Below are 57,671 nucleotides of genomic sequence, written 5' to 3'. Positions count from 1 at the left end.
ATAGATCGTCAACATCTTTCGCTTTATGGATATTTATACCGTTTTCACTATCAGCAATGGTTTTTGCAGTCAGTGCGTTAGGGATACGCATATCGAACGGTAACGCCTTCTCTTTGGCTACTTTGGTCAAAGTCATTCTGATTAAGTCAGATACCGTTAAACCCATGCTAGCCAGTACTTCAGCAGCTTCATTTTTTAGTGTTTCATCTATACGAGCACGAACAAATGCATTTGCAGCCATGTTGAATCCCCTATGTTGATCAATAAACATACCGTAGCTCAATTGAGATACATAATCAAATATAAAGACATTAATCGAAATATGCAGCCATTCGGGATAAAAGAGAAAATATGAGAGTGATGACTTAAAACTGCCCGATTAGTGATTCGGGCAGTTCATATTTTGGGTCATCATAGAAAAGTTATTGCGCGGAAACGGATTCCATCCCCACTAATCCCACTTTGAGATAACCCGCTTTACGTAGAGAATCCATGACGCTCATCAGGGTTTCATAATCCACGGTTTTATCAGCCTGGAAGAAAATTGTCGTGTCTTTGTTGGACTGCGTGGTTTGATCCAATACCAAAGACAAGTTATCACGATCAATGGCCTGCTCTCCCACATACAACTGCTTATCTGCTTTCACCGTCAAAAATACCGGTTTTTCTGGTCGTGGTTGCGGTTTAGCGGTTGATGCCGGCAAATCAACTTTGATATCTACCGTTGCCAATGGTGCTGCCACCATGAAAATAATCAGCAGTACTAACATCACGTCAATAAACGGCGTGACGTTAATTTCATGCAGTTCGCCGTTATCGTCCAAATCTTCATTAAGACGCATTGCCATAATTTATTACCTTGCTTCTGTTTTTTCTGCTTTGCTTTCAACCAGATCAAGATCACGCCCCAGCAACAGGATTGCTTTAGCGGCCATGTCACCCACCTGACCACGGTATGACGAAATAACGCGGGCAAAGACGTTATAAATCACTACCGCAGGGATCGCTGCCACCAGCCCCAATGCTGTCGCTAACAGGGCTTCCGCAATCCCTGGTGCAACCACAGCCAGGTTAGTCGTTTGTGAATGCGCGATGCCGATAAAACTGTTCATGATCCCCCAAACAGTACCAAACAGCCCCACAAATGGAGAAATTGCACCAATGGTCGCCAGATAACCGTTACCACGCCCCATATGGCGGTTAATTGCTGCGACGGCACGTTCCATACGGAACGAAGTTCGCTCTTTAATTCCAACCTTGTCAATGCTGTCAGCAGACAGGGTGCGCTCTGACTGTGCTTCACTCAACAACAGACGACTGACGCTGCGATTGCCAAAATCTGTTGCAATCTTCACTGCCGCATCCAGATTGGCAACGTCAACCAAAGCCAATTGCTCCTTGCACAAACGGCGGCGGGCCATTAAAAGTTCAGCCCCTTTGGAGAACAGCAGCGCCCATGTGATGACAGAAGCAATCACCAACCCCACCATGACGGTTTTTACTACTACATCTGCGTTTTGGTACATGCTCCAAACAGATAAATCCGTTGCAAAGCCGCCGGACGGGTTGCCAGAAACGTCTTCACCAGGTGCCGCAACGGTTTCAGTCGTCACGGTTACATTTTCCGTTGTATCCGCTGCCACAATTGGCGCATCTGCGGTTGTTGGTGCATCAGTTGTTGGTTCAGCCGCTTGTGGTGCTGCGGAAGATGCTGGTGCTGCCGGAGAAGCGGCTACCTGAGCAGCGGACTGATTTTCTGGTGTGGCTGGCGTGGTGTCAGCCCATGCTGAACTTGTTAATCCGAGTGCCAATAGAATAGAAGCTGTCAAATTACGCATCAGTTAGCCTTACTCTCTTTCTTATAGATTCTGTTACTTAGCAGTGAATCGCGTTTACTCATCTTGCTAATCCTAATATGTCCTGCGTCATGGCCCACCTTTTAACCCTGTATCTTCGCCCTCTTGCAGCCTGATAACGGCACTGCAAGGTAAATTCAGGAAGATGCGGGTTTCGTTTGAACCCTGAACCATACCTCTTACCTCGAAAGAGGAAAAAGTCCGCGACAAATGATATCAGACATTTGGCGATTTGATAGTAATTATCATTACTATTTAATAAAAAAGTACCACTTAATGATGTTCTTTCATTAATCGATCCTGATTTACCCTCACCCGCTCACCGTGAATTTTCGTCAAGTTACTCGAATCTCTTTGGTAAAACGCCCCAAATCTTTTAACTTGCTAATCATTATTTGCACGATTCTATTTAGAGACAGGCAGGAAATAACTTGGGGAATGATGCCATGACAGAAAAAAAACTCGAAACCTTATTGGTTAGTGCAGGGCGACAAAAAAGATATACGCAAAGTGCCGTTAATCCCCTGATTCAACGCACTTCATCTGTCATTTTCGATACTGTTGAAGATTTAGAACACGCCTTGAAAAACCGGGCCAGGGGTGAATTATTTTATGGGCGCCGTGGCACACTGACCCATTTCTCTTTCCAGGCCGCGATGGCTGAACTGGAAGGGGGGGCTGGTTGTGCACTCTATCCTTCCGGTACGGCCGCTATTACTCATTCAATTCTGGCATTTGTGGCAACCGGTGATCATGTTTTAATGACAGGGACTGCCTATGAACCTACACAGGAATTTTGTCATCATGTTCTGAAAAAAATGGGGGTTTCCACCGATTATTTTGACCCCATGATCGGAGAAAACATTGCGGCGCGGATTCAACCTAATACCAAAGTTATCTTTCTTGAATCACCCGGCTCTCTGACGATGGAAGTGCAAGATATTCCTGCCATTGTACGTGCTATTCGACAAGTCAATTCTGAGATTGTCATTATCATTGATAATACATGGGCGGCTGGCGTACTGTTTAAGGCGCTGGAGTTTGGCATCGATATTTCCATCCAATCCGCCACCAAATATATTATTGGTCATTCAGACGGGATGCTGGGCACGGCCGTCGCCAATGCACGATGTTGGGAAACGCTTAGAGAAGGATCTTACTTGCTAGGGCAAATCGCCGATCCCGATACCGTGTATATGGCAAACCGAGGGCTGCGAACGTTAGCGATTCGTTTAAAACAACACGAAGAAAACAGTATCAGAATTGCCAAATGGCTTGCGCAGCGGCCGGAAGTTGCCGAAGTTTATCACCCTGCCCTACCTTCTTGCCCGGGGCATCAGTTCTTTCAGCGCGATTTCACCGGCTCCTGTGGGCTATTTTCTTTTCTCCTGGATACCCAGCTGACACACCAACAATTTGCTGATTATCTCAATAACCTGAATCATTTTAAGATGGCCTTTTCGTGGGGAGGTTTTGAGTCATTAATTTTGGGCATTCAACCAGAAATGCTGCAACGACTGCGTCAATACCCTTCGCCGCAAAAAACGGGCACCTTATTCCGTCTCCATATCGGGCTGGAAAATCCACAAGACTTGATTGATGATCTGGAAGCCGGTTTTGCTCGTTTGGCGATTCGTTAACGTTCACCTTTTAATTGTGGCTATCTCTTTTACTGCGTATTTACAGATAGCCACGGTTTCCCTGATGCTGATTCAAATCCCCCCCTATCTCATCATTTTGCGGTACACTGAGGCAGATCTGTTTGTTAATTATTTTTACTCGCAAAAGTCACAGGATAAACAATGGAAACGTTAAGCGAGATCGTGCATGCACTCTGGCATCATGATTTTAACCAACTGGCCAATCCAGATGTCATCTGGGTTATTTATGGCGTCCTCTTTGTCACGCTAGTGTTGGAAAACGGGCTACTGCCAGCCGCCTTTTTGCCCGGCGATACTCTTCTGGTGCTTTCCGGTGCTCTGATTGCCAAAGGTGTCTTGAACTTCATCCCTACGGTAGTTCTGCTCACCATCGCGGCAAGCCTGGGTTGTTGGCTGGGTTATTTACAGGGGCGCTGGCTCGGCCATACCCGTATTGTCAAAAACTGGCTGGCTCAACTTCCCTTGCAATATCGCCAACGTGCCAATGTATTATTCTCTAAACACGGCCTGTCTGCCCTGCTTATCGGACGCTTTTTAGCATTTGTGCGCACTCTCCTGCCAACATTTGCCGGTATTTCTGGTCTAAATAATAAACGCTTTCAATTTTTTAACTGGTTAAGTGGCTTCTTATGGGTCATTATTATCGTGGGTTTTGGCTATATTTTGAACCAGATCCCTTTCGTTAAAGCACATCAAGATATGGTCATGAATATTTTGGTGATTTTGCCTGTCATTCTGTTGTTCAGTGGGTTATCCGCTTCTCTGCTGATGTATTGGCGTCATAAGAAAGGAATAGCAAAGAAAAACAAATAACAGGCTGAATGGCATCCCAGGATGCCAATACACTGCAGAATTGGGCGGGTTTACGGAGGGTTTAAAAGAAAAACGAATCAATAAAGTTATCCACGCCACTCGTCGGTTTTTTGGAAAGTCCGGGCGTAGAAATTTATCTTTCAGATTACCAGCTTGATGGCAGATCTATTCCAGCCATAAAAAGTTCCAAACCTAAAGGAGGTAATAATGGGTCAGCAGACAATTATTAAACTCGCTGATGAGAATCACATGCCACAATTAGGGCTTGGCGTTTGGAAAGCGAGTAATGAGCAGGTTGTTAAGTCTATCCATACCGCATTAGAAGTCGGTTATCGCTCCATTGATACAGCCACCATTTTTCATAATGAAGAAGGTGTGGGAAAAGCCTTAAAAGAAACTGATATCCCACGCGAAGAAATTTTCATCACCACCAAGCTCTGGAATGATCGCCACCTGGATGCTCGTGCAGCATTACAAGAAAGCCTGGGCAAACTACAGTTAGATTATGTTGATCTCTATCTCATTCAGTGGCCAGTGTCCGAACAGGATCATTATGTTGATGCATGGAAGCAACTGATTGAACTGAAAGAAGCCGGCCTGACTCGCAGTATTGGCGTCTGTAATTTTCATATCGAGCACTTACAAAAAATAATACAGGAAACGGGGGTGGTTCCCGTCATCAACCAAATTGAACTGCACCCCTTACTACAACAGCGACAACTTCACTCATGGAATGCCACCCATTATATTACAACCGAGTCTTGGAGTCCGTTATCACGGGGCGGAAAAGGCGTTTTTAATTCTTCATTGGTTGAACGTCTGGCATTTAAATACGGCAAGACGCCAGCGCAGATTGTGATTCGTTGGCATCTTGACTGCGGCATGATTGCCATTCCTAAATCGGTTACACCTTCCCGTATTAAAGAAAATTTTGATGTATTTGATTTCAGACTGGAAAAAGAAGACTTAACCGCCATGGCTGAACTGGACATCGGGAAGCGCATAGGCCCAAATCCCGATACTTACAATCAATTCTAGTGAGTAAAATCACCCGCCATAGATTCATCTCTCCATCCCAATGAGCCTGAACGCTGTTCTTTAACAGGGTTCAGGCCATGTACCTGAATAAAATCCTCTCCATAAAACACAATAATTCATCAATAAAATCAAAAAAATTAATAATAACTATGTTTACTATTTATGTATAAACCATGTTATAGACTTACTTCACATTGCTAAATAACAGGTATATTAAATAGATAATTGAAGCACGCAGCGTGTTTATGACAGCGTTCAATCTATCTGCTTACATCAACGTTCCAAACAAAATCTTAAGGAAATGATAATGGTTTATATGGTTATTTCTTTATTAATGCTTATTCCTTTTTTCTTCGCCTTAAAATGGCTCCTGCTGTCACATCGGATCCACCACAACGCAGCGGGGATCTTACTTGCAATCGCAGCGATGGCCTTTCATATGTATATCTTTCGTTTTGACAATATTCCGATTGTGCATATTAATGTTGCTCATCAGCCGATTGTGTTTTATGGCGCAGTCATGATTGCACTTCTACACGGCGTACTCTATTCCATTTGTTTCAGGCGGTATTATGGAAAGAACATTGATAATGAGGAAAGTTATCCGCACAATAACCAACGGTAATGTCACATTACCGTTGGTTATCATCATCTTGTGCTTTACTTTCTGCTTCATCAGAAGATTTAGTATTGGCCGTCAGCAGATAAGGGGATTGTTGCCAGCGACTAGGAGACAGTTTCAGCAAGTTATGAGCCAGAATAAACCCAATCGCCAAAGAGAGCAGGAGCATTATCCTAAGTAAGTTCGTTGTGTTATCGACCTGTTTAGCCTCAGTCGCCAATCGATGTGTATCCAGTGTCAGGCGAAGAAAACCTTTTGGGTGATTTTCTCCTGGTATCGGCACAACAATTTGTTGGTTGAAATAACTACTGGATTTTTTGCCTTCCAATGATAATCGTTCACGAACAGAAACCGGTTCACCACTTCGTGCTATCTGTGTGCCATTTTCCAGATAGACACTGGCATCCAAAATGCGGCTATTACTCGTTAAGTAATCTAAGTTAGCGACAATCTTTTTATTATTAAGATCTTTGCTACCATTCTCCATATAATCAGACAAGCTGAATGCGACCTGTTTTGCCAATGTTTTCGCCAGATCTTCAAATTGATCCATATGCGCCTGTTGTTGAGAACGGCTGAAATAGGAAACTCCCTGCATCAGCAGTACTAGCAGAGCTATACATATTAATATAATCGCCGTCTTGTGCAGTCTAATTTTTAGCTTGGTTTTTATCATCGTTATCTCGTCCCATGTTCAGAAAGCACATGTTGCCAGATGCGGTAATGATAGGATAGTTTGAAAAGCGTTTTTTGCCTGCACCAAATTATATGGAATTACAGGAGTCAATGTTCATGTCTAATAATCTGGCCTATCGCTATTTACCGGATGAGATCCATAAATGGCCCGGATTACCCCTATCCCTCAGTGGTGATGAAGTCATGCCTCTGGATTACCGGGCAGGAGATAGCGGCTGGTTGCTGTATGGACGTGGTTTGGATAAACAGCGTATCAGCGAGTTCCAGCACCGATTGGGCGCCGCCATTGTGGTGGTTTCTTCATGGCGGATCGATGATTATCAGGTTGTCCGTATTGCCGGTAGCCTTTCGCCGCGCATTAAACGGCAGGCAGATGAGTGCCGTTTAGATGTCGTTCCCTTGGGGCAGATCCCTCGCCTCCGCTCGCCTGGCTTATTGGTGATGGATATGGATTCTACCGCTATTCAGATTGAATGCATTGATGAAATTGCCCGCCTGGCCGGAGTGGGTGATAAAGTGGCGGAAATCACAGAGCGGGCGATGCAAGGCGAACTGGATTTTTCAGAAAGTCTGCGCGAGCGAGTGGCACAATTGGCAGGTGCCGATGCCTCAATCTTGCAGCAAGTGATGGAAACACTTCCGCTTATGCCAGGGCTAACCAGTCTGGTTCGCAAGTTACAATCATTGGATTGGCATGTCGCTATTGCCTCCGGTGGTTTCACTTTCTTTGCCGACAATCTTCGCCAGCAGCTACGCCTTTTTGCCGCAGTCGCCAATCAACTGGAGATAAAAAATGGCAAGCTGACCGGTAAAGTCAAAGGGCCGATTGTCGATGCCAAATACAAGGCAACCACGCTGATAAGATTGGCAAAAGCCCTGAATATTCCTCTGAGTCAAACCGTCGCTATTGGGGATGGTGCCAATGATCTGAAAATGATCCGCAAGGCAGGGTTGGGGATCGCCTATCATGCTAAACCAAAAGTTTACACTCAGGCCAAAGTTGCTATCCGCCATGCAGATTTAATGGGCGTCCTGTGTGTATTGAGCGGTGGTTTGAAACACGAAGAACGCTGACAAAAGTATTATATTGAGGAAGTACAAAGTGGCAAAAGCAGCAAAACGGGCATTTGTCTGTAACGAATGTGGTGCGGATTATCCCCGTTGGCAGGGGCAATGTACCGCATGTCACGCATGGAATACCATTACGGAAGTGCGTTTAGCCGCCGCTTCATCATCCCGCAATGAGCGTTTTAGTGGCTATGCTGGGGACGCTGGGATCAGTAAGGTACAGAAACTCTCTGATATCAGCCTGGAAGAACTGCCCCGTTTTTCAACCGGGTTTATAGAGTTTGACCGGGTGCTCGGTGGTGGTGTGGTTCCCGGCAGCGCCATTTTGATTGGCGGTAACCCAGGCGCGGGGAAAAGTACTCTGCTTTTACAAACCATGTGCCAGCTATCCACCCAGATGAAAACCCTGTATGTGACAGGGGAAGAGTCATTGCAACAAGTGGCGATGCGAGCATATCGGCTGGGTTTGCCGACAGATCAACTGAATATGTTATCGGAAACCAGCATTGAGCAGATTTGTCTGATTGCAGAGCAAGAACAACCTAAACTGATGGTGATTGATTCAATTCAGGTCATGCACATGGCTGATATTCAATCGTCACCAGGCAGTGTTGCACAAGTCAGGGAAACCGCAGCCTACCTGACACGGTTTGCCAAAACCCGTGGTGTTGCCATTATTATGGTTGGGCATGTAACCAAAGATGGCACTTTGGCTGGTCCCAAGGTGCTCGAACACTGTATAGACTGTTCTGTCATGTTGGATGGTGAAGCTGATTCCCGTTTCCGCACCCTGCGCAGCCATAAAAACCGCTTCGGTGCTATTAATGAGCTAGGTGTATTTGCAATGACCGAACAGGGGCTACGGGAAATCAGTAATCCTTCCGCCATTTTCCTGAGTCGTGGCGATGAAATTACCTCGGGTAGTTCGGTTATGATTGTCTGGGAAGGCACGCGGCCGTTGCTTGTTGAAATTCAGGCATTGGTAGATCACTCCATGATGGCAAACCCACGCCGTGTAGCCGTCGGGCTTGAACAAAACAGGCTGGCTATTTTGCTTGCCGTTCTGCACCGACATGGCGGTTTGCAAATGTCTGATCAAGATGTATTTGTGAATGTTGTCGGTGGGGTAAAAGTTACGGAAACGAGTGCTGATCTGGCGTTATTGCTCTCTTTGGTTTCCAGTTTCCGCGACAGGCCTCTGCCCCGTGATCTGGTGGTATTTGGAGAAGTGGGGTTGGCGGGAGAAATTCGCCCTGTTCCTAGTGGGCAAGAACGCATTTCAGAAGCCGCTAAACACGGTTTTAAACGCGCTATTGTTCCTCATGCTAACATGCCGAAAAAATCACTGCCTGACATGAAAGTATTTGGTGTCAAAAAGCTGGCCGATGCGTTATCTGTTCTGGATGATTTGGATTAATACACAATCTGTTATTCTTTTTAGAACTATACCAATCCAATTTCAAGGTGCGTGTTATATTTCCCCCCACAGCGGGGAAATATAAGGCCTTGCGTCGTCTTGCGGATTGCAACTTAACGTTTATCGAGTATATATAGCCAATAGATTTCAAGTTACTGCTTGAAATCTATTAAACAGCAATCTAAGTATTTTTCCTAATTTTCCAGAATATTCTCTCGCCTGCCATCACATATCAAACGAGACGGATAATAAAATCATGAATAAATATTTTTATTCATCTTACTTAAATAAAAAAATCAAATAGTTAAGCACTATATCATTTAATATTTTCCTATTCTCACCATACGCTGTTATTTATTGATCACAAAATACTGGTTAAATTTAAACCACAAATAGTTATGTAAATATTTATATAACGAATAAAGCAGACAATTTATTCAAGAATAATTGAACAAACGCTATTATCATTCCTCTTTATTGTTTATACCAATCCAACTTCAAGATGCGTGTTATATTTCCCCGCGCAGCGGGGAAATATAAGGCCTCACGTCGTCTTGCGGATTGCAACTTGAAGTTTATCGAGTATAGCTATCAATTTAGCATTTGGTTATTTTATTTTTACCTTTCACGACAAATATGCTACTTTGTTTAGTATACTAAACAAAGAGGGGGTTTTATGGCGCAATTTGACTATTTGAAAGAGGCAATCAAACAGGCAGGTTATACATTACAGCAGGTTGCTGATGCCAGCGGAATGACCAAAGGCTATCTAAGCCAACTGATTAATGCCAAAATAAAAAGTCCCAGTGCTCAGAAACTGGCTTCTCTTCATCAATATCTAGGATTAGCATATCCCATGGAAAAGAAAACGGTCGGCGTTGTGTTTGGTAAATTTTACCCATTACATACTGGACACATTTATTTGATCCAACGAGCATCCAGTCAAGTTGATGAGTTACATGTTGTTCTTTGCTATGACGAAGTGCGTGATCGTGAGTTATTCATCAACAGTTCGATGTCTCAACAACCGACTGTCAGTGACCGTCTGAGATGGTTACTGCAAACATTCAAGTATCAGAAAAGTATTCATATTCATGCAATTGATGAACAAGGAATGGAACCTTACCCAAATGGCTGGGAAACGTGGAGTCAAAGTGTTAACTCATTTCTGGCAACAAAAAACATCAACCCTAATTATATCTATTCCAGCGAAGCACAGGATGTTCCTCGTTATAAAGAATATTTCGGCGTTGAAACTGTACTTATCGACCCACAACGCTCATTCATGAATATTAGCGGTAGCCAAATCCGTCAGGCTCCTTTCCGTTACTGGGAATATATCCCTACAGAAGTAAAGCCATTTTTTGTACGTACCGTGGCTATTCTTGGTGGAGAATCGAGCGGAAAATCGACATTAGTGAATAAGCTGGCCAACATGTTTAACACAACCAGCGCATGGGAATATGGGCGCGAATATGTATTTTCCCACCTGGGAGGCGATGAAATGGCTTTACAATACTCAGATTACGATAAAATTGCATTAGGCCATGCTCAATACATTGATTTTTCTGTTAAATATGCCAATAAGGTCGCATTTATCGATACTGATTTTGTAACAACACAGGCATTTTGCAAACGCTACGAAGGAAAAGAACATCCTTTCGTTCAGGCGATGATTGATGAGTATCGTTTTGATTTGGTTATTCTTTTAGAAAACAACACCCCGTGGGTTGCAGATGGTTTAAGAAATTTGGGGAGCGAGCGAGATCGCAAAGAATTTCACCATTTGCTTGAAAGTTTGTTGAAAACAAATAATATCGATTATATCTGTGTCAATTCACCGGATTATGACCAACGTTTTCTACATTGCGTTGAATTAGTTCAACAGATGTTAATGGAATAACTAATCTTTATATATAAAATAGATTACACTCATATTATTACCAAGGTTAATTGATAGTAATTTATTATTCAGTGTAATCTTTATCTTATTATAATTACCTTACCTTAACAATGAGTTAAATGTTTACTTTAGTTATCTTAACAAATGTAATAAAATAAATTGTGATAATAATATTTTTTGATACTTTAATTTTACTGTTTTGACTTGAATTACAGGGAAATAAGTCATTTAATGAACAGGTCTATTGATTTATTTATATAAAATTTATTAGTTACTAATAAACCCACAAATATTCTAAGTGTTTTTATCAATAACGGAGGTAATAACAAGTAACATTAAAATATTAACGAAATATAAAATGACTTTTTCCCTTATTATAAAAGTGGAATAAAAATAGAAGAATTTATGCTATTTTTATTTTTTCATTGTTACCTTAAGCATAATTCATTAATATTATTGATTTTTATTCCAAGACTAAGAAACATCTCATTTATTAGATAGTCATAGTAAATAATAATTGACATAAGATGAGTATATCCTTGATGAAGATGTTTCACATATAGACTATTTTTATTCGTACAATACCGTAGGGATATCAGTATCATTACGAATGAATTTAGACAGCATATGTTTAAGGATAAAGTTTTAATCTTTTAACCTAATTGTGTTGAGAATATGAACTTGAATCAATTTAAATCGATTGAGGTTATCAATATTTCATATGGTTTAACTGATGCTACAGTTAATCATGAAATGATTTCAAATATCACATTTTCTATTATACCAGGTGAAATTACTTTGATAACAGGGCCGAAGGCATCGACTAACCGTACAGTGTTGTCGATTGCATCGGGTATGTTACAACCAGATCAAGGAGATGTATTAATTAATAATAACAAGTTGAAACTAATGAATGATGTGGAATTAGGAAAGTTTCATCATGAAAATAGTGGGTTTATCTTCCAAGATTTCAACTTATTTAGTGAACTCACTCTCTTAGATAACTTATTATTATCAACGTCTTATGGATTACCACTTGCTCGCGAGCAAGCCGAAAAAATCGCGCAAAAATCGCTGGATATTGTGAAATTAGGCGATAAAAGCCGTTATTATCCAGGGGAACTGTCTGAAAACGAGAAACAATTGGCAGCCATGGCGAAAGCCATAGTCAGAAGACCTGAATATTTATTTGCAGATGACCCAACTCGCAATTTAGATCATCAGGCATTTCAGACGTTCATTAATATCTTTAAATTTATTGCCCATGAACGGAAAGGTACGGTTGTCATTGCCTCCCAGGATAAACGCCTGATACAACATGCAGGTAGCGTTATCACTTTAGCAAGTGGAAAGGCAACTAAGACTTATGAATCCATACTGGAACGACGCGTTTTAGTGTCGTAATAGCTCAATAATAACACGTTAGTTACCATCAACAAAAAAACGGCCTGATATCAGGCCGTTTTTTCTGGCAGACTTACTTGCTGATCTTTTTATATTTGATGCGGTGAGGTTGCAGTGCTTCCGCCCCCATAGTCCGCTTCTTGTAGTCTTCGTATTCGCTGAAGTTTCCTTCAAAGAAGGTGACTTTACCTTCATCCTGATAATCAATGATATGTGTTGCGATACGGTCAAGGAACCAACGGTCATGGGAAATAACCATCGCACAGCCTGGGAATTCCAGCAGGGCGTTTTCCAATGCGCGCAACGTTTCGACGTCTAAATCGTTGGTTGGTTCGTCAAGCAGCAACATGTTGCCGCCAACTTGCAACAATTTAGCTAAATGCAGACGACCACGCTCACCACCAGATAATTCACCAACACGCTTGCCTTGATCGACGCCTTTGAAGTTAAAGCGACCAACATAGGCACGGCTCGGAATTTCAAAGTTGCCGATACGCATAATGTCTTGACCACCAGAAACCTCTTCCCAAACGGTTTTGCTGTCATCCATGCTATCGCGGAACTGCTCAACAGAAGCCAATTTAACCGTCTCACCCAGCGTCATTGAGCCAGAATCGGGCTGCTCTTGTCCTGACAACATACGGAACAGCGTTGATTTACCCGCACCGTTCGGGCCGATGATCCCGACAATCGCCCCTTTCGGCAAAGAGAAATTCAAATTGTCGATCAGAACGCGATCACCGTAAGATTTGGTCAGATTGGTGACTTCCAGCACCTTGTCCCCCAAACGTGGGCCAGGCGGAATGAACAATTCGCTGGTTTCATTACGCTTTTGGTAGTCAACACTACTCAGTTCTTCAAAGCGAGCTAAACGTGCCTTGCCTTTTGCCTGACGTCCTTTCGGATTTTGGCGGATCCACTCAAGCTCTTTCTCAATGGATTTACGGCGAGCCGCTTCTGACGCAGCTTCCTGTGCCAGACGTGCATCTTTTTGTTCCAGCCATGAAGAGTAGTTGCCTTCCCACGGAATACCTTCACCACGGTCAAGCTCCAGGATCCAACCAGCAACGTTATCAAGGAAGTAACGGTCGTGGGTGATCGCAACCACTGTGCCTTCGTAACCGTGCAGGAAGCGTTCCAGCCATGCAACAGACTCAGCATCAAGGTGGTTTGTGGGTTCGTCAAGCAGCAGCATGTCTGGTTTTTCCAATAACAGACGGCAAATTGCCACACGACGGCGTTCACCACCGGACAAGTGTTCAATCTTCGCCTCCCATGCAGGCAGACGCAAAGCATCAGCCGCTCGTTCAAGCTGATTGTCCAGATTGTGTCCATCATGAGATTGGATAATCGCTTCCAGCTCACCTTGCTCTTTTGCCAGCTTATCGAAATCCGCATCTGGATCAGCATAAGCCGCATAAACTTCATCAAGGCGAGTCAGCGCATTTTTCACTTCGCTAACAGCCTCTTCCACAGCTTCACGAACAGTATGTTCAGGATTAAGCTTAGGTTCTTGCGGCAGATAGCCGATTTTAATACCCGGTTGTGGGCGCGCTTCTCCCTCAATATCTTTATCAATACCCGCCATGATGCGCAGTAAAGTAGATTTACCGGCACCATTGAGACCGAGAACACCAATTTTCGCTCCAGGGAAAAAACTCAGAGAAATATTTTTCAGAATATGCCTTTTAGGAGGAACAACTTTTCCCACCCGATGCATACTATAAACATATTGAGCCAATGTAGTTTACCTTTTGATTAATCAAGAAATTTTAAAAATCATTTGCGTTTATCGCGTTTAGATAGCGTATTTTACCTATCCTCTTATCAAATAACACTTTTCCAGCGTTTTCCATTTGGTATGACAATTGTAATAACTCACATCAATAATATGATTATAATTACATAACATCTTAATAATTCACTTGGACAACGCACCTGAGCAAAGTATTTAGACACAGGGCATTTGGACACCGATAGTAGTCTTCCGAAGGGGTATATGGCAATGAGTAAGTGGCGGCATTTCATCATGGCTGTGAGTATGGTTTCTGTTGTTGCTGGAGCGGCACATGCTGATTCTCTGGATGCCCAACGTCAACGATATCAAGCAATAAAGCAGGCATGGGATGCCCAAAATAGGGAGGAAGTGGCGCGTCTGATGCCAACGCTGAAAAATTATCCCCTGTATCCCTATCTCGAATATCGTCAATTATCTCAGGATCTGGCAACGACCACGCCTCAGCAAGTTCAGCACTTTATTAACACTCACCCTACCTTGCCACCCGCACGTTCGCTGGCATCTCGATTTATCAGTGTACTGGCAAATAATGGTGACTGGAGCGGCATCCTGACATTCAGTCTCAATCCGCCAAATACAGTTGCAGAACGCTGTGATTATTACTTTGCGCAATGGGCCACAGGACACCAGCAAGTCGCCTGGCAAGGTGCCCAAGAAATTTGGCTCCATGGCAACTCATTACCTGATAGTTGCGATAAACTACTCACTGCATGGGAGCGGGCCGGATACCTGTCTGCAAATTTAATTTTACAGCGTATCGAATTGGCGGTGAAAACCAATAACACCACACTTGTTACCTATCTTGTCAAACGCTTACCATTGTGTTATCAAAGCGTGAGTACAAATTTGCTGAAACTACAACATGATCCAGCATTCATTGAACAATTTGCCACAACTGCCACACCAACCGATTTCACCCGCTCGGTTATCATAACGAACTTTTCCCGATTTGCCCGCACAAATGCTGAATTTGCCAGAGTAAGCATCCCTACCCTTGTCCGCTCACAAAAGATGAATGACGCCGAACGACAGCAATTAAAAGATATCGTCGCATGGCAATTGATGGGAGACATTACACCAGAGCAGGCAAAATGGCGGGATGAGACCATTCGCGATTCACACTCTATCAAATTGATTGAACGGCGTGCCCGCCTGGCATTGAGGAATGGCGATCTCTCCGGGCTTGAAAGATGGATTTCGTTGCTGCCGCAAAAAACGTTGCAACAAGATGAGTGGCAATATTGGCGTGCGATTATTCTGCTCAATCAAAGAAAAAGCGCAGAAGGCAATGCGATATTACGTAAACTGACCGAACATCGTGGTTTTTATCCCATGGTGGCAGCCCAGAAATTACATATTTCTTATCCCCTGACCATCAATAAATCAGAAAGACCCAATCGTGCCATTGCCACGATGCCAGCCATTCAACGTATCCGGGAGTTGCTGTATTGGAATATGGATAATTTGGCCCGCTCAGAATGGCTTCTCCTGGTTTCTTCGCAAGATCGCGTGAAACAAGAACAGTTGGCTCGTTATGCATTTGAGCAGCACTGGCCCGCATTCAGTGTACAAGCTACCATTGCGGGAAAAATGTGGGACCACCTTGAAGAGCGTTTCCCGATGGCGTGGCAAAATGAATTTGCAAACTTCACGTCAGATAAAAATATTTCACAAAGTTATGCCATGGCAATTGCCCGTCAGGAAAGTGCCTGGAACCCACAGGCCCGTTCTTCCAAAGGAGCCAGTGGATTAATGCAGATCATGCCCAAAACCGCCGAACATACCGTGAAGAGTGAGAGAATTCAGGGTTATGTCAGCAGCAATCAATTAATGAACCCGATTACGAATATTAAAATTGGCACCGCTTATCTGGAATCGGTCTATCAGCGTTTTGGTCATAACCGTATTCTTGCCAGTGCCGCTTATAATGCCGGCCCTGCAAATGTTGAACGTTGGTTAGCTAACACCGCTGGAAATATCGATCCCGTCGCCTTTATTGAGAGCATTCCTTTTGCGGAAACGCGCTCTTATGTCAAAAATGTTCTTGCCTACGACATGTTCTACCACAATTTTATGGGAAAAATACCAAATGTGCTGACAAATGCGGAATGGCAAAGGCGTTATTAATTTAAGATTAATATGGTATGCTACTGTACTAGTTGAATAGTATGGTAGTTAATTATGGCACAAAATCATTTGATTGATCCGGCGCTTTCCCCGGAAGAGGGTGATGACTGGCTCACTTTTGTTGAGTTGTTAAAAATCGCATTTGAACAAAATTTGCAACATTCTATTTTGCAGCTATTATTGACTCCCGATGAACGTACCGCTTTATCAACTCGGGTTCGGATTATTCAGGAATTGATGCGGGGGCAAATGAACCAGCGCGAACTGAAAAATGAGCTGGCCGTTGGTATTGCGACAATTACACGTGGTTCCAATAGCTTAAAGAATGCACCGGTTCATGTTAAGAAATGGCTGGAAAATCAGTTACTAACTGATTGACAATAACCACGATAAAATAACAAACTAAATAATGCAGCGGGGGCCGTCTAATCGTGCCCCCAAACAGCGACTGCCGTTAAGATTAAGTATTCGACTCTTTGTAAATTTCATGATGAATAGGCACCAGAGCCAATATCAGAGCTTGATGATAAACGCTGGTACGCGTCAGTATACCGTGGGTAAAAAAGCCAATCGCCCCACCTTTCTGCTTGATATTATTGACGCCAGTGACATCCGCCATTTCATGGCCAAGTTCTCGTCCCTGACGAATGCCTTCCAGGACTTTTTCTGGCAACATCAGGCTAGCAGAACGCGATTCTCCCCGAATTTGTTTATGTTCAACCACCATCCAGGCAAACGTCATATCATCTTCAATTCCTGCTTCAACGCCAACCCAGAAATCCGCTTCTGGCCGGACCTGACGAGCAGCCATAACTCGATGACGAGCACCGGTACGAGTCTCAGTATTACCAATGGGTTGTTGAGGTACGCTACTGTCTACATTAACATCTTCTATATGGTAAGTGCCTGGGCCAAAAACATCATCGAATGCAAGGCTAATCGCTTTTATCTTCGCAGGGTTAGTTGTTGCTGCAATAACGTGGTACATATAAATAAATTATCCTTTGAATTATTTCATGATGCAGTATAACGGAAAATAACTATGTTACAGGTCTATCTTGTTCGTCATGGCGAAACCGAATGGAATGTGGCTCGTCGTATTCAGGGGCAATCTGACAGTCCTTTGACTGAAACGGGTCGGCGTCAAGCTCACTTGGTCGCGCAGAGAGTTAAATCAGAAAACATTACCCATGTTATCACCAGTGACCTTGGTCGGACATGCCAAACAGCAGAAATCATCGCGGGAGCCTGTGGCTGCGACGTCATACTGGAACCACGCCTGCGAGAGTTAAATATGGGCGTTCTGGAAAATCGCGAACTCACTTCCCTCACACCAAAAGAAGAATCCTGGCGTAAAAGTCTTGTTGATGGTACACCAAATGGACGGATCCCAGAAGGTGAATCGATGCATGAAGTGTCTACCCGTATGCGGGCCGCACTGGAAAATTGCCTTAACCTGCCTGCGGGTAGTCGTCCATTGTTGGTCAGTCATGGAATAGCTCTCGTCAGTTTGATCTGCTCTATTCTGGGTCTTCCCGCTAACTCAGAACGCCGTCTACGGTTGAGAAACTGTTCCATTTCACGGGTAGATTATCAGGATAGCCCGTGGCTGGCCCCAGGTTGGATAGTTGAAACAACGGGCGATATCACTCATCTGGATATGCCCGCCTTGGATGAATTACAAGGTTAACGTTCAATTGGGATGAGATACTCAAATTCCACAACATGATTTTGTGTCTCATCCCCAAGATTTTTCCATTCAAGATTGGTGAGGTAATATCGCTCGACATCGTATCCCTTTCTGCGAGTTATATTTAGTGTAGGCAAACAGACGCCATAAACTGTAAAGAGAAACTCTTGTAACTGCTCTTTATCACCAAAATAACTGAATGAAATGTAATCCCCACTCGGCAAGACGACTGGATGGCTATCTTTGGTATCAAAGGTAGCATATTCTGGTTCTATGGCTGTGGTATAGAACACGGTCTGTTCATCTTCACTCTCCATACAAGGGGTCGTATGGTGTAATCCATAAAGCCTCGGTGGTAATACTTCCGCATCTTGTAGATAGTTAATCCAAAACTCATGACGCATATTCTTGCAATCTTCTGACCATTGCTCAAGTGTGTAACTGCAAGTGTGCTCAGTACCGATAAGTGATTTCTCTTCCAATGTGACAAATTTGTGCTCTGGCAGAGGTTTGTTATCCAGCAAGATAGGAGGACATATTCCTTTTGCGCACCACTCTTCGCTTCGACGATAGGCAGCTGGCGTTCGGTCAAACTGTTTTTTGAAAGCTCTTGTGAAAGTTTGTTGAGAATCGAAGCGATATTGCAAGGCAATGTCCAGGATAGGACGGCTGGTTAAACGTAATGCAACAGCAGCTCTGGATAATCTTCTCGCACGGATATAAGAACCTATTGCCTGGCCTGTTATCTCCTTGAACATGCGCTGCAAGTGCCATTTGGAGTAACCTGCTTTTGCTGCAACGTTATCAAGAGACAATGGACGATCCAGATTATTATCCACCCAATGCAGCAAGTCCCGAATGATGTTGGTTTGATCCATACATCTCCCTCAGTCATTAAGACAAAAAGAAAATCATATAAATGTAAAACAGCTTATTAGATTGAAAAATAAAAGCTTTTCCCTAAAAACAGATATTGTGTAGTTTGATCAATAATCAACACCTATACTTTTCCCAAAATAAACCCAGATGACAATTTCCCTGAGTGTTGTTGCCGTACACCATCCCAGCAATTAATTACCCATATTTACTATAACTATTGGTTAGTTATTCTTTAGGTATACTATGCCAAGATGATTCCATTGGACATATTGATTGTTACATTGAGATAATCAACAAACTTCCAATGAATTAAACAAGTTTTTGCTTGGAATAAATTAATATCAGAATCGGTAATATGTCAAGCATTGTCCTGATAAATAAGTCAATGATATGAATTATAAGAGAAAATATATTTATTACTGACGTACAGGATGTTAACCTAACTCCAATGGCATAACGTTTTAAAGACCATTACTTACTCGTCTTGGGGGCGTATTCAGCTATAATGTCCTGATTTTCCACCACAGATACATTCACATTGGAAATAATTTAATTAAATTTATTGCGTTACATTATATGTGAATGATAGATATTTTCACTGTATTTATTTAATTCAATTGGACTATATATGGCAACAATGAAGAAAATAGTGATAGCGGCTACCTTACTCTTTTCTCCTGCGGCTTTGCATGCTGAAGAGATCGGTTCTGTTGACACCGTGTTCAAACTTTTTGGTCCCGATAACAAGATAGTGATAGAAGCCTTTGATGATCCTGACGTTAAAAATGTCACCTGTTATCTGAGCAGAGCCAAAACTGGAGGGCTTAAGGGAGGATTGGGATTAGCAGAAGATACCTCTGATGCCGCCATATCCTGCCAGCAAATTGGCCCGATTGAATTGGCAGATAAGATAAAGAAATCCCCTAAGAAAGGACAAGTCGTCTTCCAGAAACGCACTTCTTTGGTATTTAAAAAATTGCAGGTTGTCCGCTTCTACGATCCAAATCGTAATTCGCTAATTTATTTGACTTATTCTGACAAAGTGATCGATGGTTCCCCTAAAAATGCAATCAGTGCTGTACCGATTATGCCGTGGAAAGAGTGAATAACTCATCACTGAGGCAAGCACCAACTACAAGAAAAGCCCTGATGCCATAAGACATACGGGGCTTTTTGACAGAGACGCCATGTCGAATATATACCTATAAAAAGGTATCAATCATTCTTCTAAATCACCACAGAAACGGTAACCTTCACCGTGGATGGTCGCAATGATTTCTGGCGTATCTGGTGTCGATTCGAAGTGTTTACGAATACGGCGAATAGTCACATCAACAGTACGATCGTGAGGTTTCAGTTCGCGGCCCGTCATTTTTTTCAACAATTCTGCACGGGTTTGGATTTTTCCTGGATTCTCACAGAAATGAAGCATCGCACGGAATTCGCTACGCGGCAGTTTGTAATGATCTCCCATCGGGCTAACCAAAGAGCGGCTATTGATATCCAGCTCCCATCCATTGAACTTATAACTTTCAACTTGGCGACGCTCTTCTCCTGGAGGACTCAGGTTCATTGTCCGCGAAAGTAAATTACGTGCACGGATGGTTAATTCGCGTGGGTTAAATGGCTTAGTTATATAATCATCAGCACCGATTTCGAGACCAAGAATTTTGTCCACTTCATTATCACGGCCGGTTAAGAACATCAACGCAACATTTGCCTGCTCACGTAATTCACGGGCAAGCAGCAAACCATTTTTACCTGGCAGATTGATATCCATAATGACTAAATTGATATCGTTATCTGACAGAATGTTGTGCATTTCTGAACCATCATTGGCTTCATAAACAACATACCCTTCAGCCTCAAAAATACTCTTAAGGGTATTGCGTGTGACAATTTCGTCTTCAACAATCAAAATGTGCGGGGTTTGCATGGTTGCTACCTAAAATCGCTAAAAAACAGAATCTGTATGACACAAGCTGTTATTATTAAAAGAAAATATGCTGATCTTGTTCTGAGTGACAGAAAATCAGCTTATGCCCGAAATAAATGTTTTGATATGTTTTACGCTAAAAGCTAGCGTCGCTTTCCTAGAGGGTACATACCCGATTTAAACGAGGCTTCTATATTAGTCTATTAACAGCAATATAACAGCTAGTAATGCATTTGCCTTCTAAAAAAACTAACTTTTGTTGATACATATCAAAATCAATTGTAGCACGTTAACATTAATTGTAATTGTTAATTTTAATCCAGGTCATTTGTTATTAACTTGAATAAATTATGTTAATGGATGTTGAGATGTCGTGAATACTTGAAAGAGATTCGCTCGACACTGAAATATCCAGATGACACGTTTTTATCATAAAGACAAAATAATTACAAAATATGTTTTTTGTAAAATTAAATGCTATTAAATAAGCTAACTAACCAAATAATAATTTGTCATTTGGGCTATATTTTGAATAATTTCGATACGGAAAATGCCGTTTTTTTCTTCTTTCGCCATAAAAAATATTTGACATTGACCACAATTTAATTTAACCAATAGGGGGTCAAACAAATTAAAAAAGACAGACAGGAAACGATGCACCACATCAGCTCGAAAAAAAGGGTTCTTACAAACATGATTATAACTGTCATTACTACAACCACGATTACCACCGGAACCATGAGTTGCGGTGCGGGCTGACGCATACACATAAAACAACAATGAGCCCGTATCCCACAAGATACGGGCTTTTTTTTGGACCGAAATCAGGAGAAGAACGTTAATGCGCGTATTGAAATTTGGCGGAACCTCAGTTGCAAATCACCAGCGTGTACTGAGTGTTGCAGATATCGCCGAGACTGAGTTATCCCTTGGGCAAGTTGCCTTAGTACTCTCAGCACCGGCAAAAATCACCAACCATCTGGTGGCGATGATCGAAAAAACGGTTGCAGGGCAAGATATTGTTTCTAATATGAGCGATGCTACCCAAATCTTTGCTGATCTGCTGTCAGGATTGAAAGAGCAACAACCCGGGTTTGATTATGACCGTCTGAAAGGGCTAGTAGAACGTGAGCTAGCCAGCCTTAAACAGACTCTGCACGGCATTTCCTTGTTAAAACAATGCCCAGATAACATTAGTGCATCCCTGATCTGCCGTGGCGAAAAACTGTCGATTGCCATCATGGAATCCGTGCTACAGGCTCGTGGTCATAAAGTGACTGTCATTGATCCGGTCAAAAACCTTTTGGCACATGGGCATTGTCTCGAATCCACCGTCGATATCCATGGCTCCTCCAAACGCATTGCGGCACTCAACATTCCTGCTGACCACCTCATCCTGATGGCGGGTTTCACTGCGGGCAATGAAAATGGCGAATTGGTCGTATTGGGACGCAACGGCTCTGACTATTCAGCCGCAGTACTGGCGGCATGTCTGCGTGCAGATTGTTGTGAAATCTGGACGGATGTAGACGGTGTTTATACTTGTGATCCAAGGGCGGTGAAAGATGCACGCTTGCTGAAAAGCCTGTCATACCAAGAAGCGATGGAATTGTCTTATTTCGGTGCGAAAGTCCTTCATCCTCGTACTATCGCCCCTATTGCCCAGTTTCAAATTCCTTGTCTGATAAAAAATACGGCCAATCCCGATGCACCGGGTACTTTTATTGGCGATGTCCCCATTGATCATGGGCAAAAAGATCAGGACATGCCAATTAAGGGCATTACCAATCTAAATCATATGACGATGTTCAACGTTTCCGGCCCTGGTATGAAAGGTATGGTCGGGATGGCGGCACGGATCTTTTCCGTCATGTCACGCAAAGGTATTTCCGTTGTATTAATCACACAGTCTTCGTCAGAATACAGCATCAGCTTCTGTGTACCGCAAAAAGAGTTGGTAAAAGCACAAAAGGCACTGACAGAAGAATTTTATCTGGAGCTGAAAGATGGTGTGCTTGATCCCATCGACGTGATCGATAATCTTGCCATTATTTCTGTCGTTGGCGATGGTATGCGTACTCAGCCTGGGACTTCTGCCCGCTTTTTCTCCGCATTGACACGCGCCAACATCAACATCATTGCCATTGCGCAAGGTTCTTCTGAACGTTCCATTTCCGCCGTCATTGAAAATGATGCCGCGACGACGGCTGTTCGTCTCTGCCATCAAATGCTGTTTAACACCGCTCAGGTTGTTGAGGTCTTTGTTGTCGGTGTAGGAGGTGTAGGCAGTGCGTTGATCGAGCAAATACGTCGTCAGCAAACCTGGCTCAAACAGAAACACATCGATTTGCGCGTCTGTGGTATTGCCAATTCCCGCGCTTTATTGACTGATGTACAAGGCATCTGTCTGGATAACTGGCAGCAGGCACTGTCAGAAGCCACTGAGCCTTTTAGCTTGAGTCGTCTTATTCGTCTTGAAAAAGAGTACTATCTCCTGAATCCAGTCATTGTGGACTGTACTTCCAATCAGTCGATTGCGGAACAGTATGCCCGTTTCCTCAGCAATGGCTTTAACGTTGTCACGCCCAATAAAAAAGCCAATACCTTATCGATGGCTTATTACCGCCAAATCCGTCAGGCCGCAGAGAAATCGAAACGTAAGTTCCTGTATGACACTAACGTAGGGGCTGGACTACCGGTTATCGAAAACTTACAAAATCTGCTTAATGCCGGTGATGAATTAGTGCAGTTCAGTGGCATCCTGTCGGGTTCTTTATCCTCTATTTTCGGCATGCTGGATGAAGGAATGACGCTGTCCCAAGCGACCATGCTGGCCAAAGAGAAAGGCTTTACAGAACCCGATCCACGCGATGATCTCTCTGGCATGGATGTTGCCCGAAAGCTGTTGATCTTAGCGCGTGAGGCGGGTTATGAACTGGAACTGGAAGATATTCATGTCGAACCCGTTTTACCTATATCGTTCGACGCCAGTGGCGATGTTGACCATTTCCTGCAACATTTACCGCAACTGGATCAGGTCTTTAGCCAACGTGCGGAACAAGCCGCAGAACAAGGCAAAGTCTTGCGTTATGTTGGTTTGATTGAGCAAGGCCGTTGTACAGTGAAAATTGTCTCTGTTGATGGCAACGATCCACTTTATAAAGTCAAGAATGGCGAAAACGCGCTGGCTTTCTACACCCGTTATTATCAGCCCATTCCACTGGTATTGCGTGGTTATGGCGCAGGAAATGATGTAACGGCAGCCGGCGTTTTTGCTGATATATTACGTACTCTGTCATGGAAATTGGGGGTTTAATGGTTATCAGGGTTTATGCGCCTGCCTCTATCGGGAACGTTGGCGTCGGATTTGATGTGCTTGGCGCAGCAGTTTCTCCCATTGATGGCTCGTTACTTGGAGATTGTGTCTCCGTCAGTGAAGCTGAAAGTTTCAGCCTGAATAATAAAGGGCGATTTGTTAGCAAATTACCGGCCGATCCCAAACAAAATATTGTCTACCAATGCTGGCAGCTTTTTTGTCAACGACTGGGAAAAGAGCTGCCCGTTACCATGACATTAGAGAAAAATATGCCGATCGGTTCAGGATTAGGCTCCAGTGCCTGTTCTGTCGTCGCCGGTTTAGTGTCATTGAATGAATATGCTGGCCGCCCATTTAACCAACACCAGTTACTGGAGATGATGGGAGAATTAGAAGGGCGCATTTCCGGTGGTGTTCATTATGATAATGTCGCTCCCTGCTATTTGGGAGGATTGCAATTGATATTATCTCAGGAAGATACTCCCTGTCTGCCTGTTCCCACATTTGATAATTGGCTATGGGTAATGGCTTATCCCGGCATCAAAGTATCGACAGCCGAAGCCCGTGCAATCCTGCCCAATCACTATCCCCGTAAGGATATCATTGAGCATGGGCGTCACTTTGCGGGTTTTATCCATGCCTGCCATACCCGGCAATCAGGACTGGCTGCCAAATTAATGCAAGATGTTGTGGCAGAACCTTATCGCACCCAACTCTTACCCGGTTTTGCCAATGCACGTGAAACTGTCAAAAAATTAGGAGCGCTGGCATGCGGCATTTCCGGCTCCGGCCCAACACTGTTTGCTATTTGTCATGAAATAGCGGTAGCAGAAGAAGTTGCACACTGGCTGCAACAACATTACGTACAGAATGATGAAGGCTTTGTACACATTTGCCGTCTGGATCTCGCAGGCGCACGACAGGTAAAGTAACCATGAAATTATATAACTTAAAAGATAACAGCGAGCAGGTCAGTTTTTCACAGGCGGTAAAGCAAGGGTTAGGTAAACAGCAAGGCCTCTTTTTTCCACAGGATTTGCCAGAATTCAGCCGTAATGAAATTGACGATTTATTGAAATTAGATTTTGTCAGCCGCAGCCAGCGCATTCTCTCTGCCTTTATTGGCGATGAAATTCCCGCAGAACAATTGACAGCCCGTGTGAAAAACGCGTTTGCCTTCCCTGCCCCTGTAGCGATTGTCGAAGATGACATCGCTTCACTGGAGCTTTATCACGGCCCGACACTGGCTTTCAAAGACTTTGGTGGCCGTTTCATGGCACAAATTCTTGCCCAGATTGCAGGAGAACAGCCCGTCACGATTTTGACGGCAACATCCGGTGATACCGGTGCCGCAGTGGCCCATGCTTTCTATGGCTTGAACAACGTACAGGTTGTGATCCTTTATCCCGAAGGCAAGATCAGCCCATTGCAGGAAAAACTCTTTTGCACTCTGGGTGGCAATATCCATACGGTAGCTATCAAGGGGGATTTCGATGCTTGCCAGACATTGGTCAAACAGGCTTTTGATGATGAAGAACTGAAACGGGCTTTACACCTTAACTCAGCCAACTCTATTAATATCAGCCGCCTACTGGCACAAATTTGTTATTACTTTGAAGCGGTTGCGCAAATCCCCGCAGAAAAACGTGAACAATTGGTGATTTCCGTGCCAAGCGGCAATTTCGGTAATTTAACCGCAGGGCTGCTGGCAAAATCGCTGGGACTACCGGTAAAACGTTTTATCGCGGCAACCAATGTTAATGACACCGTTCCCCGTTATTTAGCGGCAGGCAAGTGGCTGCCGCATCAGACTATTCCGACGCTGTCCAATGCCATGGATGTCAGCCAGCCCAATAACTGGCCGCGCATTGAAGCATTGTTCCAATGCAAAGGCTGGGCACTGAGTGAACTGGCAAACGGCGTTGTGGATGACGTAACCACCCAAAGCACCCTGCGCGAACTGGCGGCAAAAGGCTATATTTCCGAACCACATGCTGCCGTCGCTTATCGTGTTCTGCGGGATCAATTACAAGAAGGGGAATATGGCTTGTTCCTGGGTACTGCTCATCCAGCCAAATTTAAGGAAAGCGTCGAAGCTACTCTCGGCCAACCATTGCCTTTACCACAAGCGTTGGCTGAACGCGCAGATCTGGACTTGTTATCCCACTTTATGCCTGCTGATTTCTCAACATTGCGTGAATTTTTGCTAAAAAAACAATCGAAATAATATGGCATTGATCACTCCTCCTAATTTCCATTTATAGGTGGAGTGATTCCATGCTGGGTTCCATATACCCAATTGGTTATATCAAGAAACTATTTCTGTTCAGAACGCTTAAACACCAACGCCTCTCCGCAGGAGAGAGATTCATCAAAAGCGTACCCTTCCAGATTGAACGCCACCAGCCGTGCTGGATCGGTCAGTTGGTTCTGAATAATAAAACGGCTCATCAGGCCACGGGCTTTTTTAGCATAGAAGCTAATGACCTTGTATTTGCCATTTTTTTCATCCAGAAAAACAGGTTTGATAATCCTGGCTGCCAGCTTTTTGCTATTTACTGATTTGAAATATTCATCTGATGCCAGATTGACCAGAACATCATCACCTTGTTGTTCCAGTGCCGCATTTAAATTTTCAGTAATGCAATCGCCCCAAAACTGATACAGATCTTTACCGCGTGGATTTTCCAGCTTAATGCCCATCTCCAAACGATAAGGCTGCATCAAATCAAGAGGACGCAAGACCCCATACAGGCCAGATAGAATTCTTAAATGTGTTTGGGCAAAATCAAAATCGTCAGCAGAGAAAGTTTCAGCCTGCATACCGGTATAAACATCGCCTTTAAATGCCAACATCGCCTGACGGGCATTTTCTGGCGTGAAATTGGGCTGCCATTCGGCAAAACGGGCAGCATTCAATCCCGCCAATTTATCACTAATACTCATCAAACTGCCGATTTGCGCAGGCGTTAAAGTCCGGCAAATCTCGATCAGTTGTTGGGATTGCGCCAATAACAGCGGTTGGCTAAACTTTTCTGTTGCCAGTGGACTGCCATAATCAAGTGTTTTTGCAGGTGAAAGGGTAATAAGCATTATTTTTTCCTAATAATCCAGACTTCCCCCACTTTAGCAAAAAAGACAAAAAGAGGAGAATCTCGGCGAGAGAATTTTCCTACCTTACAGCCGCGCTTGACCATGTTATTATCACAAGATGGCGAGGCAATGTTGCCAAAGATTTTACGTATAACGATGAGATATTAAACATGACCGATAAACTGACTTCCCTGCGTAAACTGACAACAGTAGTCGCAGATACCGGGGATATCGAGGCGATGAAACTGTATCAGCCGCAAGATGCGACCACCAACCCTTCCCTGATTTTGAATGCAGCTCAAATTCCAGAATATCGCTCACTGATCGATGAAGCTATTGAGTGGGCGCGTGGTCAAAGCGATTCCCGTGAGCAGCAACTTATTGATGCCGGCGATAAATTAGCTGTCAACATTGGTCTGGAAATTCTGAAACTGATCCCTGGGCGTATTTCCACGGAAGTTGATGCGCGCCTGTCTTATGACACCGAAGCGAGCGTAGCGAAAGCAAAACGTTTGATTAAACTGTACAACGAAGCAGGTATCAGCAACGATCGCATTCTGATCAAGCTGGCTTCCACCTGGCAAGGCATCCGTGCTGCGGAACAACTGGAAAAAGAAGGCATCAACTGTAACCTGACTCTGCTGTTCTCCTTTGCCCAGGCACGGGCTTGTGCAGAAGCGGGGGTCTACCTGATTTCTCCATTTGTTGGCCGTATCCTTGACTGGTATAAAGCCAATGGCGACAAGAAAGAGTTCGCACCGCATGAAGATCCAGGTGTGGTTTCTGTTGCTGAAATTTATCAGTACTACAAAGAACACGGTTACAACACGGTTGTTATGGGAGCAAGTTTCCGTAACTCTGGTGAAATTCTGGAACTGGCAGGCTGTGACCGCCTGACAATCTCTCCATCACTGCTGAAAGAGCTGTCAGAAACCGCTGGTGAAGTTGAACGTAAATTGGGTTATGACGGCGAAATCAAAGAGCGCCCTGCGCCAATGACTGAAGCTGAGTTCTACTGGAACCACCATCAGGATGCAATGGCAACTGAAAAACTGGCGGAAGGTATCCGTAAGTTTGCCGTAGACCAAGGCAAACTTGAAAGCATGATCGCTGATTTGCTGTAATCGCAAGCGATACGCTATTTTTTCTTGTACAAAGGCGACACATAATGGGTCGCCTTTTGTTTATTTCACGTTGCAGCCACCAAATTTTATTTTTCCTATTATTATAATTAATTGAGGTTTGTATGAATGTATTGCGCATTGGTCTCGTGTCTGTTTCTGATCGCGCGTCAAACGGCGTTTATCAGGATAAAGGGCTACCCGCACTGGAAACATGGCTGAAAACAACGATTATCACACCTTTTAGCGTAGAAACCCGCCTGATCCCTGATGAACAAATCCTGATTGAACAAACATTGTGTGAATTGGTTGATGAACTGGGATGCCATTTGGTACTCACCACCGGAGGAACAGGGCCTGCTCGTCGCGATGTCACGCCGGATGCAACACTGGCAATTGCGGATCGGGAAATGCCCGGATTTGGGGAACAGATGCGTCAAATCAGCCTTCAATTTGTGCCAACAGCCATTCTGTCCCGACAAGTCGGCGTGATCCGCAATCAAGCGCTGATTCTCAACCTTCCCGGACAACCGAAAGCCATCGCAGAAACACTGGAAGGATTAAAAGACGAAAATGGCAAGGTGTTGGTAGCGGGAATTTTTGCCAGTGTTCCCTACTGCATCCAATTGCTGGATGGCCCTTATGTGGAAACGGATGAAAGCGTTGTCACCGCATTCAGGCCGAAAAGTGCACGTCGTTAAAAGCCCATATGTTGCTTATTGTTATTAATCATTGTATGCCATAAAGGTTCTGAACCAACTCAGAACCTTATCGATCAATCTTCGCACGACAAAAGTGTGATTGTGATCGCCAGATATTTATTAAGGCTTCGTCTCGATGCGCATTCCGGCCTCTTTCCAACCCGAAAATCCTTTTTTAAACCGACGGGCTTGAATTCCCTTAGCACGAAGCAATGCGAGGGCATTGGCAGAAAGTACGCAATAAGGGCCACGGCAATAGGCGATCAATTTCTGATGAGTGGCCAATTCATCCAGTCTGTTCTCCAGCTCATCAACAGGAATATTAATGGCATCGGGCAAATGACCTTGTTCAAACTCCTCTTTTGGTCTGACATCCAGTAATATCGTGCTGTTTTCCTTAATTCTGTCCAACAACTCATCCCATGAAATTATTTCCTGGTTGTTTGAATCATCAATCAATCTGCGCATTTCTTCGCGGTTAAATTCGGCATATTGCTGGAGTACCGAAATAACTTCCATAATGGGTCCTTCACTCTGACGATAAAGCACATGTTTTCCTGATTTACGGGACTGAAGTAACCCTGCACGTTTGAGCTGCTGGAGATGCTGGGAAGTATTAGCAATTGACAAACCGGAAAGCTCTGAGAGCTTTTCCACGGAGTGTTCAGTGTTAACCAAACATTCAAGCAGTGCCAACCGATGAAGATTTCCTAGTACCTTAGCAATTTCCGCAATCTCGACAATAAGTTGTTTATTAAACATTGACTTTACACTTCCACCATTATTACACTCAATGCATCAATTGAATGAATGGTATCAGAGTTTCTATGCCATTTCGAGTACCTGCTGATTGACCATTAATAGATAGCCACAATTCGGAGGATCGCAACAGATGAATGAAGGATTGGAGTTGATTGTTTATGCTGTACTGATTGGCGCTGGTGCAACAGTTGTTATGGATCTTTGGGCGATTTTCATAAAACGGTGCTTCGGTATTCCCTCACTGAACTATAGCATGGTAGGACGCTGGATTGGGCATATTCCCAAAGGGAAATTTACTCATACAAGCATTCTACAGGCTGAACCGGTGAAAGGTGAAACCGGAATGGGTTGGTTTGCTCACTATTTGATTGGGATTATTTTTGCCGGTTTCCTGTTACTCATTTATGGTTTAGATTGGGCAAAAAACCCCACTTTTCTGCCCGCTTTAATTATCGGTATCGTGACTATAGTTGCCCCTTTCTTCATTATGCAACCTGGTATGGGAATGGGGATGGCTGCATCTAAAACACCTGCCCCCAACACCGCCAGATTAAGAAGCCTGATGACACATACTATTTATGGTATTGGTCTGTATTTAGCTGCGTTATTATTAACATTATTTTCTTGATTTCATTTTTAAATAACCGTCGATAAATTTGTATTATTTTTATCGACGGAATATACATTTTTACGTTCATCTATTTTTCTTATTGTTATCCAATTTGGATCTTATACCAATCCAACTTCAAGATGCATGTTATATTTCCCCGCGCAGCGGGGAAATATACGGCCTCGCGTCGTTTTGCGGATTTCAACTGGAAGTTTATCCATCATTTTTGCTATTTCAGCCGGAATGGAATTTATCGTAAGTTTTAGACGGCTTACGCATAGAGATATTGAATAGATTTAAACCAGTCAGACGCCAAAGGGTGTTGCCCTAATGAAAATGCAGTCATAAATTCCAACGTACGCTTGATGTCATTATTTCAAAATGATGAGTTCCAAACCGGAGACAACAACAGGAGAAAAACCTGCCCTCGCTGCATATCGCCGCAGCAGACCCGTTCCTATAATGAATACTTTCGTATAAACAGACATTAAATGTCTCCTTTGTTTTACTCATTAAAAGCAAATGATGACATTAGTTTGGATTGTCAGGTAAGGCAGGCTCCTCAAATCCTCAAATTTAACTCAACCTGAACTATAAATTTTGAGAAACCATAGTCTTAAATTGTGATAATGAAGCAACCCCAACCAGAGAATCTACAGGTTGTCCATTTTTATAGACTAATGTCGTTGGTATGCTGCGAATGCCATATTTCATAGCGATATTATGGGCATCATCAATATTGATTTCCCCAAAAGTGGCACTCTCTTTCATATCGATTGATAACTGATTAAACGTTGGTGCTACCGCACGACACGGGCCACACCACGGTGCCCAGAATCTAACAATACAGATCCCTTTGGTATTGACCACACTATCAAAATTATCTTCGGTTAATTCAATTAATGTACCCATATTGAATCCTCAGTGAAAATTTTTAAGTTACTAAAATGCAGATCATAAACGAAATGTGGGAGCAGAATATTCGACACCCTTAATTCAATTATTATATTGAATATCATGGTTAGATCAATAGATCTTTTCCTATCATGAAGATAGGCATAGGCTATCAATTAAGAACAGTCAGTTATTAAAATCCTTAAAATAAATCACACAAAATTTATCCAATCAATAGCGAACAAATATAATAATAAAAAAATCAAATAGATAAATTCAAATTAATCACTTTAACCAGAGAAAAAACAGGAAAAATTTGCCAATCATAAATACGATAATTTCACATAATAAATATTAAAAACAAAAAAATAACTTAGTAATATATTAACATGTAGTTATTAACTGACCCACGGGGATTAGCAGATAACAATAATCGTTAATAAAATATTATTATTTGATATTACATTTAGTTATAAACATGTTATTTTTGCATAAAAGCAAACCAACAAATAAAACCAAAGACCTTACAAATACCTTCCCAAGATTAATGAGGCGTCTGAATATGCACTGTTTTTATTTTAAACCCGTAAGTCAATATATTAATCTGATAGTAAATAATGTTTATTTTAACCAAAATAAATTGGTGAACTGTAAAAATATTCCTTGTTAAGAATTTGAGCCATATTCCCAGCACCATTTTATTTAAAAGATAAAAAATAACTTCAAAAAAATATAAATTAACTTATCAATCAAATATAAGGGATAATGCATGAAAAATTTTCTCCAGGCCTTACAAGAATCGGGATTAGAAACCGCTAATCCCCCTGAATTATATAAATCAGAAAATAAAAATTTAGACGTAGAGCTATCAAAATTGAAAGAACAGGTTAATGGGATACTTAAAAACAGATTACCATTAATAAATATTATCATTCCTATAGCTCTACAAGAAGATACGATTGAGACAGAAAATCTCCCATTAACAGATATTCAATATGCCTATTTAATTGGGCGTAATCCCGGACTGGAGCTAGGAGGGTTAACCAGTTGCCTATATACTGAATTAGATATTAATTCATTAGATATCAATTTATTAAATAATGCATTAAACAAAATTATTGAATATCACCCTATGTTAAGGGCGACTTTATCTTTAGATGGACAACAGCGGATTTTATCCACGCCATTAAATTATATCATTCCTATTCAGGATGGTAGAAAGTGGTCAGAGTCAGAAAAAGATAATAGGCTGGAAAGACTTCGTCAGGAAATGGAAACGCAATTATTACCTGTCGATAAAGCACCTACATTCGATATACGGGCAACAATACTGAATGATGATATTACCCGTCTGCATATTTATTTCGATCTGATGTTTGTCGATATTCATAGCGTCCATTTGGTATTACGTGACTGGTGGCAAATTTATCAAGGCCATGACCTACCTGCTCTACCTAACCATCTGAATTTTCCCGGTTATATCAAATTAGAACGTTACCTACAGGGGCAACCACAAGGATTACGCGATAAAACTTATTGGGAACAACAGCTAGAGCATTTACCTCAACCGCCTGAATTACCGTTAAAAAATGCGCCAGAGATCATTTCCCCGCCTGTGTTCAAACGTTACAGCCGAACAATTTCTTCGGAAACATTATTCGCTCTTAGAAAAAAAGCCGAATTACGCAAGTTGACGTTAGAAACGGTACTTCTCGGTATGTACACAGAAGTGCTTCGTCAATGGTCGAAACGTCAAACTTTTACACTGACAGTTACGCAATTTGGACGCCGCCCCTATTTTGCGGGTATTGAAAATGTGGTCGGTAACTTCCTGCAACCCATGTTACTGGGAATTGGCGGAACAGGAGAAGAAAGCCTCAATGATCGTTTGGTACAGATCCAGACTGATTTGATGATGAATCGCTGGCACTGTTCCTATAATGGTGTTCAGGTTCTAAGAGAGCTGACCCGCCGAAGTCATAGCAACCGAGCAGCAACCGCCCCCGTCGTATTTAGCAATACCCTGACGGCCAATTTGGATAATGTCGTGACAGATGTCGGTTGGACGGAGGCAAGCCAGGTTTATAGCAGTAATCAAACCCCACAAGTCTGGTTAGAGAACCAGATTGTTCGTGTTGATGATCGTGTGAAAATTAACTGGAATACCGTTAATGAGCTATTCCCTGATGGCATGGTGGAAGCCATGTTGGATGCGTATATGGCGCTGATAGCAACTTGTGCGGAAAATGATTCAGTATGGGATACAAGCACACCATTGGTGAAATTGCCGGACTCAGATCGGCTGGAACGCACACAAGCCAATGCAACAGAAACCAAATTTGATTTCAAACTGCTACATGAAATGGTCTTACAGGCCGCAGACAAATTTCCCGACTCAATTGCGATGATTCAGGGAGAAAAGCAGGTTACCTATGCAGAAATGGCCAACACAGCCTGTGCAATAGCACAACAACTACGCGCCGCTGTTCCCATTCATCCCAATGATATTGTCGCCGTCTCTCTGCCACAAAGCCCGGAGTTGGTCATCAGTTTATTGGGTATTCTTATGTCAGGTGCTGCCTATGTCGCCATTGATCCTCAACTTCCTGCGGAACGCCGCATGAGTCTACTCAACCGCTGTTCAGCCAAAGGGATTGTCACTGATAGCACGGTTTTTGGACATGATGAATTTACGGATTTATTTCGCATCAATCTGGATGAGTGTTCTATGCATCAGGCAATGGAGACAGCGCAAATGGCTACGGCACATTGGTCTTCCATGCCTTCAATGCAAGGATTAGATGATCTGGCCTATGTCATCTTTACCTCCGGTTCGACAGGGGAACCGAAAGGGGTAATGGCTTCCCACCGGAATGCCGCCAATACCGTGCTGGATATTAATCATAAATTCCAGGTCACAGAAAAAGATGTTGTGTTGTCTGTCGCGCCTGCCGGGTTTGATTTGTCCGTCTATGACTATTTCGGGCTATTAGGTGTGGGGGGAAAAGTTATTTTTTCCATGCCAGAAACGGCCAATGACCCCAAAATCTGGCTAGACATGTTGATTAAACATCAAATTACGATCTGGAATAGTGTCCCTGCCCCCGTAAAAGTATTGGTAGACAGAAATGGTTCCGCATTGTCCACGATCCAATTAAGGTTAATCCTCATGAGCGGAGACTGGATACCTGTCGATCTCCCTGAACGTATTCGGGAAAGTTTGCCAAATACTGCGATCATCAGTCTCGGTGGCGCGACTGAAGGCTCTATCTGGTCGATACATTATCCGATTGAGAAAATTGATAAAAACTGGAAAAGCATTCCTTATGGCAAACCGCTGGCAAATCAGACTTTCCATGTTTTGAATAACTGGCTCCTTCCCTGCCCCAAATGGGTAACCGGAGAACTCTATATTGGCGGAGACGGAGTGACTCAAGGTTATTTGGGAGACGCAGAAAAAACCGCCCTGCGCTTTATAACTCATCCCGTCACGGGCCAAAGGCTGTACAGAACCGGAGATTTGGGACGATATATTGCCGATGGCTTGATAGAAATTTTAGGGCGCGAAGATAATCAGGTAAAAATCAATGGCTACCGCATTGAATTAGGTGAAATTGAAGCCTGCCTGCTGACCCACGAAAATGCCAGCCATGTTGTCATTGATGCCCCTGTCCATGCCAAAACCGGACAACGACATATCGTCTCCTATGTTGTGCCTGAGATGCCAGGAACGTTGGATAACCCGGCTTATTTTCAGGATCAATTGAGGGAAATTGCCCGCAAAACGTTGCCCTCTTATATGGTGCCCAGTTATTACATCTTATTACCCCATATGCCGTTAACCAGTAATGGAAAAATTGACCGTAAAGCGCTGCCCATTCCCTGGTCTGATAGCGAGGAACATGCGGATGCGCCGGTTGAACCCGCTAATGAGATAGAAGCGAAGATCCTGAAACTCTGGCAGGCACAACTTCAGCACGATGATTTTGATGTCACCGATGGCTTTTTTGATATTGGCGGGGACTCACTCCATGCCGTTGGTTTACTGAGTGCGCTGCGACAGGCATTTAATATTACGCCAGTTGGCGAACAGGACATTATCGAAGGGCTGTTCATGAACTCTAATATTCAGTCTTTCTCGCGCATCATTGAAACAATCGTCCAATCTCAGGCGGTGAAAGAGCTATGACCAAAATATATGATTATATCGTGGTAGGCGGTGGTTCAGCAGGCTGTGTGGCAGCCTCCCGCCTGTCTGAAAACAGCACAAAAGCCGTACTACTGATCGAAGCAGGCCACGGATCTGACGTACACAATCCTGCCAGCCCACTCAGAGATGCGTCAAGGCTGGTGTTGGAAGGATATAATTGGGATTACGAAGCCAATGTGCGCAATGATGATGATCGGTTCGCCGCTCTCATTGCTTCTCCTGCCCATAGACAAGATAACCCACAACAAACTCGCAAGCACAAGGAGCGCAAGCCGTTCAATTATCGCGTGGGGAAAGTCCTTGGGGGTTCCTCCGCCGTTAACGGTGCCATTGCCCTGCGAGGATTTCCAGGCGATTTCGATAAATGGGCCAAAATGGGGTGTCCTGATTGGGCTTGGCAGCAAGTTCTGCCGTGGTTTAAGCATTTGGAGAATGACACTGATTATATCGGTGATGATAACCACGGATCACAGGGTCCGATGTGTCTGCGCAGACCGGCAAATAGCGAGATCCATCCTCTTGATATGGCTTTTGCCCATGCCTGCGAACAGTTTGGCGTACCTTACGCCGATGATCTCAATATCGGTGAAGATCCTGCTGTCGGCCCTGTGCCCGCCAATGTCGTTAACGGCGCCGAAAGAGTCGATGTGTATCGTTCATACCTTGAACCGGTCCTGAATAGGGAAAATCTGCATGTGCTGACAGATGCCTTGGTCACACAGATCATTTTCAATGGCACTGTTGCTTCAGGAGTAAGAATTATTCAGGCGGAAGAAGAGCAGGTTTATCAGGCCAGACAAATTGTTCTCTGCGCTGGCGCAATTGGTTCGGCAACATTATTACAACGCTCAGGAGTGGGTGATCCAGAACATCTGAGCAGATTAGGGATCCCTGTTGTTGCGCAAGTGCCCGCCGTTGGCAGAAATCTGACTGATCATGCTTCCGTGGTGCTCTGGGCGCTGCCTAAAGCCGGTGTCTGTACTACTGGCTTGCCGTGGCGGCAAATTGCTGCCCGCATTAGAAGCGGTTATGACGCAAAAGTCGATGTGCAAATTGGCCTGCTGAACAATGTTGCCAGTGACACCGTACCGGGGTTCAGAGATCGCGTGACTTACCCAATGCTGGTTGGCGCTTCGGTCATGTTGATGCGTCCAGAGATTCAAGGACGGGTTTTCATCAATTCCGCTACGCCCACAGTATTACCACAAATTGATCTGCCGTTAACCCGCTCCCCGTCAGATATCGCCCGCCTTATCGGGGGAGTACGCAAAATTTGGCAGGTTTTACGCCACCCGGAAGTCGATGTTTTCCTTGATGGCATCCAATTTTGGTCAGACTCCATGATTCATAACGATGAAATCATGAACAGCGCAATCAAAAACCTGGTTAATCCAGGCTGGCACGCGTCGGGAACGATCAGAATGGGTGCCCATGATGATCCTGATAGCGCCACGCAAGAAGATGGCCGAGTCCGTGGCGTGACGGGGGTAACCGTTGCCGACGCTTCTCTCTTCCCCACGATTCCCTCTATGCCAACCAATCTGACAACCATTATGGTGGCTGAACGTATTGTCCGTTTTCTGCTAGAGAGAGAAACCACCCGCGAGCGGAGGAGAAATGGCAACTAATGGCAGACGGGTGATTTATGCCTTTCCTCATGCAGGAGCAACAACAGCGACTTATCGCCCCTGGCTAAATGATCTTATGACCACCCAATCGGCGATCTTACAACCCGTTGCGATCCCGGGTCGTGGTTATCTGGCTAAAGAGCCTGAAATTCACGATCTCGACGCCCTGATTGAACGACTGGCATCCGATATCCGGGCCGATTTTCAGCAGAAACAAGCTCAGGGTTTCACGGAGTGGATCACCTTTGGTCATAGCTTTGGTGGCGTGCTGAGTATCGCGGTGGGTCGGGCATTAAAAAACTATGGCACTTCGCCTTTATTTGGCGTGGTATCCAGCTCTGTTCCCCCTCATCGTCAACCCGAAGATGAACGGCATACATGGACAGATGAACAATTGATGCAGAAAACCAAAGCGGATCAAGGTACACCCGACGCAATCTTGAATGAACCTGCGCTGATAAAACCCATCATCCGGCAACTGCGCAATGATTACCTGATACGCAGCCAATTTCCCCGGCTTAGCAATATACAAGTGAGTTATCCACTGGTGTTGGTTTCCGCCACTCACGACAGTTATGTCACTTTGGCAGACATGGAGGCCTGGAAAAATTACACCGCTGGCGATATTTCCCTCACGCATATTGAAGGGGATCACTTTGCTGTGTATCGGCATTGGGACGTCATCAAACAAATACTACTGAGTAAGGCAACGGGCTGACAACAAATCTGGAGTGTATATGCGTATTGAGATTGATAATTTTGATAATTACCGGAAATCTTGCCGTGAATTCCTTGAACGTGAAATCGTCCCTGAGCATCAGAAATGGGAAGAGAACGGGCTGGTTGAACGCACATTTTGGCAGAAATTAGGTCAGTCAGGGTTGTTAGGCATAAGTGTCAGCCCTGAATTCGGGGGATTGGGAAAACACGACTATCGGTTCGCCGTTATTCTGACAGAAGAACTCATCAAGGCAGGTGTCACTGTACCCGGGATCGTGGCCCATAACGATATTGTTGCTAGCTACATTTTTGCCCTCGGGAATCAGGAACAGAAAAAGAGGTGGCTGCCGGAATTGTGCAGCGGACAACGGGTCGCCGCCATTGCCATGACGGAGTCGACTGGAGGTTCCAATACCGCAGACATCAAAACCGTGGCTAAACGCCGAGGGGATCACTATCTGGTGAATGGCGGTAAAGCTTACATCACCAATGGCATCAATGCGGATCTGATCGTGGTGGCGGTAAAAACAGAAGAGGGGCAACAAGGCCAGGGTATCAGTTTACTGGCAATAGAACGGGATATGCCCGGATTCACCAGAGGAGAGCCAGTAAAGAAAATCGGCTGGAATGGCAGCGATACGGCTGAACTCTTTTTCCATGACTGCAAGGTTCCTGTCACCAACCTGATTGGCCGTGAGAATCTCGGCAACTATTACTTTATGTCAGCCATGCCCCGCGAACGCCTCAGTATCTCAACTGTGGCGGTTGCCAGTGCAGAACATATATTGCAGAGCACACTGGAATATGTGAAAGAAAGAACGGCCTTCAATCAACCGATCGGCTCCTTTCAATACAACCGTTTTATTCTTGCGCAATTAGATACCGAAGTAAAAATTGCCCGCATTTACCTGGATAACGCCGTTGAACGCTTAAATCAGGGGCTGTTCAGTTTAGTGGATGCAGCCCGCATCAAGTGGTGGACGACCGAACTGCAAATGAAAGTGGCAGATCGTTGCCTGCAATTGCACGGCGGCTTGGGTTATATGCGTGATTCCATTGCGGGTAAGAATTGGCTAAATAGCCGCGCCCAGACTATTTACGGCGGAACCAGCGAGGTGCTGCAAGAAATCATCAGTAAATCCATTGGTCTTTAAGTCACCGTGATAAGTGGTTGGGGGAGGATATATCAGCTATGAATAAGATGAACAGCCAGTCGTGTCTCATTCGATCAGTCAATGTCAGTCAATGGAACTCGATCATTCTTAATTGGGCAAAGGCCGAGAACTGGGATATGAATGTGGACGATGCAGCCTGTTTCTTTCGGGTAGATCCAGAGGCTTTTTTCATCGCCTATCGGGGTATGCAACCCATCGCCTCAATATCGATGGTGAGTTATTCCGATTTTTATTCGTTCGGTGGCAATTTCATCATATTACCCGAATTCCGCAATCACGTTTGCGCAGGAAAAATCTGGAAATGGTCTATGGACTATGCAGCACACCGCACAATTGGCTGTGATGGTAACTGGGATAGAACGCAACTCTACGAAAAAAGAGGATTTGCCATCCATTACCGTAATGTCCGGCTTTCCGGACTCATCACGCAAAAAATCACGCCACCAGCGGGTGCTATTCCGATTACACCCGCCAATATTGATGAAGTCATTAAATATGATGCTAAATGCATTGGTGTTTATCGGGGGGCATTACTGGCTAATTGGTTCTGGGGCAAAGAACGTTATGGCTTTTGTACTTATTCCGGAACGGAAATTTCCGGCGTTATTGGCATAAGACGATCGCAAAATGGCTACCGAATAGGCCCTTTCTTTGCCGATAACGCGGACGCTGTTGAAACATTAGCCCTTACCGCATTCGCACAGATCCCTGATGGTTTACCTGTATCAGTCGATGTTCCCGAAACCGATAACAATGAGTTTCTCCAATTGGCTAGCGAATATGGGCTAAAGGGACTGTTTAACACATACAGAATGTACAAAGGCAATCTCATACCAAAGGGGCGGCTGGATAAGGTCAAGGCCATTGCGTCTTTGGAGTTAGGGTAATGGATATCAACAAGTCGCCATTACCTGAGTCGCAACATCATTAATATACTCATACGAGAGGTTATGTTATGGCAAATGAAACACCGACCTTATTTGAATGGATGGGGGGTCGAGAGGTGCTCATGAAGCTCATGGACACTTTTTATGCCAAGGTCGAAAAAGACGAGCTGCTTGCTCCGCTGTTTAAAAACATGAAATCCGATCACCCTGGTCATGTCGCCATGTGGTTGGAAGAAGTGCTCGGTGGGGAAAATCGCTATACCGAAGATCGGGGTGGCTTCAAAATCATGTTAAGCCGTCACCGTGGCAGAAGCATTCAACCTGAACAAAGAAAGAGATGGGTGGAATTGTTGATGACGTCAGCTGATGAAATCGGCTTACCTTCTGATCCTGAATTTCGTTCAGCCTTTGCCGGTTATATCGAATGGGGTTCACGCAGAGCGGAGGCCAATTCTCAGCCCAATGCGGTTCCTTCCCGTCGAGAAACTGTACCTAAGTGGGGATGGGGGGAAGCCCCCCCAGGAACGCCCTGATTTTTGAAGAAACTTAGAAGCAAAGAGGTGAGCTTATGCTGTTGGCTGTCAGTGACTTACATGTCTCTCATGCAACAAACAGGGCTATCGTCGAATCATTCAGGCCATCAGCACCTGATGATTGGCTGTTGCTAGCCGGTGATATTGCAGAGCAGGAATCAGACTTTACCTGGGTCATCAGTATGCTTTCCCAACGGTTTGCTCAAGTCGTCTGGACGCCGGGCAACCATGAACTCTGGTGCACACCCAAAGATCAACTCAAGTTGCCCGGCGTACTGCGTTATGAACATCTGGTCAATATCTGCCGACAGCATAACGTACTCACCCCCGAAGATGAGTTTCGTCATTACCGCACAGGCAATGGTACAACGGTGACCATTGCCCCTGTTTTTACCCTATACGATTATTCATTTAGAAATACCTATGACTATACGGCGGAACAGGCCATAGATCGCGCTCGTCGTTGTGGTGTCATTAGCTCTGACGAGTTCTTCCTGAAAACCTATCCCCATAGCAATGTTATCGATTGGTGTCGGGAGCGTATCCAATATACCGAAAAACGCTTGAATGCCATTCCAGATGGCGACGATATCGTACTTATCAGCCATTTCCCCATCATCCGTAAGCCGCTCGAATCCTTACGCAATAGCGAATTTTCCATTTGGTGTGGCAGTGAAAAAACGCATCAATGGGCATCAAGAAAAGGGATTCGTATAGTGGTATATGGACACTTACATATGCCTAATCTCGAATACATTCACGATGTTGCTCATTTAGAAGTCTCTTTGGGATATCCACGGGAATGGCAAGAGCGTCATGGCAAGGGTTCTTACTTAGTACAACTAGACGGGTTACTGGAACACGCTAACGCGTATAGTTCATCATCTATTTTTAGAATAAGAGGCTAATTTACCGATGAAGAATGATGAAATAATTCCACAGATAACACCTCGGATCTTAATTGGAGCAACCGGATCAGTGGATATCACCCTCCTCCCCAAATATCTTTCAGCAATTAAGGCGACGATTGACTGTACATTAACCGTATTGATGACAAACAATGCCACCACCTTTTTACCCGCCTCAACCGTAGCGCTCTATGCCGATCGGGTCATTAGCGGAGAGATGCCACACGATTGGCCAACAGACAAACCTTCACGCATTGTCGCGGATCATGACATTCTGGCCGTTTTACCTGCAACCGCTAACACACTTGCGACCGTTGCTTGTGGTGGCGCAACCCATCGATTAACCACAGTTATTCTGGCCTCTACATTTCCTGTGCTGTTTTTTCCTGTCATGGGGCACGTGATGTGGGAAAAAAAAGCGACACGCCGCAATATCACGCAACTACGTGATGATGGTTATCACGTCATTGAACCCGTGTGGCATGAAAATTTTGATGTTTCACTACAACGAAAGGTTGGGCATCCTTCATTACCGGATATTGAAACCGTTATTTCACTTCTGAAACAACATCTGTCAGAGTAAGTTCGAAATTAATCGCGTTATGGTGTCCAAATCTCAGTGACATATCACCACAATGGGTTCTTTTAAAAAGTTGTAGAATAAATATCTTTTAATATAGCATAAGTTTTATTTTCATCTATTTTGAGTCTGGTCAGAACATTGAAAATAAACACCTTAGAACCCATTTTATAACTATAAATCGGTAACTTATGTCACAATATCACAATCGTCCATTAAATAAACAAGATTATAAAACGCTGTCCTTAGCGGCTTTAGGTGGCGCTCTGGAATTTTACGACTTTATTATCTTTATCTTTTTTGCTGTTGCGCTTGGGGAACTCTTTTTCCCTGCGGATATACCTGAATGGCTCAGACAACTACAGACATTCGGTATTTTTGCAGCCGGTTATCTGGTTCGGCCTTTAGGTGGGATCGTCATGGCCCATTTTGGCGATCTCATTGGGCGTAAGAAAATGTTTTCACTCAGCATATTGTTGATGGCTCTACCCACTCTGGCTATCGGCCTGTTGCCCACCTATGACGTCATCGGTATTGCTGCCCCCATCCTGCTGCTCCTGATGCGGATTATGCAGGGAGCCGCAATTGGTGGGGAAGTGCCCGGAGCCTGGGTTTTTGTGGCAGAGCATGTTCCTCATAAACGCATCGGATTTGCCTGTGGTGTTTTAACGGCAGGATTGAGTTTGGGGATTTTATTTGGTTCTCTCGTCGCAACCATTATAACTTCGGTTTATTCCGGGCAAGAAGTCCTGGATTGGGCATGGCGTCTGCCATTTTTCTTAGGTGGTATTTTCGGTTTATGCGCCATGTATCTGCGCCGCTGGCTGCATGAAACCCCTGTCTTCAAAGAAATGCAGGAACGCAAAACGTTGGCAGAAGAGCTGCCACTAAAAACTGTCGTGTTTAATCACAAACGCGCCATCGCTATTTCCATGCTGCTGACATGGCTCCTTTCTGCTGGCATTGTCGTCGTTATCTTGATGACACCAACCTATATGCAATCGGTATTTAAGCTGGAACAATCACTGACTTTGCAAGCAAACAGTCTGGCAGTCCTCTCATTGGCGATTGGCTGTATCTTTGTCGGATATTTATGCGACAAATGGGGAGCCGGTATCGTGCTGATTATCGGTTGCATTCTATTGGCTGCCACAACATGGTTTTTCTATCACAATATCAGCCATGAACCGCTCAAACTCTTTAGCGCTTATTCCCTCGCGGGTCTGACTGTTGGTGTGATTGGCGCTACGCCTTTTGTGATGGTGAAAAGCTATCCGCCAGAAGTCAGGTTTAGTGGCATTTCATTTGCCTATAATTTGGCTTATGCCATTTTCGGTGGACTGACACCGATCTTCGTCACCATACTGTTGGCCTATACCCCTCTGGCACCTGCCTACTATATGCTGACTTTATCGGCTGTTGGCCTGTTATTGGGGGTTTACTTGCGGAAGAAATCTCTCTGAAAAAGTGGGCAGGAAATCAGAGGATTAATAAAACACAGGATGAGCATAAATCACCCATCCTGTTAAAAACGGTTAAGCGTGTTTCACGTCACCAATTGGCAGCACAGTACGGCCATATTGTTCATTCAGCACTTCGGCCATTGCCAGATAGAAAGCACTCGCACCACAGATAACGCCTTCAAAACCCGCGAAGGTCAGGATGCTGGCATCACCGGTGATATTGCCGATTGCCAGCAATGCGAACAACAACGTCAGGCTGCCGAATACAAATTGCAGGACACGGTTAGCTTTCAACGTACCAAAGAACATAAACAGCGTGAAAATTCCCCACAGGGCGAGATAAACACCAAGGAACTCTTGGCTGGTTGCTTCAGCCAGCCCCATCTTCGGCAGGAAAAGCAACGCAATCAGGCTCAACCAGAACAAACCGTAAGAGGTAAATGCGGTTGCAGCAAACGTATTTCCTTTTTTGTACTCAAAGATGCCGGCCAGCACCTGAGCCAAACCACCGTAAAAAATTCCCATACTCAAAATTGCGGAGGACAATGGGAAAAAACCTGCATTGTGCAGATTCAACAAAATGGTTGTCATGCCAAAACCCATTAAACCCAATGGGCCTGGGTTCGCCAACTGATTAGAATGCATACTTCCCCTAGAAAATACAAATAAAACAAAATATTAAAAAGCGTTCCTGGCACTTTCCCGCGCCAGGAAATCATAAAAGGCGGCGAATCATAATGTGATGGCATCAACTACACAATGGTCTGCGGAAAATTTTTTTATTAAATCTCAATTTTTTTTCAATTCTCCCCTTGATGATGAGATGAATGACCCCATCTAAGTCTCAACTACAGTTACTACTGAATATTTCGGCATTAGCTGGAAAACAAAATGAGGAATTTCTGGCGAACAACGCCATTGAAAAGCAGACATTCATCCTCATATAGCTTAGTAACTTGACCGAATATATGAATTCTTTGTGGAGGCGTTTAGATGGGTAAAATCATTGGTATCGACTTGGGAACTACCAATTCTTGTGTAGCAATTATGGACGGCACAACCACTCGTGTGCTGGAAAACAGTGAAGGTGATCGTACCACTCCTTCTATCATCGCATATACTCAGGATGGTGAAACTCTGGTTGGTCAACCAGCTAAACGTCAGGCTGTTACTAACCCGCAAAACACGTTGTTCGCCATTAAGCGTTTGATTGGCCGTCGTTTTCAGGACGAAGAAGTGCAGCGTGACGTCGCTATCATGCCATACAAAATCATGGCGGCGGATAACGGTGATGCATGGCTGGAAGTGAAAGGCCAGAAAATGGCACCCCCTCAGATTTCTGCTGAAGTTCTGAAAAAAATGAAGAAAACAGCGGAAGACTATCTGGGTGAACCAGTAACCGAAGCGGTTATCACTGTTCCAGCCTACTTCAACGATGCACAACGTCAGGCAACTAAAGATGCTGGCCGTATCGCGGGTCTGGAAGTTAAGCGTATCATCAACGAACCAACTGCTGCTGCGCTGGCTTACGGTCTGGATAAAGAAGTGGGTAACCGCACCATCGCGGTTTATGACCTGGGTGGCGGTACTTTCGATATCTCTATCATTGAAATCGATGAAGTTGATGGCGAAAAAACGTATGAAGTTCTGGCGACCAATGGTGATACCCACTTGGGTGGTGAAGACTTCGACAGCCGCATGATCAACTATCTGGTTGACGAATTTAAGAAAGAACAAGGCATCGACCTGCGTAATGACCCACTGGCAATGCAGCGTCTGAAAGAAGCAGCAGAAAAAGCGAAAATCGAACTTTCTTCTGCACAACAGACTGACGTAAACCTGCCATACATCACTGCGGATGCGACCGGTCCTAAGCACATGAACATTAAAGTTACCCGTGCAAAACTGGAATCTCTGGTTGAAGACCTGGTTAAACGTTCTATCGAGCCGTTGAAAGTTGCACTGAATGACGCCGGCCTGTCTGTCACTGACGTTCAGGATGTGATTCTGGTTGGTGGTCAGACTCGTATGCCACTGGTGCAGAAAGCCGTTGCTGATTTCTTCGGCCAAGAGCCACGTAAAGACGTGAACCCAGACGAAGCAGTTGCAATGGGTGCAGCGGTTCAGGGCGGTGTACTGGCCGGTGAAGTGAAAGATGTTCTGCTGCTGGACGTCACTCCACTGTCTCTGGGTATCGAAACCATGGGCGGCGTGATGACTTCCCTGATCACTAAGAACACCACTATTCCAACTAAACATAGTCAAGTGTTCTCTACAGCGGAAGACAACCAATCTGCGGTAACGATCCACGTACTGCAAGGTGAACGTAAGCGTGCCGGTGATAACAAATCTCTGGGTCAGTTCAATCTGGATGGTATTCAGCCAGCAATGCGCGGTACTCCGCAGATCGAAGTAACTTTCGATATCGATGCTGACGGCATCCTGCACGTTTCTGCGAAAGACAAAAACTCAGGTCGTGAGCAGAACATCACCATCAAGGCATCTTCTGGTCTGAATGAAGAAGAAATCCAGCAGATGGTACGTGATGCAGAAGCAAACGCAGAAGCTGACCGTAAATTTGAAGAGCTGGTTCAGATTCGTAACCAGGCTGACCAACTGATCCACGGTACCCGTAAGCAAGTTGAAGAAGCAGGTGACAAGCTGACAGAGGACGATAAAGCAGCGATCGAGAAAGCAACTTCTGAACTGGAAACGGCGGCGAAAAGCGAAGACAAAGCTCAAATCGAAGCGAAGATCCAAGCTCTGGTTGAAGCCTCTCAGAAACTCCTGGAAATTGCCCAACAGCAAGCCCAGGCTGGTGCTGCCGATGCAGGCACAAGCAACGCAAAGAAAGATGACGACGTTGTAGACGCTGAGTTCGAAGAAGTTAAAGACAAAAAATAATAGCCCTTAGCGGGCAAAGTAACAGGGCGCCTGTTACTTGTTAACTGGCACGGGCGTTGAGGTAACTCCACGCCCGTGCGTGCGTGTTAAGGGTAGACAATACGATGGCAAAAAAAGATTATTACGAAGTTTTGGGCGTTTCCAAAACCGCAGATGAAAAAGAGATCAAAAAAGCCTATAAACGGCTGGCAATGAAACATCACCCTGACCGTAATCAGGGAGATAAAGAATCAGAAAGTAAATTCAAAGAAATTAAAGAAGCGTATGAGATCCTGACAGATCCTCAGAAACGTGCCGCTTATGACCAATATGGTCACGCTGCCTTTGAACAGGGTGGCATGGGCGGTGGCGCGGGTGGCGGAGCTGACTTTAGCGATATCTTTGGTGACGTTTTCGGAGATATTTTCGGTGGTGGCCGTCGTCAACAGCGTCCTAGCCGTGGTTCAGACCTGCGTTACAGCATGGAATTAACCCTGGAAGAAGCTGTCCGTGGTGTGACCAAAGAGATCCGCATTCCAACTCTAGAATCTTGCGATACCTGCCATGGCAGCGGCGCCAAAGCGGGCACCAGCCCAGAAACCTGTCCAACCTGTCACGGTGCAGGCCAGGTACAAATGCGCCAGGGGTTCTTCGCAGTCCAACAACCTTGTCCTCAATGTCACGGGCGCGGAAAAATCATCAAAGAGCCTTGCGGTAAATGTCATGGACATGGTCGCGTTGAAAAATACAAAACACTGTCCGTTAAAATTCCAGCCGGCGTTGACACCGGTGATCGCATTCGCTTAAGCGGTGAAGGTGAAGCCGGTGAACACGGTGCACCATCCGGAGATTTGTACGTTCAGGTTCAAGTCAAATCTCACCATATCTTCGAGCGTGATGGCAGCAACCTCTATTGTGAAGTCCCGATCAACTTCGCAACGGCGGCATTGGGTGGTGAAATTGAAGTTCCAACCCTTGATGGCCGCGTCAGTCTGAAAATCCCTGCGGAAACCCAGACAGGCAAGTTGTTCCGTATGAAGGGCAAAGGGGTTAAATCCGTTCGCGGCGGTGTTCAGGGCGATTTGTTGTGCCGTGTCGTCGTAGAAACACCGGTTAAACTGAATGAAGAGCAAAAAGAATTAATGCGTCAATTAGGCGAATCCTTTGGCGGGAAAAGCGGTGAAACCAATAGCCCTCGCTCCAAGAGTTTCCTTGATGGTGTGAAGAAATTTTTTGATGATCTGACCAAGTAATTTAATGCTTTTGTGAGATCTCTGATAAATCCCGCCTGATTATTTTTCTAATGTACTGGCGGGATTTCTAATTTATTAAGCCACCTTCAATTTTAAAGGGAAGTTACCCCAGCTTCGTAGCAATCACCCCAGCCACAATCACAATACAAGCCAATAATCGCATTTTGCTAAACGGCTCTCGCAAGATAACAACTGACAATAACATCGCAAATAACACGCTAGTTTCGCGCAATGCAGCAACCAGCACAATGGGTGCATGGCTCATCGCCCAAATCACGATGCCATAGCTGAGTACTTGCATCAGCCCACCCAATAGCCCCTGTTTCCAATATTGGTGAAGCTTCCTTCCGGCGGTACTCCAATATTTGCAATACATCATCGCCCCCATGACCCAACCATTAATAGCAAACAGCCACAAGATATAAGCCAAGGTATTACCGCTCACTCTGGAACCAATACCATCAGATAAGGTATAACCGGCGGTAAATGCCGATGTTGTGATTGCCGCAAATAACGTTTTACGATCCAGATGAAGAGCATTTTTCCCATGTGGAAAAGCAATTAGCATAATTCCCACGATAATGAGTCCTACCCCCAGCATGGCTGGGGGAGGTAACATTTCCTGCAAAATTATCCAACTTAATAAAGCGGTAATGAGTGGCGCACAACCTCTGGCAATGGGATATACCTGCCCCAAATCTCCCGTCGCATAAGAGCGGCTTAAAAACAGGCAATAAGCAGTATGTAAAATAGCAGATAAGATTAACCACGGCACAGAAGATAATGACGGTAATCCAACCCAAAACAGACCCAATGTGGCAATAATTCCGGCAAAAAAGACAATAATTGAAATCCCTAAAAATCGATCAGCGCTAATCTTAACTAAGGCATTCCAACTGGCATGTAACAAAGCAGCGCCAAGGACAAACAGGAAAAGTAATGTTGTCATGGAGTATCTTACTCATCTCGTTATCACAAATAATGATTAAAACTTCTTCTGTTATGTAATGTAATTTATCAATATGTCGAAAACCATTATTCCATTATGTTACAATTCGAATAAAGCGATTAATGGTACATAAATAATCTACTTTTTCCGATGTCATAACTGATTTAACATGCATGACCTTGATCAATTTCATAAGTTAATTTATTCCATGACTGCAATCATTCGCCAATTTTTAAAATTAGAAGCCGCAGGAGGGATCTTTCTCATTATAGCGGCCATTATTGCGCTGGTTATGGCGAATACGCCATTACAGGGTATTTATCATCAATTTCTCGACCTTCCTGTTGCAGTGCAATTCGCCGCGCTGGAAATCAATAAGCCATTAATACTATGGATAAATGATGGATTAATGGCGGTGTTTTTTCTCATTGTCGGGCTGGAAGTGAAACGGGAACTCATGGAAGGCTCGCTTGCAGGTCACGACAAAGCCATCTTTCCAGCCATTGCCGCGCTTGGAGGGATGCTGGTGCCAGCCTTGATCTATCTGCTGTTTAATGGCAATGATGAGATCACCCAACAAGGTTGGGCAATTCCCTGCGCAACAGATATTGCTTTTGCACTGGGGATCATGGCGTTGTTGGGGAAACGTGTTCCCACCGCATTAAAAGTATTTTTGCTTGCGCTGGCGATTATTGATGATTTAGGTGTCATCCTCATTATCGCTTTGTTCTATACCAAAACGGTATCTTTGACAGCATTAGGCTTGGCTACCGCCATGATTGGGCTACTGGTTTGGATGAATTGGAAAGGAATCGCTAAAACATCCGCTTATCTGATTGTTGGTACTGCTTTATGGGTGTGTATCTTGAAATCGGGCATTCATGCCACACTGGCTGGCGTTATTGTCGGGTTCTTGATCCCCCTTCGAGATAAAAAAGGTGAGTCACCTTCTGAAACGTTGGAGCATGAACTGCATTCATGGGTTGCTTATTTAATTCTGCCACTGTTTGCTTTTGCCAATGCCGGTATTTCATTACAGGGCGTCACATTAGATGGCTTAACCAGTATATTGCCTATAGGCATTGCCCTTGGCCTGTTTATTGGCAAACCATTGGGTATTTTCCTGTTTAGCTGGATTGCGGTAACACTGGGAATGGCTAAATTGCCGGAAAAAATTGGCATGAGGCAAATTTTCGCTGTTTCCGTACTGTGTGGGATCGGTTTTACCATGTCTATTTTTATCTCAGGTCTGGCATTTGAAGGTCTCAATGACACCTTCAGTACTTATTCCCGCTTAGGGATATTGATAGGTTCTACAACCGCAGCCATTGTCGGTTATGGACTGCTAACCCTACTATTACCGAAGAAAAAAAACGTAGTCAAAAACAGATGAATAGACTAATTTAAGCACAGATATAGAAAGAATTTCCGAGGTAACTCATTCTCTTAATATTCGCGGCAAAACGTTTATAACTGCGATACTGCGAATATTTTCATAGTTATAGAAAATAGTCATAGAAAATAGCAATAGAAAAATAGGAAAACGCCATAATCTGGCGACCTGAAATGTATGGTCACGGCTGTTATACAGGTGTGAGCCGATACACAAGGATAAATATATGCGGGTTTCACATTTAAATTTTAACCACCTCTATTATTTTTGGCACGTTTGCAAGGAAGGTTCTGTTGTGGGGGCAGCAGAAGCGCTCTACCTGACACCACAAACCATTACAGGGCAGATAAAAGCGTTGGAAGAGCGGCTGGGTGGAAAGTTATTCAAGCGTCAAGGAAGAGGTTTAGTCCCCTCAGAACTGGGGCAACTCATTTTCCGCTATGCGGATAAGATGTTTACACTCAGCCAGGAAATGATGGATATCGTGACTTACAGCCGAGAATCAAATCTGTTGTTTGATGTCGGGGTCGCTGATGCGCTGTCTAAACGTTTAGTGAGTAAAGTGCTGGAAACAACCGTTGTGGAACACGAAAAAATCCACTTGCGTTGTTTTGAATCAACACATGAAATGCTGCTTGAACAACTTAGCCAGCATAAACTGGATATGATCCTATCCGATTGTCCAGTGGATTCCTCGCAACAGGAAGGCTTGTTTTCAGTGAAATTGGGGGAATGCAATATCAGTTTTTATTGCCGCCAGCCGATCCCAGAAAAGCCCTTTCCCGCCTGTTTGGAAGAGCGCCGTTTATTAATCCCAGGGCGCCGCTCTATGTTAGGCAGAAAGCTCCTGACGTGGATACGCAATAAAAATCTTGAAGTTGAGGTGCTGGGCGAATTTGATGATGCTGCTTTGATGAAAGCGTTTGGTCTGTATCACAACGCCATTTTCATTGCGCCTTCTTTCTACGCCAATGATATTTTTGCTGATAGTGATATTGTTGAGATAGGTCGGTTGGATACGGTGCAGGAAGAATATTACGTCATCTTTGCCGAGCGTATGATCCAGCATCCGGCAGTCCAGCGCGTGTGTAACAAAGACTTTTCTGCTTTGTTTAGCTCACCACCAAAAAGTCGTCCTGAAAAATTATATTAAATTATGCGATAAAACTAGCAGATACAAAAAAACCGGCTTAAAGCCGGTTTTTTTAGCATCATCAAAACCAATGATTACATGGCTTTGATTTGTGCTGCCAGAGCAGATTTATGACGTGCTGCTTTGTTTTTGTGGATCAGACCTTTGCAGGCGTGACGATCAACAATTGGTTGCATGTCATTGAATGCTTTCTGTGCAGCTTCTTTGTCGCCAGCAGCGATAGCCGCGTAGACTTTCTTGATAAAAGTGCGCACCATAGAACGACGGCTCGCATTGTGCTGACGGCGTTTCTCAGACTGTATGGCGCGTTTCTTAGCTGATTTGATATTAGCCAAGGTCCTACTCCCAAATATATTCTATCGAGGACAATTCAAAGGCCGAGGAATATGCCTGTTCAGCCTTCTTTTGTCAATGGATTTGTGCAAATAAGCGTCGTTGTACAGCGACGCTGGTTACGTTGTGATGGGGCGGGATTTTATCAGCTTACTCAGAGGGAATACAGCCTTTCGCAATAAAAAACTGAATGAATCACAGAGAAATGCGATAAATTAAATATTTTTCGGGCATCTGGCCTATTTTTATTGTATGAATCAGGTTATTAATTAAAACCCTTTGTGATCGTGGGTTAACCTTGCGCTTTGTACAAGGTATAATCCGGCAATTTCCACGGTATTGAGCCAGCTATGGAGCTAATTCGCGGTATACACAATATCCGGGCGCGTCACCATGGTTGCGTGCTGACGATTGGTAATTTTGATGGTGTCCATCGCGGGCATCAGGCTTTATTAAAACACTTGAAGCAAGAAGGGCAGCGTCTCGGATTACCGACAATGGTCATGATTTTCGAACCGCAGCCTCTGGAAGTTTTTGCGCCAGATAAAGCGCCAGCCCGCCTGACAAGGCTGAGAGATAAAATAAAGTATCTAGCCCAAAATGGCGTTGATTATCTGTTATGTGTGAAATTTGACAAACATTTTGCAGCCAACTCACCTGAAGCCTTTGTTTCACAGTTGCTCGTTGAAAAACTGGGGGTTAAATTTTTGGCAATAGGCGATGATTTCCGTTTTGGCAAAAATCGCCGCGGGGATTTCCACTATTTGCAGCAAGCAGGTAAACAATACCGTTTTGATGTCGCCAGCACAGACAGTTTTTGTGACAGCGGTCTTAGGATCAGCAGTACAGCCATTCGTCAGGCACTGCAAAGTGATGACCTGGCCTTGGCCGAAATATTACTGGGGCATCCTTACAGTATAAGTGGCAGAGTTGTTCACGGTAAGCAATTGGGACGCACCATCGGTTTTCCTACTGCTAACTTACCGTTGAAACGTCTGGTTGCGCCTGTTCTGGGTGTTTATGCTGTTGACGTCCATGGATTGGGCAATAACCCCCTACCGGGTGTTGCAAACATCGGCAATCGCCCTACCGTTGCGGGTCAAGGCCTGCAACTTGAAGTGCATTTGATTGATACCCAAATGGATCTGTATGGGCATCATATTGATGTGGTATTGCGCAAAAAATTGCGTAATGAGCAGCGATTTGCTTCGCTTGATGCGCTTAAACAGCAAATCGCAAATGATGTGGTTGCTGCAAGGGACTATCTCTTGCAGCAATCCAAGTCATGTATCTAGCGGAAAATTGGAACTGAGAATCGATAATGAGTGACTACAAAAACACCCTGAATTTACCGGAAACAGGGTTCCCTATGCGCGGGGATTTAGCGAAGCGCGAACCTGATATGTTGAAACGTTGGTACAAAGAAGGTTTGTATCAGGCAATTAGAAAAGCAAAATCTGGCAAGAAAACGTTTATTTTGCATGATGGCCCTCCCTATGCAAACGGCGATATTCATATTGGTCACTCAGTTAATAAAATTCTCAAAGATATTGTTATTAAGTCCAAAGGGCTGTCAGGCTTCGACTCGCCTTATATTCCAGGTTGGGACTGCCATGGTTTGCCGATTGAGCTTAAAGTTGAGCAGATTATCGGCAAGCCAGGGGAAAAATTTTCCGCCGCTGAATTCCGTGCTGAGTGCCGCAAGTATGCTATGACTCAGGTTGAAGCACAGAAAGCAGGCTTCAAACGTCTGGGTGTCCTGGGCGATTGGGATAAACCTTACCTGACCATGGACTTCAAAACAGAAGCCGACATCATTCGTACTCTCGGCCGCGTTATCAAAAATGGGCACTTGCTGAAAGGCGTAAAACCCGTTCACTGGTGTACTGATTGTGGTTCCTCCCTCGCCGAAGCGGAAGTGGAATACTACGATAAAACGTCCCCTTCCATCGACGTGCGCTTCGTGGCCGTTGATGCCGATGCCGTGTACGCCAAATTTGATGTACAATCACAAGGTCTGCCTGTTTCCTTGATCATCTGGACCACCACCCCGTGGACATTACCAGCAAACCGTGCGATTGCCCTGGGTGCCGAAATCACCTACCAATTGGTCAAAATCAATGACGAATGTATCATTCTGGCGGCTGAACTTGTCGAAAGTGTTATGCTGCGCGCGGGTATCACTGCATGGGAAGTTTTAGGCGATTGCACGGGAGCCTATCTTGAACTGATGCGCTTTAGCCATCCATTCATGAGCTACGATGTTCCCGCCATTCTCGGTAATCACGTCACCCTTGAAGCCGGTACAGGGGCAGTTCATACCGCAGGTGGTCATGGTCCAGACGATTACGCTATCAGCTTAAAATATGGCCTTGAAATCGCTAATCCCGTTGGCCCGAATGGTTGCTATCTCTCCGGCACTTACCCTTCTCTGGATGGACAATTTGTCTTCAAAGCTAACGACATCATTGTTGAATTGCTGAAAGAGAAAGGCGCATTGCTGCATACGGCAAAAATTCAACACAGCTACCCGTGCTGCTGGCGCCACAAAAAACCGATTATCTTCCGTGCAACACCACAATGGTTCATCAGCATGGACAAAAAGGGTTTGCGCGAACAATCACTGAAAGAGATCAAAGATGTTCAGTGGATACCTGGCTGGGGACAGGCACGTATCGAATCAATGGTAGAAAACCGTCCAGACTGGTGTATTTCACGCCAGCGTACATGGTGTGTGCCAATGTCTCTGTTTATTCATAAAGAGACCCAAGAGCTACATCCTCGCACCGTTGAATTGATTGAAGAAGTCGCCAGACGCGTTGAAGTCGATGGCATTCAAGCATGGTGGGATCTGGATGCAACAGAACTACTGGGTGATGAGTCCGCAAATTACACCAAGGCACCAGACACACTGGATGTTTGGTTTGATTCAGGAAGTACCCATTCTTCGGTTGTAGATGCACGTCCAGAATTCAACGGCAATTCAGCCGATCTGTATCTGGAAGGTTCTGACCAGCACCGTGGCTGGTTTATGTCTTCACTGATGCTGTCCACTGCGATTAAAGGCAAAGCCCCTTATCGTCAGGTTCTGACTCATGGTTTTACCGTTGATGAACAAGGGCGTAAAATGTCCAAATCCATCGGCAATACCATCAGCCCGCAAGATGTGATGAACAAACTGGGCGCAGATATCCTGCGTTTATGGGTGGCAGCAACTGACTATACTGGCGAAATCGCTGTTTCTGACGAGATCTTGAAACGTTCGGCTGATGCTTACCGCCGTATCCGCAATACCGCCCGGTTCTTGCTGGCAAACCTGAACGGTTTCAACCCGGAAGAGCACATGGTAAAAGCAGAAGATATGGTGGTTCTGGATCGCTGGGCAGTCGGCCGTGCTCAGGCAGCACAGGCAGATATCCTCAAACACTATGAAGAGTATGATTTCCACTCAGTAGTTCAACGCTTGATGCAGTTCTGTTCTGTGGAGATGGGTTCGTTCTATCTGGATATCATCAAAGATCGCCAGTACACCGCGAAAAGTGACGGCCTTGCTCGTCGTAGCTGCCAGACTGCCCTGTACCATATCGCAGAAGCCCTGGTTCGCTGGATGATGCCGATCCTGTCGTTCACTGCCGATGAAATCTGGTATGAATTGCCCGGTAAACGTGCTCAATATGTCTTTACCGAAGAGTGGTATGACGGTCTGTTTGGTCTGGCAGATGGCGAAGATATGAACGATACTTTCTGGGCTGATCTGCTGGCAGTACGCGGCGAAGTGAACAAAGTTCTGGAACAGGCGCGTGCCGATAAACATATCCGCAGTTCACTGGAAGCGGCTGTCACACTCTATGCCGATGAAGCCCTGGCGGAAAAACTCAACCAACTGTCTGATGAACTGCGTTTTGTCCTGCTGACCTCTCAGGTTGAAGTAGCTGCTTATGCAGCCGCCGGTGAGGATGCGCAGCAAAGTGAAATTGCTGGCTTGAAAATCGCCTTGCGTAAAGCAGACGGAGAAAAATGTCCACGTTGCTGGCATTATGCTAAAAACGTGGGCTTGGTGGCGGAACATGCTGAACTTTGCGGCCGCTGTGTGACTAACGTTGCCGGTAACGGTGAAGAGCGTAAATTTGCCTGATGAGTACACCCATTTGTTCCACCGGACTTCGCTGGCTCTGGCTGGTTGTCGTGGTATTAATACTGGATTTGGGCAGCAAGCATTTCGTGTTGCAGCATTTCACGCTGTATGAATCCATGCCATTGATACCTTATTTCAATCTGACTTACGCCCAGAATTTAGGGGCAGCCTTTAGTTTTCTGGCTGATAAGGGCGGCTGGCAGCGTTGGTTCTTTGCATTGGTGGCTGTTGCCATCACAGTTATACTGCTGGTCATGATGTATCGTTCCCATGCCAGGCAAAAACTGAACAATATTGCCTACGCTCTGGTGATTGGTGGGGCATTGGGAAATTTGTTCGACAGGCTGGTCCATGGCTTTGTTGTCGATTTCATCGACTTTTATGTCGGAGAATGGCACTGGCCTACCTTTAATATTGCAGATTCTGCAATTTGCATCGGGGCAGCTCTCATTATCATAGAGAGCTTTATCAGCCCTGGTGACAAGGACAAGCAAGCGGTCTCGAAAACTTAGTCATTGAAAGAATGATAATAAAACCAGCTCCGGCTTAGTTAATCGGGGCTGGTAACTTCGTCTATACCCAATAGTGGTATATTTGCAATCATTTTTTAAGTAAAAGGCTTGAGCAATATGTCAATGCAGGTGCAAACGCACAGTGCAGTTTTATTACATTTCACATTAAAGCTGGATGATGGCTCTATAGCAGACTCGACTTACAACCAAGGTAAACCCGCATTATTCCGCCTCGGTGATGGTAGTCTTTCTGCCCCACTGGAAGAGCAACTTCTTGGTTTGAAAATCGGTGATAAACATCAATTTACTCTGGCTGGAGAAACTATTTTTGGCAAACACCACCCTGATTTAGTTCAATATTTCACTCCTCGTGATTTTTCCGATGCCGGTATCCCAGAAGTGGGAACCATCATGTTATTTACAGCCATGAACGGCAGTGAAATGCCAGGGTTTATCAAAGACGTGGCTGAAGGTTCCATTACTGTTGATTTTAACCATCCGCTGGCTGAACAAAACATCACTTTTGAGATTGAAGTGCTGGAAATTGACCCTCAGTTGGAAGAAAACCATGCAAATATTGCTGGCTAACCCTCGTGGTTTCTGTGCCGGTGTTGATCGTGCTATCAGCATCGTGGAACGCGCACTGGAATTGTACGGTGCCCCTATCTATGTTCGCCATGAAGTGGTGCATAACCGTTATGTGGTTGACAATCTCAGGAAGAGTGGCGCTATCTTCATTGAAGAAATTTCAGAAGTGCCTGATGGCGCTATTCTGATCTTCTCAGCCCACGGTGTTTCCCAAGCCATTCGTGCAGAAGCCCGCTCCCGTAACTTAACCATGCTGTTTGATGCAACCTGCCCATTAGTCACCAAAGTCCATATGGAAGTGGCAAGGGCGAGTCGCAAAGGCAAAGAGGCGATTTTAATCGGTCATGCCGGTCATCCCGAAGTAGAAGGCACCATGGGGCAATACAATAACCCCAACGGGGGGATGTATCTGGTGGAATCACCGGAAGATGTGTGGAAACTGCAAGTTAAAGATGAGAATAACCTCTGCTTTATGACCCAAACGACACTTTCTGTTGATGACACCTCAGAAGTGATTGATGCACTTAACGCAAGATTCCCCAATATTGTCGGCCCACGCAAAGATGATATCTGCTATGCCACCACTAACCGTCAGGAAGCGGTACGTGATTTGGCATCAGGGGCTGATGTCGTGTTAGTTGTTGGTTCTAAAAACTCATCAAATTCAAATCGCCTGGCCGAACTCGCACAACGCGTAGGCAAGCCTGCCTATTTGATTGATTCAGCTAAGGATATCCAGGCAGAGTGGATCACTGGTGTGAACGCAGTGGGTGTCACAGCGGGTGCATCGGCACCGGATATTTTAGTACAGCAGGTGATTGAACGCCTGAAAACGTTTGGCGCAGAAACAGTTAACGAACTGCATGGCAGAGAAGAAAATATCGTTTTTGAAGTACCAAAAGAGTTACGGGTTGAAGTGAAAGAGGTTAATTAAAGTAATTTTATTTAATTAACCCGAATTCT

At 44.6% G+C, this 57,671-nt stretch carries 50 protein-coding genes and 1 other annotated feature (1 of these 51 running past the window's edge); of the genes, 36 read left to right on the top strand and 14 right to left on the bottom strand.

All coding sequences use genetic code 11. The features are described from left to right. From ABLA76_RS10555 to exbB, 3 genes are all read right to left on the bottom strand, one after another. A protein-coding gene (locus tag ABLA76_RS10555; protein WP_047766756.1) for a type II toxin-antitoxin system RelB/DinJ family antitoxin crosses the window boundary here: on the bottom strand, positions 1-241 show its 5' portion. It extends 20 nt beyond the left edge of the window; the window shows 241 of its 261 coding nt (coding positions 1-241); its start codon is at positions 239-241; its stop codon lies beyond the left edge, outside the window. Between the two features lie 181 nt (positions 242-422). Then, positions 423-848 (bottom strand): TonB system transport protein ExbD, encoded by a 426-nt coding sequence (gene exbD, locus ABLA76_RS10550; protein WP_047766755.1) that lies wholly within the window; start codon positions 846-848, stop codon positions 423-425. 6 nt (positions 849-854) lie between these two features. Next, positions 855-1,838 (bottom strand): tonB-system energizer ExbB, encoded by a 984-nt coding sequence (gene exbB, locus ABLA76_RS10545; RefSeq protein ID WP_348987885.1) that lies wholly within the window; start codon positions 1,836-1,838, stop codon positions 855-857. 464 nt (positions 1,839-2,302) lie between these two features. Here exbB and metC point away from each other — a divergent pair, with 464 nt between their 5' ends. The 4 genes from metC to ABLA76_RS10525 all read left to right on the top strand — a co-directional run bounded on the left by metC (position 2,303) and on the right by ABLA76_RS10525 (position 5,993). Next, positions 2,303-3,496 carry a cystathionine beta-lyase gene (metC, locus tag ABLA76_RS10540; protein ID WP_348987884.1) on the top strand — a complete coding sequence of 398 codons (1,194 nt, stop codon included), beginning with the start codon at positions 2,303-2,305 and terminating at the stop codon, positions 3,494-3,496. A 162-nt stretch (positions 3,497-3,658) separates the two neighbouring features. After that, positions 3,659-4,330, top strand: a complete 672-nt coding sequence (locus tag ABLA76_RS10535; protein ID WP_348987883.1) for a DedA family protein — start codon at positions 3,659-3,661, stop codon at positions 4,328-4,330. Between the two features lie 207 nt (positions 4,331-4,537). Then, a complete protein-coding gene (dkgA, locus tag ABLA76_RS10530; RefSeq protein WP_348987882.1) occupies positions 4,538-5,368 on the top strand; it encodes a 2,5-didehydrogluconate reductase DkgA in 831 nt (276 codons plus the stop codon). 307 nt (positions 5,369-5,675) lie between these two features. Next, complete coding sequence (locus ABLA76_RS10525) at positions 5,676-5,993, top strand: hypothetical protein (RefSeq protein ID WP_348987881.1); 318 nt, start codon at positions 5,676-5,678, stop codon at positions 5,991-5,993. Between the two features lie 7 nt (positions 5,994-6,000). Here ABLA76_RS10525 and ABLA76_RS10520 read toward each other — a convergent pair whose 3' ends face one another. Continuing rightward, entirely contained in the window at positions 6,001-6,666 is a 666-nt protein-coding gene (locus ABLA76_RS10520) for a YtjB family periplasmic protein (RefSeq protein WP_348987880.1), read from the bottom strand. A gap of 116 nt (positions 6,667-6,782) precedes the next feature. Between ABLA76_RS10520 and serB the strand changes: the two genes are divergently transcribed. The 4 genes from serB (at position 6,783) to ABLA76_RS10500 (ending at position 12,478) form a co-directional block, all read left to right on the top strand. Further along, positions 6,783-7,760, top strand: coding sequence for a phosphoserine phosphatase (serB, locus tag ABLA76_RS10515; RefSeq protein ID WP_047766749.1), 978 nt, complete (start codon positions 6,783-6,785; stop codon positions 7,758-7,760). A 28-nt stretch (positions 7,761-7,788) separates the two neighbouring features. Continuing rightward, positions 7,789-9,171 carry a DNA repair protein RadA gene (gene radA, locus ABLA76_RS10510; RefSeq protein ID WP_047766748.1) on the top strand — a complete coding sequence of 461 codons (1,383 nt, stop codon included), beginning with the start codon at positions 7,789-7,791 and terminating at the stop codon, positions 9,169-9,171. Between the two features lie 676 nt (positions 9,172-9,847). Beyond that, complete coding sequence (nadR, locus tag ABLA76_RS10505) at positions 9,848-11,074, top strand: multifunctional transcriptional regulator/nicotinamide-nucleotide adenylyltransferase/ribosylnicotinamide kinase NadR (protein WP_348987879.1); 1,227 nt, start codon at positions 9,848-9,850, stop codon at positions 11,072-11,074. A 675-nt stretch (positions 11,075-11,749) separates the two neighbouring features. Further along, complete coding sequence (locus ABLA76_RS10500; protein ID WP_348987878.1) at positions 11,750-12,478, top strand: ATP-binding cassette domain-containing protein; 729 nt, start codon at positions 11,750-11,752, stop codon at positions 12,476-12,478. A 73-nt stretch (positions 12,479-12,551) separates the two neighbouring features. Here the strand turns inward: ABLA76_RS10500 and ettA are convergent, their stop codons facing one another. Then, positions 12,552-14,219, bottom strand: a complete 1,668-nt coding sequence (ettA, locus tag ABLA76_RS10495) for an energy-dependent translational throttle protein EttA (RefSeq protein ID WP_072059729.1) — start codon at positions 14,217-14,219, stop codon at positions 12,552-12,554. Positions 14,220-14,483: 264 nt separating this feature from the next. Between ettA and sltY the strand changes: the two genes are divergently transcribed. Further along, positions 14,484-16,403 (top strand): murein transglycosylase, encoded by a 1,920-nt coding sequence (gene sltY / locus ABLA76_RS10490; RefSeq protein ID WP_348987877.1) that lies wholly within the window; start codon positions 14,484-14,486, stop codon positions 16,401-16,403. 54 nt (positions 16,404-16,457) lie between these two features. After that, positions 16,458-16,781, top strand: a complete 324-nt coding sequence (gene trpR / locus ABLA76_RS10485) for a trp operon repressor (protein WP_047766743.1) — start codon at positions 16,458-16,460, stop codon at positions 16,779-16,781. An 82-nt stretch (positions 16,782-16,863) separates the two neighbouring features. Here trpR and yjjX read toward each other — a convergent pair whose 3' ends face one another. Further along, on the bottom strand, positions 16,864-17,391 hold the full coding sequence (gene yjjX / locus ABLA76_RS10480; RefSeq protein ID WP_047766742.1) for an inosine/xanthosine triphosphatase: 528 nt from the start codon (positions 17,389-17,391) through the stop codon (positions 16,864-16,866). 54 nt (positions 17,392-17,445) lie between these two features. Between yjjX and gpmB the strand changes: the two genes are divergently transcribed. Continuing rightward, entirely contained in the window at positions 17,446-18,093 is a 648-nt protein-coding gene (gene gpmB, locus ABLA76_RS10475; protein ID WP_348987876.1) for a 2,3-diphosphoglycerate-dependent phosphoglycerate mutase GpmB, read from the top strand. Here gpmB and robA read toward each other — a convergent pair. Further along, positions 18,090-18,971, bottom strand: coding sequence for an MDR efflux pump AcrAB transcriptional activator RobA (gene robA, locus ABLA76_RS10470; protein WP_047766740.1), 882 nt, complete (start codon positions 18,969-18,971; stop codon positions 18,090-18,092). The two genes, gpmB and robA, sit on opposite strands and share 4 nt — an antisense overlap. Before the next feature lie 629 nt (positions 18,972-19,600). On the opposite strand from robA, the gene creA reads away from it, so the two are divergent. Next, complete coding sequence (gene creA / locus ABLA76_RS10465; protein ID WP_072161169.1) at positions 19,601-20,077, top strand: protein CreA; 477 nt, start codon at positions 19,601-19,603, stop codon at positions 20,075-20,077. Between the two features lie 114 nt (positions 20,078-20,191). Here the strand turns inward: creA and arcA are convergent, their stop codons facing one another. Continuing rightward, a complete protein-coding gene (gene arcA, locus ABLA76_RS10460; RefSeq protein ID WP_047766739.1) occupies positions 20,192-20,908 on the bottom strand; it encodes a two-component system response regulator ArcA in 717 nt (238 codons plus the stop codon). A gap of 699 nt (positions 20,909-21,607) precedes the next feature. Further along, positions 21,608-21,724, top strand: a sequence feature (Thr leader region). 25 nt (positions 21,725-21,749) lie between these two features. Here arcA and thrA point away from each other — a divergent pair. The 3 genes from thrA to thrC are packed head-to-tail and all read left to right on the top strand — an operon-like array spanning position 21,750 to position 26,451. Continuing rightward, entirely contained in the window at positions 21,750-24,224 is a 2,475-nt protein-coding gene (thrA, locus tag ABLA76_RS10455; RefSeq protein WP_348987875.1) for a bifunctional aspartate kinase/homoserine dehydrogenase I, read from the top strand. Then, positions 24,206-25,156: a homoserine kinase gene (thrB, locus tag ABLA76_RS10450; RefSeq protein ID WP_348987874.1), complete on the top strand. Its 951-nt coding sequence runs from the start codon at positions 24,206-24,208 to the stop codon at positions 25,154-25,156. Before thrA ends, thrB begins: the two co-directional genes overlap by 19 nt. A 2-nt stretch (positions 25,157-25,158) precedes the next feature. Further along, positions 25,159-26,451, top strand: coding sequence for a threonine synthase (thrC, locus tag ABLA76_RS10445; RefSeq protein WP_348987873.1), 1,293 nt, complete (start codon positions 25,159-25,161; stop codon positions 26,449-26,451). An 89-nt stretch (positions 26,452-26,540) separates the two neighbouring features. On the opposite strand, the gene yaaA is transcribed toward thrC, so the two are convergent. Then, entirely contained in the window at positions 26,541-27,317 is a 777-nt protein-coding gene (yaaA, locus tag ABLA76_RS10440) for a peroxide stress protein YaaA (RefSeq protein WP_348987872.1), read from the bottom strand. 170 nt (positions 27,318-27,487) lie between these two features. Here yaaA and tal point away from each other — a divergent pair, with 170 nt between their 5' ends. Beyond that, complete coding sequence (tal, locus tag ABLA76_RS10435) at positions 27,488-28,441, top strand: transaldolase (protein WP_348987871.1); 954 nt, start codon at positions 27,488-27,490, stop codon at positions 28,439-28,441. 122 nt (positions 28,442-28,563) lie between these two features. Next, on the top strand, positions 28,564-29,139 hold the full coding sequence (gene mog, locus ABLA76_RS10430; RefSeq protein WP_348987870.1) for a molybdopterin adenylyltransferase: 576 nt from the start codon (positions 28,564-28,566) through the stop codon (positions 29,137-29,139). A 120-nt stretch (positions 29,140-29,259) separates the two neighbouring features. Here mog and ABLA76_RS10425 read toward each other — a convergent pair whose 3' ends face one another. After that, the gene (locus ABLA76_RS10425; protein WP_348987869.1) at positions 29,260-29,901 is read right to left on the bottom strand and encodes a metalloregulator ArsR/SmtB family transcription factor; all 642 of its coding nucleotides are present in this window, start codon (positions 29,899-29,901) and stop codon (positions 29,260-29,262) included. A gap of 130 nt (positions 29,902-30,031) precedes the next feature. Between ABLA76_RS10425 and ABLA76_RS10420 the strand changes: the two genes are divergently transcribed. Continuing rightward, positions 30,032-30,529 carry a DUF2938 domain-containing protein gene (locus ABLA76_RS10420; protein WP_348987868.1) on the top strand — a complete coding sequence of 166 codons (498 nt, stop codon included), beginning with the start codon at positions 30,032-30,034 and terminating at the stop codon, positions 30,527-30,529. 573 nt (positions 30,530-31,102) lie between these two features. Here ABLA76_RS10420 and trxA read toward each other — a convergent pair. After that, on the bottom strand, positions 31,103-31,423 hold the full coding sequence (trxA, locus tag ABLA76_RS10415; RefSeq protein WP_047766729.1) for a thioredoxin: 321 nt from the start codon (positions 31,421-31,423) through the stop codon (positions 31,103-31,105). A gap of 751 nt (positions 31,424-32,174) precedes the next feature. Here trxA and ABLA76_RS10410 point away from each other — a divergent pair. The 9 genes from ABLA76_RS10410 to ABLA76_RS10370 all read left to right on the top strand — a co-directional run bounded on the left by ABLA76_RS10410 (position 32,175) and on the right by ABLA76_RS10370 (position 43,509). After that, positions 32,175-35,594, top strand: coding sequence for an amino acid adenylation domain-containing protein (locus tag ABLA76_RS10410; protein WP_348987867.1), 3,420 nt, complete (start codon positions 32,175-32,177; stop codon positions 35,592-35,594). Further along, positions 35,591-37,243: a GMC family oxidoreductase N-terminal domain-containing protein gene (locus ABLA76_RS10405; protein WP_348987866.1), complete on the top strand. Its 1,653-nt coding sequence runs from the start codon at positions 35,591-35,593 to the stop codon at positions 37,241-37,243. Before ABLA76_RS10410 ends, ABLA76_RS10405 begins: the two co-directional genes overlap by 4 nt. Next, positions 37,233-37,961: a thioesterase domain-containing protein gene (locus tag ABLA76_RS10400; protein WP_348987865.1), complete on the top strand. Its 729-nt coding sequence runs from the start codon at positions 37,233-37,235 to the stop codon at positions 37,959-37,961. Before ABLA76_RS10405 ends, ABLA76_RS10400 begins: the two co-directional genes overlap by 11 nt. Before the next feature lie 19 nt (positions 37,962-37,980). Further along, positions 37,981-39,117, top strand: coding sequence for an acyl-CoA dehydrogenase family protein (locus tag ABLA76_RS10395; RefSeq protein WP_047766725.1), 1,137 nt, complete (start codon positions 37,981-37,983; stop codon positions 39,115-39,117). A gap of 38 nt (positions 39,118-39,155) precedes the next feature. Next, positions 39,156-40,025 (top strand): GNAT family N-acetyltransferase, encoded by an 870-nt coding sequence (locus tag ABLA76_RS10390; RefSeq protein WP_047766724.1) that lies wholly within the window; start codon positions 39,156-39,158, stop codon positions 40,023-40,025. A 68-nt stretch (positions 40,026-40,093) separates the two neighbouring features. Further along, complete coding sequence (locus ABLA76_RS10385; RefSeq protein WP_348987864.1) at positions 40,094-40,558, top strand: group II truncated hemoglobin; 465 nt, start codon at positions 40,094-40,096, stop codon at positions 40,556-40,558. A 35-nt stretch (positions 40,559-40,593) separates the two neighbouring features. Beyond that, complete coding sequence (locus tag ABLA76_RS10380; RefSeq protein ID WP_348987863.1) at positions 40,594-41,466, top strand: metallophosphoesterase; 873 nt, start codon at positions 40,594-40,596, stop codon at positions 41,464-41,466. 7 nt (positions 41,467-41,473) lie between these two features. Further along, positions 41,474-42,049, top strand: coding sequence for a flavoprotein (locus ABLA76_RS10375; RefSeq protein WP_348987862.1), 576 nt, complete (start codon positions 41,474-41,476; stop codon positions 42,047-42,049). Positions 42,050-42,237: 188 nt separating this feature from the next. Further along, entirely contained in the window at positions 42,238-43,509 is a 1,272-nt protein-coding gene (locus ABLA76_RS10370) for an MFS transporter (RefSeq protein ID WP_285809581.1), read from the top strand. Between the two features lie 72 nt (positions 43,510-43,581). On the opposite strand, the gene satP is transcribed toward ABLA76_RS10370, so the two are convergent. After that, on the bottom strand, positions 43,582-44,154 hold the full coding sequence (gene satP / locus ABLA76_RS10365; RefSeq protein WP_348987861.1) for an acetate uptake transporter: 573 nt from the start codon (positions 44,152-44,154) through the stop codon (positions 43,582-43,584). A gap of 348 nt (positions 44,155-44,502) precedes the next feature. Here satP and dnaK point away from each other — a divergent pair, with 348 nt between their 5' ends. Both dnaK and dnaJ read left to right on the top strand, forming a co-directional pair. After that, positions 44,503-46,413, top strand: coding sequence for a molecular chaperone DnaK (gene dnaK / locus ABLA76_RS10360; RefSeq protein WP_047766718.1), 1,911 nt, complete (start codon positions 44,503-44,505; stop codon positions 46,411-46,413). A gap of 104 nt (positions 46,414-46,517) precedes the next feature. Next, positions 46,518-47,645, top strand: coding sequence for a molecular chaperone DnaJ (gene dnaJ / locus ABLA76_RS10355; protein ID WP_348987860.1), 1,128 nt, complete (start codon positions 46,518-46,520; stop codon positions 47,643-47,645). Positions 47,646-47,748: 103 nt separating this feature from the next. On the opposite strand, the gene ABLA76_RS10350 is transcribed toward dnaJ, so the two are convergent. Continuing rightward, a complete protein-coding gene (locus ABLA76_RS10350; RefSeq protein ID WP_348987859.1) occupies positions 47,749-48,594 on the bottom strand; it encodes a DMT family transporter in 846 nt (281 codons plus the stop codon). 208 nt (positions 48,595-48,802) lie between these two features. On the opposite strand from ABLA76_RS10350, the gene nhaA reads away from it, so the two are divergent. Next, positions 48,803-49,987 carry a Na+/H+ antiporter NhaA gene (nhaA, locus tag ABLA76_RS10345; protein WP_348987858.1) on the top strand — a complete coding sequence of 395 codons (1,185 nt, stop codon included), beginning with the start codon at positions 48,803-48,805 and terminating at the stop codon, positions 49,985-49,987. A gap of 226 nt (positions 49,988-50,213) precedes the next feature. Next, complete coding sequence (nhaR, locus tag ABLA76_RS10340; RefSeq protein WP_189758313.1) at positions 50,214-51,140, top strand: transcriptional activator NhaR; 927 nt, start codon at positions 50,214-50,216, stop codon at positions 51,138-51,140. Between the two features lie 74 nt (positions 51,141-51,214). Here nhaR and rpsT read toward each other — a convergent pair whose 3' ends face one another. After that, positions 51,215-51,475 (bottom strand): 30S ribosomal protein S20, encoded by a 261-nt coding sequence (gene rpsT, locus ABLA76_RS10335; RefSeq protein WP_099142764.1) that lies wholly within the window; start codon positions 51,473-51,475, stop codon positions 51,215-51,217. Between the two features lie 348 nt (positions 51,476-51,823). On the opposite strand from rpsT, the gene ribF reads away from it, so the two are divergent. From ribF to ispH, 5 genes are all read left to right on the top strand, one after another. Further along, positions 51,824-52,768 (top strand): bifunctional riboflavin kinase/FAD synthetase, encoded by a 945-nt coding sequence (gene ribF, locus ABLA76_RS10330; protein WP_348987857.1) that lies wholly within the window; start codon positions 51,824-51,826, stop codon positions 52,766-52,768. A gap of 26 nt (positions 52,769-52,794) precedes the next feature. Then, the gene (ileS, locus tag ABLA76_RS10325; RefSeq protein ID WP_348987856.1) at positions 52,795-55,608 is read left to right on the top strand and encodes an isoleucine--tRNA ligase; all 2,814 of its coding nucleotides are present in this window, start codon (positions 52,795-52,797) and stop codon (positions 55,606-55,608) included. Beyond that, positions 55,608-56,120 (top strand): signal peptidase II, encoded by a 513-nt coding sequence (lspA, locus tag ABLA76_RS10320; RefSeq protein ID WP_348987855.1) that lies wholly within the window; start codon positions 55,608-55,610, stop codon positions 56,118-56,120. The genes ileS and lspA overlap by 1 nt, the downstream gene beginning before the upstream one ends. A 117-nt stretch (positions 56,121-56,237) precedes the next feature. Beyond that, positions 56,238-56,708, top strand: a complete 471-nt coding sequence (gene fkpB, locus ABLA76_RS10315; protein ID WP_348987854.1) for an FKBP-type peptidyl-prolyl cis-trans isomerase — start codon at positions 56,238-56,240, stop codon at positions 56,706-56,708. Continuing rightward, positions 56,689-57,642, top strand: coding sequence for a 4-hydroxy-3-methylbut-2-enyl diphosphate reductase (gene ispH / locus ABLA76_RS10310; RefSeq protein WP_348987853.1), 954 nt, complete (start codon positions 56,689-56,691; stop codon positions 57,640-57,642). Before fkpB ends, ispH begins: the two co-directional genes overlap by 20 nt. Positions 57,643-57,671 lie beyond the last annotated feature (29 nt).

The organism is Xenorhabdus sp. SGI240 (assembly GCF_040081915.1).
GTDB classification, from domain to species: Bacteria; Pseudomonadota; Gammaproteobacteria; order Enterobacterales; family Enterobacteriaceae; genus Xenorhabdus; species Xenorhabdus bakwenae.
The sequence above is the reverse complement of the archived record's forward strand: the minus strand, read 5'-3'. Positions and strand labels throughout refer to the sequence as shown.

Excerpts from the sequence above, each read along its gene's own strand:
- arcA (WP_047766739.1), bottom strand. The coding sequence starts at position 20,908 with ATGCAAACCCCGCACATTTTGATTGTTGAAGACGAAATTGTCACACGC.
- ileS (WP_348987856.1), top strand. The coding sequence starts at position 52,795 with ATGAGTGACTACAAAAACACCCTGAATTTACCGGAAACAGGGTTCCCT.
- nhaR (WP_189758313.1), top strand. The coding sequence starts at position 50,214 with ATGCGGGTTTCACATTTAAATTTTAACCACCTCTATTATTTTTGGCAC.
- metC (WP_348987884.1), top strand. The coding sequence starts at position 2,303 with ATGACAGAAAAAAAACTCGAAACCTTATTGGTTAGTGCAGGGCGACAA.
- ABLA76_RS10500 (WP_348987878.1), top strand. The coding sequence starts at position 11,750 with ATGAACTTGAATCAATTTAAATCGATTGAGGTTATCAATATTTCATAT.
- creA (WP_072161169.1), top strand. The coding sequence starts at position 19,601 with ATGGCAACAATGAAGAAAATAGTGATAGCGGCTACCTTACTCTTTTCT.
- sltY (WP_348987877.1), top strand. The coding sequence starts at position 14,484 with ATGAGTAAGTGGCGGCATTTCATCATGGCTGTGAGTATGGTTTCTGTT.
- ABLA76_RS10380 (WP_348987863.1), top strand. The coding sequence starts at position 40,594 with ATGCTGTTGGCTGTCAGTGACTTACATGTCTCTCATGCAACAAACAGG.
- thrC (WP_348987873.1), top strand. The coding sequence starts at position 25,159 with ATGAAATTATATAACTTAAAAGATAACAGCGAGCAGGTCAGTTTTTCA.
- ABLA76_RS10420 (WP_348987868.1), top strand. The coding sequence starts at position 30,032 with ATGAATGAAGGATTGGAGTTGATTGTTTATGCTGTACTGATTGGCGCT.
- ABLA76_RS10400 (WP_348987865.1), top strand. The coding sequence starts at position 37,233 with ATGGCAACTAATGGCAGACGGGTGATTTATGCCTTTCCTCATGCAGGA.
- serB (WP_047766749.1), top strand. The coding sequence starts at position 6,783 with ATGTCTAATAATCTGGCCTATCGCTATTTACCGGATGAGATCCATAAA.
- yaaA (WP_348987872.1), bottom strand. The coding sequence starts at position 27,317 with ATGCTTATTACCCTTTCACCTGCAAAAACACTTGATTATGGCAGTCCA.
- dnaK (WP_047766718.1), top strand. The coding sequence starts at position 44,503 with ATGGGTAAAATCATTGGTATCGACTTGGGAACTACCAATTCTTGTGTA.
- fkpB (WP_348987854.1), top strand. The coding sequence starts at position 56,238 with ATGTCAATGCAGGTGCAAACGCACAGTGCAGTTTTATTACATTTCACA.
- mog (WP_348987870.1), top strand. The coding sequence starts at position 28,564 with ATGAATGTATTGCGCATTGGTCTCGTGTCTGTTTCTGATCGCGCGTCA.
- ABLA76_RS10525 (WP_348987881.1), top strand. The coding sequence starts at position 5,676 with ATGGTTTATATGGTTATTTCTTTATTAATGCTTATTCCTTTTTTCTTC.
- yjjX (WP_047766742.1), bottom strand. The coding sequence starts at position 17,391 with ATGTACCACGTTATTGCAGCAACAACTAACCCTGCGAAGATAAAAGCG.
- ispH (WP_348987853.1), top strand. The coding sequence starts at position 56,689 with ATGCAAATATTGCTGGCTAACCCTCGTGGTTTCTGTGCCGGTGTTGAT.
- ABLA76_RS10425 (WP_348987869.1), bottom strand. The coding sequence starts at position 29,901 with ATGTTTAATAAACAACTTATTGTCGAGATTGCGGAAATTGCTAAGGTA.
- thrA (WP_348987875.1), top strand. The coding sequence starts at position 21,750 with ATGCGCGTATTGAAATTTGGCGGAACCTCAGTTGCAAATCACCAGCGT.
- ABLA76_RS10370 (WP_285809581.1), top strand. The coding sequence starts at position 42,238 with ATGTCACAATATCACAATCGTCCATTAAATAAACAAGATTATAAAACG.
- ABLA76_RS10375 (WP_348987862.1), top strand. The coding sequence starts at position 41,474 with ATGAAGAATGATGAAATAATTCCACAGATAACACCTCGGATCTTAATT.
- exbD (WP_047766755.1), bottom strand. The coding sequence starts at position 848 with ATGGCAATGCGTCTTAATGAAGATTTGGACGATAACGGCGAACTGCAT.
- dkgA (WP_348987882.1), top strand. The coding sequence starts at position 4,538 with ATGGGTCAGCAGACAATTATTAAACTCGCTGATGAGAATCACATGCCA.
- lspA (WP_348987855.1), top strand. The coding sequence starts at position 55,608 with ATGAGTACACCCATTTGTTCCACCGGACTTCGCTGGCTCTGGCTGGTT.
- ABLA76_RS10350 (WP_348987859.1), bottom strand. The coding sequence starts at position 48,594 with ATGACAACATTACTTTTCCTGTTTGTCCTTGGCGCTGCTTTGTTACAT.
- ABLA76_RS10390 (WP_047766724.1), top strand. The coding sequence starts at position 39,156 with ATGAATAAGATGAACAGCCAGTCGTGTCTCATTCGATCAGTCAATGTC.
- ABLA76_RS10410 (WP_348987867.1), top strand. The coding sequence starts at position 32,175 with ATGAAAAATTTTCTCCAGGCCTTACAAGAATCGGGATTAGAAACCGCT.
- ABLA76_RS10520 (WP_348987880.1), bottom strand. The coding sequence starts at position 6,666 with ATGATAAAAACCAAGCTAAAAATTAGACTGCACAAGACGGCGATTATA.
- trxA (WP_047766729.1), bottom strand. The coding sequence starts at position 31,423 with ATGGGTACATTAATTGAATTAACCGAAGATAATTTTGATAGTGTGGTC.
- nadR (WP_348987879.1), top strand. The coding sequence starts at position 9,848 with ATGGCGCAATTTGACTATTTGAAAGAGGCAATCAAACAGGCAGGTTAT.
- exbB (WP_348987885.1), bottom strand. The coding sequence starts at position 1,838 with ATGCGTAATTTGACAGCTTCTATTCTATTGGCACTCGGATTAACAAGT.
- ABLA76_RS10535 (WP_348987883.1), top strand. The coding sequence starts at position 3,659 with ATGGAAACGTTAAGCGAGATCGTGCATGCACTCTGGCATCATGATTTT.
- ribF (WP_348987857.1), top strand. The coding sequence starts at position 51,824 with ATGGAGCTAATTCGCGGTATACACAATATCCGGGCGCGTCACCATGGT.
- ABLA76_RS10395 (WP_047766725.1), top strand. The coding sequence starts at position 37,981 with ATGCGTATTGAGATTGATAATTTTGATAATTACCGGAAATCTTGCCGT.
- ABLA76_RS10385 (WP_348987864.1), top strand. The coding sequence starts at position 40,094 with ATGGCAAATGAAACACCGACCTTATTTGAATGGATGGGGGGTCGAGAG.
- nhaA (WP_348987858.1), top strand. The coding sequence starts at position 48,803 with ATGACTGCAATCATTCGCCAATTTTTAAAATTAGAAGCCGCAGGAGGG.
- ABLA76_RS10405 (WP_348987866.1), top strand. The coding sequence starts at position 35,591 with ATGACCAAAATATATGATTATATCGTGGTAGGCGGTGGTTCAGCAGGC.
- robA (WP_047766740.1), bottom strand. The coding sequence starts at position 18,971 with ATGGATCAAACCAACATCATTCGGGACTTGCTGCATTGGGTGGATAAT.
- thrB (WP_348987874.1), top strand. The coding sequence starts at position 24,206 with ATGGAAATTGGGGGTTTAATGGTTATCAGGGTTTATGCGCCTGCCTCT.
- dnaJ (WP_348987860.1), top strand. The coding sequence starts at position 46,518 with ATGGCAAAAAAAGATTATTACGAAGTTTTGGGCGTTTCCAAAACCGCA.
- tal (WP_348987871.1), top strand. The coding sequence starts at position 27,488 with ATGACCGATAAACTGACTTCCCTGCGTAAACTGACAACAGTAGTCGCA.
- trpR (WP_047766743.1), top strand. The coding sequence starts at position 16,458 with ATGGCACAAAATCATTTGATTGATCCGGCGCTTTCCCCGGAAGAGGGT.
- gpmB (WP_348987876.1), top strand. The coding sequence starts at position 17,446 with ATGTTACAGGTCTATCTTGTTCGTCATGGCGAAACCGAATGGAATGTG.
- satP (WP_348987861.1), bottom strand. The coding sequence starts at position 44,154 with ATGCATTCTAATCAGTTGGCGAACCCAGGCCCATTGGGTTTAATGGGT.